The 57671-nt window shown below is 45.4% G+C and carries 49 protein-coding genes (1 of these 49 running past the window's edge); 30 read left to right on the forward strand and 19 right to left on the reverse strand.

Features of this window, described 5'->3' with window-relative positions; translation table 11 throughout:
• Nucleotides 1-374 precede the first annotated feature (374 nt).
• On the reverse strand, nt 375-1904 hold the full coding sequence (locus tag DSM107010_RS19665) for a site-2 protease family protein (protein ID WP_106169591.1): 1530 nt from the start codon (nt 1902-1904) through the stop codon (nt 375-377).
• A gap of 250 nt (nt 1905-2154) precedes the next feature.
• Here DSM107010_RS19665 and DSM107010_RS19670 point away from each other — a divergent pair, with 250 nt between their 5' ends.
• Together DSM107010_RS19670 and DSM107010_RS19675 are read left to right on the forward strand one after the other, a co-directional pair.
• Nucleotides 2155-3237: a HindVP family restriction endonuclease gene (locus tag DSM107010_RS19670; RefSeq protein ID WP_106169592.1), complete on the forward strand. Its 1083-nt coding sequence runs from the start codon at nt 2155-2157 to the stop codon at nt 3235-3237.
• 29 nt (nt 3238-3266) lie between these two features.
• Nucleotides 3267-4259, forward strand: coding sequence for a DNA cytosine methyltransferase (locus tag DSM107010_RS19675; RefSeq protein WP_106169593.1), 993 nt, complete (start codon nt 3267-3269; stop codon nt 4257-4259).
• Between the two features lie 2 nt (nt 4260-4261).
• Here DSM107010_RS19675 and murQ read toward each other — a convergent pair whose 3' ends face one another.
• The 3 genes from murQ to DSM107010_RS19690 are packed head-to-tail and all read right to left on the reverse strand — an operon-like array spanning nt 4262 to nt 5747.
• The gene (gene murQ / locus DSM107010_RS19680) at nt 4262-5164 is read right to left on the reverse strand and encodes an N-acetylmuramic acid 6-phosphate etherase (protein WP_127023681.1); all 903 of its coding nucleotides are present in this window, start codon (nt 5162-5164) and stop codon (nt 4262-4264) included.
• A gap of 52 nt (nt 5165-5216) precedes the next feature.
• Entirely contained in the window at nt 5217-5339 is a 123-nt protein-coding gene (locus tag DSM107010_RS42315) for a hypothetical protein (protein ID WP_277871332.1), read from the reverse strand.
• Nucleotides 5340-5348: 9 nt separating this feature from the next.
• Nucleotides 5349-5747, reverse strand: coding sequence for a DUF3110 domain-containing protein (locus DSM107010_RS19690; protein ID WP_181246498.1), 399 nt, complete (start codon nt 5745-5747; stop codon nt 5349-5351).
• Nucleotides 5748-6161: 414 nt separating this feature from the next.
• Between DSM107010_RS19690 and DSM107010_RS19700 the strand changes: the two genes are divergently transcribed.
• The gene (locus tag DSM107010_RS19700; protein WP_127023685.1) at nt 6162-11420 is read left to right on the forward strand and encodes a translocation/assembly module TamB domain-containing protein; all 5259 of its coding nucleotides are present in this window, start codon (nt 6162-6164) and stop codon (nt 11418-11420) included.
• Nucleotides 11421-12031: 611 nt separating this feature from the next.
• Here DSM107010_RS19700 and DSM107010_RS19710 read toward each other — a convergent pair.
• Complete coding sequence (locus DSM107010_RS19710; RefSeq protein ID WP_181246326.1) at nt 12032-13705, reverse strand: S8 family serine peptidase; 1674 nt, start codon at nt 13703-13705, stop codon at nt 12032-12034.
• Nucleotides 13706-13901: 196 nt separating this feature from the next.
• Between DSM107010_RS19710 and DSM107010_RS19715 the strand changes: the two genes are divergently transcribed.
• Both DSM107010_RS19715 and DSM107010_RS19720 read left to right on the forward strand, forming a co-directional pair.
• Nucleotides 13902-14285: a hypothetical protein gene (locus DSM107010_RS19715; RefSeq protein ID WP_015156018.1), complete on the forward strand. Its 384-nt coding sequence runs from the start codon at nt 13902-13904 to the stop codon at nt 14283-14285.
• Between the two features lie 54 nt (nt 14286-14339).
• Complete coding sequence (locus tag DSM107010_RS19720; RefSeq protein ID WP_015156017.1) at nt 14340-14804, forward strand: MgtC/SapB family protein; 465 nt, start codon at nt 14340-14342, stop codon at nt 14802-14804.
• Between the two features lie 76 nt (nt 14805-14880).
• Here the strand turns inward: DSM107010_RS19720 and recF are convergent, their stop codons facing one another.
• From recF to DSM107010_RS19740, 3 genes are all read right to left on the reverse strand, one after another.
• Nucleotides 14881-15984 carry a DNA replication/repair protein RecF gene (gene recF, locus DSM107010_RS19725; protein ID WP_241994276.1) on the reverse strand — a complete coding sequence of 368 codons (1104 nt, stop codon included), beginning with the start codon at nt 15982-15984 and terminating at the stop codon, nt 14881-14883.
• Nucleotides 15985-16177: 193 nt separating this feature from the next.
• Nucleotides 16178-19018: a cation-translocating P-type ATPase gene (locus DSM107010_RS19735; RefSeq protein ID WP_106167001.1), complete on the reverse strand. Its 2841-nt coding sequence runs from the start codon at nt 19016-19018 to the stop codon at nt 16178-16180.
• 207 nt (nt 19019-19225) lie between these two features.
• The gene (locus DSM107010_RS19740; protein ID WP_015156014.1) at nt 19226-20425 is read right to left on the reverse strand and encodes an anion transporter; all 1200 of its coding nucleotides are present in this window, start codon (nt 20423-20425) and stop codon (nt 19226-19228) included.
• A gap of 229 nt (nt 20426-20654) precedes the next feature.
• Here DSM107010_RS19740 and DSM107010_RS19745 point away from each other — a divergent pair, with 229 nt between their 5' ends.
• Entirely contained in the window at nt 20655-21488 is an 834-nt protein-coding gene (locus DSM107010_RS19745; protein WP_106167000.1) for an SIMPL domain-containing protein, read from the forward strand.
• Between the two features lie 78 nt (nt 21489-21566).
• On the opposite strand, the gene DSM107010_RS19750 is transcribed toward DSM107010_RS19745, so the two are convergent.
• Nucleotides 21567-21935, reverse strand: coding sequence for a single-stranded DNA-binding protein (locus tag DSM107010_RS19750; protein WP_015156012.1), 369 nt, complete (start codon nt 21933-21935; stop codon nt 21567-21569).
• A gap of 740 nt (nt 21936-22675) precedes the next feature.
• Between DSM107010_RS19750 and DSM107010_RS19755 the strand changes: the two genes are divergently transcribed.
• The 3 genes from DSM107010_RS19755 (at nt 22676) to mreD (ending at nt 25393) form a co-directional block, all read left to right on the forward strand.
• Nucleotides 22676-23689: a rod shape-determining protein gene (locus tag DSM107010_RS19755; RefSeq protein ID WP_041462553.1), complete on the forward strand. Its 1014-nt coding sequence runs from the start codon at nt 22676-22678 to the stop codon at nt 23687-23689.
• Between the two features lie 210 nt (nt 23690-23899).
• Entirely contained in the window at nt 23900-24649 is a 750-nt protein-coding gene (gene mreC / locus DSM107010_RS19760) for a rod shape-determining protein MreC (RefSeq protein WP_106166999.1), read from the forward strand.
• Nucleotides 24650-24799: 150 nt separating this feature from the next.
• Complete coding sequence (gene mreD, locus DSM107010_RS19765) at nt 24800-25393, forward strand: rod shape-determining protein MreD (RefSeq protein WP_015156009.1); 594 nt, start codon at nt 24800-24802, stop codon at nt 25391-25393.
• A gap of 53 nt (nt 25394-25446) precedes the next feature.
• Here mreD and hisC read toward each other — a convergent pair whose 3' ends face one another.
• On the reverse strand, nt 25447-26493 hold the full coding sequence (gene hisC / locus DSM107010_RS19770; RefSeq protein WP_106166998.1) for a histidinol-phosphate transaminase: 1047 nt from the start codon (nt 26491-26493) through the stop codon (nt 25447-25449).
• Nucleotides 26494-26714: 221 nt separating this feature from the next.
• Between hisC and ribD the strand changes: the two genes are divergently transcribed.
• The 10 genes from ribD to DSM107010_RS19820 all read left to right on the forward strand — a co-directional run bounded on the left by ribD (nt 26715) and on the right by DSM107010_RS19820 (nt 36212).
• Nucleotides 26715-27884 (forward strand): bifunctional diaminohydroxyphosphoribosylaminopyrimidine deaminase/5-amino-6-(5-phosphoribosylamino)uracil reductase RibD, encoded by a 1170-nt coding sequence (gene ribD, locus DSM107010_RS19775; RefSeq protein WP_015156007.1) that lies wholly within the window; start codon nt 26715-26717, stop codon nt 27882-27884.
• Between the two features lie 92 nt (nt 27885-27976).
• Nucleotides 27977-28996 carry an ABC transporter ATP-binding protein gene (locus tag DSM107010_RS19780; RefSeq protein ID WP_127023688.1) on the forward strand — a complete coding sequence of 340 codons (1020 nt, stop codon included), beginning with the start codon at nt 27977-27979 and terminating at the stop codon, nt 28994-28996.
• 6 nt (nt 28997-29002) lie between these two features.
• A complete protein-coding gene (locus DSM107010_RS19785) occupies nt 29003-29821 on the forward strand; it encodes an ABC transporter permease (RefSeq protein WP_127023691.1) in 819 nt (272 codons plus the stop codon).
• An 87-nt stretch (nt 29822-29908) separates the two neighbouring features.
• Complete coding sequence (locus DSM107010_RS19790) at nt 29909-30346, forward strand: ankyrin repeat domain-containing protein (protein WP_106170239.1); 438 nt, start codon at nt 29909-29911, stop codon at nt 30344-30346.
• A 30-nt stretch (nt 30347-30376) separates the two neighbouring features.
• Complete coding sequence (locus tag DSM107010_RS19795) at nt 30377-30568, forward strand: type II toxin-antitoxin system HicB family antitoxin (protein ID WP_015156003.1); 192 nt, start codon at nt 30377-30379, stop codon at nt 30566-30568.
• A gap of 160 nt (nt 30569-30728) precedes the next feature.
• Nucleotides 30729-32285 carry a GldG family protein gene (locus DSM107010_RS19800; protein ID WP_015156002.1) on the forward strand — a complete coding sequence of 519 codons (1557 nt, stop codon included), beginning with the start codon at nt 30729-30731 and terminating at the stop codon, nt 32283-32285.
• Nucleotides 32286-32331: 46 nt separating this feature from the next.
• Entirely contained in the window at nt 32332-32946 is a 615-nt protein-coding gene (locus DSM107010_RS19805; protein WP_106170241.1) for a DUF4340 domain-containing protein, read from the forward strand.
• A gap of 305 nt (nt 32947-33251) precedes the next feature.
• Entirely contained in the window at nt 33252-33536 is a 285-nt protein-coding gene (locus DSM107010_RS19810) for an HU family DNA-binding protein (RefSeq protein WP_015156000.1), read from the forward strand.
• Between the two features lie 31 nt (nt 33537-33567).
• Entirely contained in the window at nt 33568-34713 is a 1146-nt protein-coding gene (cobD, locus tag DSM107010_RS19815) for a threonine-phosphate decarboxylase CobD (RefSeq protein ID WP_127023694.1), read from the forward strand.
• Nucleotides 34695-36212, forward strand: coding sequence for a dihydrolipoyl dehydrogenase family protein (locus tag DSM107010_RS19820; protein ID WP_106170204.1), 1518 nt, complete (start codon nt 34695-34697; stop codon nt 36210-36212). The genes cobD and DSM107010_RS19820 overlap by 19 nt, the downstream gene beginning before the upstream one ends.
• A 108-nt stretch (nt 36213-36320) precedes the next feature.
• Here the strand turns inward: DSM107010_RS19820 and DSM107010_RS19825 are convergent, their stop codons facing one another.
• From DSM107010_RS19825 to DSM107010_RS19835, 3 genes are all read right to left on the reverse strand, one after another.
• Nucleotides 36321-36941, reverse strand: a complete 621-nt coding sequence (locus tag DSM107010_RS19825) for a cytochrome c oxidase subunit 3 (RefSeq protein ID WP_015155997.1) — start codon at nt 36939-36941, stop codon at nt 36321-36323.
• Between the two features lie 26 nt (nt 36942-36967).
• Complete coding sequence (gene ctaD, locus DSM107010_RS19830; RefSeq protein ID WP_015155996.1) at nt 36968-38713, reverse strand: cytochrome c oxidase subunit I; 1746 nt, start codon at nt 38711-38713, stop codon at nt 36968-36970.
• Nucleotides 38714-38863: 150 nt separating this feature from the next.
• Nucleotides 38864-39949, reverse strand: coding sequence for a cytochrome c oxidase subunit II (locus DSM107010_RS19835; protein WP_106168045.1), 1086 nt, complete (start codon nt 39947-39949; stop codon nt 38864-38866).
• Between the two features lie 561 nt (nt 39950-40510).
• On the opposite strand from DSM107010_RS19835, the gene DSM107010_RS19840 reads away from it, so the two are divergent.
• The 5 genes from DSM107010_RS19840 (at nt 40511) to DSM107010_RS19860 (ending at nt 45264) form a co-directional block, all read left to right on the forward strand.
• Nucleotides 40511-41461 carry a COX15/CtaA family protein gene (locus tag DSM107010_RS19840; protein ID WP_015155994.1) on the forward strand — a complete coding sequence of 317 codons (951 nt, stop codon included), beginning with the start codon at nt 40511-40513 and terminating at the stop codon, nt 41459-41461.
• Nucleotides 41462-41708: 247 nt separating this feature from the next.
• Nucleotides 41709-42683, forward strand: a complete 975-nt coding sequence (locus DSM107010_RS19845) for a heme o synthase (protein WP_127023712.1) — start codon at nt 41709-41711, stop codon at nt 42681-42683.
• 125 nt (nt 42684-42808) lie between these two features.
• Nucleotides 42809-43828 (forward strand): ABC transporter ATP-binding protein, encoded by a 1020-nt coding sequence (locus DSM107010_RS19850; protein WP_106168044.1) that lies wholly within the window; start codon nt 42809-42811, stop codon nt 43826-43828.
• A gap of 118 nt (nt 43829-43946) precedes the next feature.
• Nucleotides 43947-44843, forward strand: a complete 897-nt coding sequence (locus DSM107010_RS19855; protein ID WP_106168043.1) for an ABC transporter permease — start codon at nt 43947-43949, stop codon at nt 44841-44843.
• A gap of 46 nt (nt 44844-44889) precedes the next feature.
• Nucleotides 44890-45264, forward strand: coding sequence for a hypothetical protein (locus tag DSM107010_RS19860; protein ID WP_015155990.1), 375 nt, complete (start codon nt 44890-44892; stop codon nt 45262-45264).
• Between the two features lie 36 nt (nt 45265-45300).
• Here the strand turns inward: DSM107010_RS19860 and DSM107010_RS19865 are convergent, their stop codons facing one another.
• The gene (locus tag DSM107010_RS19865; RefSeq protein ID WP_015155989.1) at nt 45301-45738 is read right to left on the reverse strand and encodes a peroxiredoxin; all 438 of its coding nucleotides are present in this window, start codon (nt 45736-45738) and stop codon (nt 45301-45303) included.
• A 664-nt stretch (nt 45739-46402) separates the two neighbouring features.
• On the opposite strand from DSM107010_RS19865, the gene DSM107010_RS19870 reads away from it, so the two are divergent.
• Together DSM107010_RS19870 and DSM107010_RS19875 are read left to right on the forward strand one after the other, a co-directional pair.
• Nucleotides 46403-47641 carry a glycosyltransferase gene (locus DSM107010_RS19870; protein ID WP_106168042.1) on the forward strand — a complete coding sequence of 413 codons (1239 nt, stop codon included), beginning with the start codon at nt 46403-46405 and terminating at the stop codon, nt 47639-47641.
• Between the two features lie 35 nt (nt 47642-47676).
• The gene (locus tag DSM107010_RS19875; RefSeq protein ID WP_199755639.1) at nt 47677-48750 is read left to right on the forward strand and encodes a glycosyltransferase family 2 protein; all 1074 of its coding nucleotides are present in this window, start codon (nt 47677-47679) and stop codon (nt 48748-48750) included.
• Between the two features lie 21 nt (nt 48751-48771).
• Here DSM107010_RS19875 and DSM107010_RS19880 read toward each other — a convergent pair whose 3' ends face one another.
• On the reverse strand, nt 48772-50337 hold the full coding sequence (locus DSM107010_RS19880) for a TM0106 family RecB-like putative nuclease (RefSeq protein ID WP_409197279.1): 1566 nt from the start codon (nt 50335-50337) through the stop codon (nt 48772-48774).
• Nucleotides 50338-50650: 313 nt separating this feature from the next.
• On the opposite strand from DSM107010_RS19880, the gene DSM107010_RS19885 reads away from it, so the two are divergent.
• Nucleotides 50651-51718, forward strand: a complete 1068-nt coding sequence (locus DSM107010_RS19885; protein WP_127023697.1) for a SpoIID/LytB domain-containing protein — start codon at nt 50651-50653, stop codon at nt 51716-51718.
• A 99-nt stretch (nt 51719-51817) separates the two neighbouring features.
• Here the strand turns inward: DSM107010_RS19885 and DSM107010_RS19890 are convergent, their stop codons facing one another.
• From DSM107010_RS19890 to DSM107010_RS19905, 4 genes are all read right to left on the reverse strand, one after another.
• Nucleotides 51818-52120: a DUF1816 domain-containing protein gene (locus DSM107010_RS19890; protein ID WP_015155984.1), complete on the reverse strand. Its 303-nt coding sequence runs from the start codon at nt 52118-52120 to the stop codon at nt 51818-51820.
• A 91-nt stretch (nt 52121-52211) separates the two neighbouring features.
• The gene (gene rlmB / locus DSM107010_RS19895; RefSeq protein ID WP_127023700.1) at nt 52212-53246 is read right to left on the reverse strand and encodes a 23S rRNA (guanosine(2251)-2'-O)-methyltransferase RlmB; all 1035 of its coding nucleotides are present in this window, start codon (nt 53244-53246) and stop codon (nt 52212-52214) included.
• 24 nt (nt 53247-53270) lie between these two features.
• Complete coding sequence (locus DSM107010_RS19900; RefSeq protein ID WP_015155982.1) at nt 53271-53780, reverse strand: Mini-ribonuclease 3; 510 nt, start codon at nt 53778-53780, stop codon at nt 53271-53273.
• Nucleotides 53781-54059: 279 nt separating this feature from the next.
• Nucleotides 54060-54428 carry an STAS domain-containing protein gene (locus DSM107010_RS19905; protein WP_041462552.1) on the reverse strand — a complete coding sequence of 123 codons (369 nt, stop codon included), beginning with the start codon at nt 54426-54428 and terminating at the stop codon, nt 54060-54062.
• A 416-nt stretch (nt 54429-54844) separates the two neighbouring features.
• On the opposite strand from DSM107010_RS19905, the gene DSM107010_RS19910 reads away from it, so the two are divergent.
• The 3 genes from DSM107010_RS19910 to DSM107010_RS19920 all read left to right on the forward strand — a co-directional run.
• Nucleotides 54845-56749 (forward strand): GTPase family protein, encoded by a 1905-nt coding sequence (locus DSM107010_RS19910; protein ID WP_127023703.1) that lies wholly within the window; start codon nt 54845-54847, stop codon nt 56747-56749.
• A gap of 141 nt (nt 56750-56890) precedes the next feature.
• Nucleotides 56891-57160, forward strand: coding sequence for a YciI family protein (locus DSM107010_RS19915; RefSeq protein WP_015155978.1), 270 nt, complete (start codon nt 56891-56893; stop codon nt 57158-57160).
• A gap of 70 nt (nt 57161-57230) precedes the next feature.
• A protein-coding gene (locus DSM107010_RS19920; RefSeq protein WP_181245482.1) for a DUF1499 domain-containing protein crosses the window boundary here: on the forward strand, nt 57231-57671 show its 5' portion. The gene runs 93 nt beyond the window's last position; the window shows 441 of its 534 coding nt (coding positions 1-441); its start codon is at nt 57231-57233; its stop codon lies beyond the right edge, outside the window.

Raw genomic sequence — 57671 nt, forward strand, 5'->3', positions numbered from 1 at the left:
GTATGCCTTCATTTTTATCTGGGCAGAATACACAACATTACTATTAATCGTACCTCAGTAGACTAGGAATTGCTCTATCTGCTATTAATAACTTTATAAAAGCAAGATTAGATATATAAAAAATTTAAAAAGTATGATGTGGAAAGTGTGAAGCCAAGTTTTTAGTTCGTCCAAATTTTGAGGGTATTGGTAATATATAGTGAAATGAAATTGCGTGTATGAAACTGGTAGGGGCGCACAGCTGTGCGCCCCTGCAAATTATGTATTTCATGCGATTTGAAAACGGTTATGAAATCCCCCTAAATCCCCCTTCAAAAGGAGGACTTGAAGATCCCCCTAAATCCCCCTTCAAAAGGGGGACTTTGAGAATTCTTTTAACCACCGATTCCTAAGCGTCCTGCTAATGCGGGTGTGAGGGGTAGGAGGGTAGCTATCATCAAAAACAGTGCTAATAAACCTAAAGCTGCTCTAGCATCATTCGGTTCTGTTAACTCGTTCAGGCTAGGGCGTTCTAAATCTCGTTGCAAGAAAAGGATAACAACTGCCCAGTATAAAGCTAACGGATTAGCTAAAGATGCGATCGCCAAAACGATTACTGTGGCAAAAGTCGTGCGTCCGGCGGTTTTACGCCCGTAAATTGCTTGTACGACTCGCCCACCATCTAACTGTCCGGCTGGCATCAGATTCAGCGCTGTAATTACCAAACCTAACCAGCCAATTATTGTCAACGGGTGAACGTCTACCAAAGCTTGGTTGACGGCAGAACCCAAAACGACTTTAGATAAAGCTCCGACTAAAATTGAGCCTTGAAAAAATTGCGACGGTACTTGATACATACTGCCAGGATGCGAGAGGATTAGACCCGCAAACAGCATCAGTAAGGAAACAACACCCCCAGCCACGGGACCAGCAATAGCAATATCAAATAAGGCTGTGCGGTTGGGTAGTAGCGATTCAATCCGCGTAATTGCTCCAAATGCTCCAATTTGCAGCGTTGGCAGGAAGAAGGGAGGACTGAGGCGAACTTGGTAGCGCTGGGCTAACACCCGATGTCCGATTTCGTGGGCGGCTAAAACAGCTAGAATTCCCAATGCAATTGGTAAAGCTTCGGGGAAACGACCTGGAATTGTAAAGAAGTCGAATCCTTGCAGAATACCAGCAGTTTCTAAACTTGTGGCAATGGTAGCAAGAAACAGGACTAGCGCGAAAATTTTTTGTCCTACGGTTGAGGGGCGGGGGTCGTTGCGGCTAGGAAGGACGATGACGACTGGTCTACCATCGACATTTTCCACTAAAAATAAGCGATAACGGGGTTTCTCTGGAGCTGCTTCGCTCGCTCCCATGCGTTCTTGTAAAGTGGTATTGAGGCGATTGTAAACTGCTTCTGGTTCTCCGCGTAGGTTGCCTTTGAAAATTACGCCATCTTGATAGGGGATTGACTCTGTAGCAAAAAACGTGTCGATGCCAAAAATACCGCGAATCGCGGTCAGGTCTTCATCTGGGATGGGCATTACCTCCGGCTTGTTCAGTATTTCTACTGCCTTGACCGAACTATCATCTGCTGCATTTGGTTCTGGGGTTGTCGAGTTACCTGCCAGCTTTTCTGTAGCTTTGGCGCGGAGAATGGCATCTTGTCCAGCGGCGCGGAGGCGATTGCCGAGAAAGACATATATAGCTGTCGAAGCGACGATTAACAGCAACACTCCCGCCAAATTGAGATAAATTCCGGTGGCGAATAAGCCAAAGAATAGCAGCCAGGGAGAAATCAGCACTACTGACTGTAACCAGGCGAGGATACCGAGTTTGCCAAATTTCCTCGCCCTGATAAAGCCCCAACCCAAGATACCGAGTGCAACCAAGACAACGGTAAGGATGATGGGGGTTTCTGATGCCGTAGTAAACATTGTGAATTGCGATCGCAGCTAGGGAGCATAAGTCTACTGTAGCGGAGTGCGTCACCCTTGGAAAATGAGGGAGTCGGTAGGAGCGCACAGAGAAAGCGCCCGTACTAGAGTCGGGAGTTAGGAGTGGGTAGAATACTATAACTGAGATCAAAAAGGAATAGGTTTTGGTATTCACCAGCTCAATATTTGCTAAAAATACTAAAATAAACTTCAGAATCTTTCAATTTTGTGTTAACTAACAGCTGGTTTTATGACAAATCGAATTATTCAACCAAGGCTATTTGGCTTGGCTCGTTCTAATCGAGATTTCTCATTAAGAGATAGTTGGGGCAAAAATCAGTTTAATAATTCTTTTCCGGCAGCTCTTGCCTGTTATATGTACTCTCAGGAACTCAAACCAGTATACCTTACTCTCGATTCACAGCTAAAAGTTAAACATGGAAAAATAGATGTTACAAGTATTTTTGGAATAGAGCCGCTATCTCCTAATTTATTTTTTGCTTTTGAAAGTGACTATGTGCCTTATAGAAAAACTGTTATAGGAACATTACCAAGAGTAGATTTAGTTACTCTTGAATCTCAGGGCGACTCTTGCCTAAAAGCTATAGAAATCAAACTAACAGCTTTACCAGATAACTCAACTTATCGGCTTCCAGATAATCAATATGGTTGTGAAATTGTGACAAGACCGGACACAATTGTCTATTTGGCATTGAGTATTATTGAGAAATATCAATTATCTCAACAGGCGATATTAAACGTACTACATCCGATTTGTTCTCAAATTAGTGACTGGTCGAGTATCAGTTCTGTTTTGCCGCTAGTTGTCGATCTAGTTCATGGGTTAGACTGCTTATTAGTTAGTAATATAGATTTACAACAGCCGTTAGTTATTCAGCCAGTTTGGAAAACTATTGGGAAAACATCAAAACTTTACGAGAATTGCTTAGATATCTTTGTTTGGAGTAATTTTGCTTTTACAAGACTATTTTTTGATGTCACCAAAAACTTTATTAAGTCTAGAACTGAAACTATACAACGTCCAATGCGCTCGGTCATTTGGCTAGCAAAGATGCTATATGAATTTGCTCAAAGTGGAAAAATAAATCATAAGTTTATCATTGATAACTTGTCGTATAATACTAAAAATGATAAAGCATTTGCTTTGAGTGGCTCTAATACGCACCGATATATGACCTGTCCAGAGTTGACTACACCTAGAATCACAAAAGCAGAAATAAAAAATATAATTTTAGGAGGAGGGCAGGATTTTTTAAGCCCTGAAAGGAGATTTGATGCTGTAATTTTAAGCAATCCAGAAATTTTTAATTAAATAAAATATTTAATACGTGTAGAAAAAGAATGAATCGTTATAGCCAGATTAAATTACAGTATCCTAAATGGCGAAGTCTAGATTTATTTGCTGGTTGTGGTGGCTTATCTCTAGGATTTCAAAATGTAGGTTTTCAAATAGTGGCATCTTTTGATAACTGGGAACCAGCACTCAAAGTTTATAAAAATAATTTTCAACACCAAATTTATAATCTCGATCTGCAAAACTTAGACCTTAATACCGATTTTTTAATGCAGTTTGAGCCAGATATTATTCTTGGTGGTCCTCCATGTCAAGACTTTTCTAGTGCAGGAAAGCGAGATGAAGATTTAGGTAGAGGCAATCTGACAGTTGTTTTTGCTGAGACGATCGCACAGCTTAGACCTCAATGGTTTGTGATGGAAAATGTGGATAGATTAGTAAAGAGTTATAAGTATAAAGCAGCTAGGGAAATTTTTAAAACGGCAGGATACGGACTTAATGAAGTAGTATTAGATGCTAGCTTGTGTGGCGTACCCCAAAAACGTAAGAGATTTTTTTGTATAGGAGAACTTGGAGGAACTGATCGAATTCTCATTCCTTATTTTCAGGCAAACTTATCACAACAACCAATGACGTTGAGGGATTATTTAGGAGATAGTCTAGGAATTGAGTATTACTATCGGCATCCAAGAAGTTATAAAAGAAGGGCAATTTTTAGTATTGACGAACCAAGTCCGACAATAAGAGGCGTAAACAGACCAATTCCCAAAACTTACAAACTACACCCTGGCGATGCTGCACCAATTTCATCTCATATTAGACCTTTGACCACAATTGAGAGAAGCTACATTCAGACGTTTCCGCCAACTTTTGTATTTCAGGGAGCAAAAACCGACCTAGAACAAATGATTGGCAATGCTGTACCAGTTAAACTAGCGGAGTATGTTGCTCGATGTATAGCTCAATATCTAACAGATCGAGCGAGTGCGATCGCAGAAGAATCAAAATCTCAGGTTGTCCAGCTATCCTTACTGCATTAAAACTACCCCTTACAACTCGCAACCGCAGCCCTCAGATTACCCTTGTGTTCTACCAACAACCGATCGCCTTCTTCCCTCCCTAATCCAGTCCAATGCATTAATAAAGCTAATTTTACCGATTTACCACTGCGATCGAGTAATGTTTCAGCTGCATCGGCTTCTAAATCGGTGAGGTCGCGTAAAATGCGTAAAGCGCGATCGCGTAACTTATTATTTGTCACGGCAACATCTACCATGCGATTGCCGTAAACTTTGCCCAACTGCACCATCGTCCCCGTAGAAATAATATTTAATGCCAATTTGGTAGCAGTTCCGGCTTTGAGTCGCGTCGAACCTGCTAAAATCTCTGCTCCTACCAATAGGCGAATATCCACATCCACATCAATTTGGACTTGCTCTTGGGGTACGCAGGCAATAAAAATGGTTGTAGCTCCTCTAGCTCTGGCTGCTTGTAAAGCACCCTGGACGTAAGGCGTGGTTCCTCCCGCTGTAATACCGATAACGACATCTAACTGAGTAATTTTATGTTGGGCGATCGCGCCTGCGCCATCCTCCGCCCGATCCTCCAAATCTTCCGAACTGCGAATTAAAGCCGCCGCACCCCCAGCAATAATCCCCTGTACCATTTCTGGCGGCGTGCAAAACGTCGGCGGACACTCAGAAGCGTCTAATACCCCCAAACGTCCACTCGTTCCCGCCCCAATATAAAACAGCCGTCCCCCGTGATGCAACGATTTTGCGGTCAGGGCGATCGCCTCAGCTAATTCTTGCTTTGCCTCTGCCACCGCCGCTACTGCTTTCGCATCCTCGCAGTTAAATAACTCTACCAACTCCAAACAACTTAGTCGGTCTAAGTTTTGACTGTTAGGATTCACCTGTTCTGTTAGTAGATGACCGCGATCCATAATTGGTAATTGGTAATTGGTAATTGGTCATCGGTCATCGATCGTTAAATTATCAAATTTCTCTCCCTTGTCTCCCCCCTCTCCCTTGTCTCCCCCCTCTCCCTTGTCTCCCTTGTCTCCCCCCTCTCCCTTGTCTCCCTTGTCTCCCTTGTCTCCCTTGTCTCTCTTGTCCCATTTCCACCTTTCACAATAAGCCTTCCAACCGCCGCTTAATGCTATCCAATTCAGTATCGGATATATCTGAGTCAGACTTTTCTTCGACTAAGGGTTTATCTTCATCATCTAGTTGCCAGTCGGTTTGCTCTATATTGATTTCTGGTGGAAGTGCAAGCGCACCTTCTGGAACAACTTCCCAGTCATAGCCAGCACTGTCGCAAAAATCCTTGATTTCCTCTATATCCATCGCTTCCACCGTTGGAGCGGGAAAATCTTGTGCTTCTAGCATTAAGGCAAAACGTGCTGCATCATCTTCTGATTCAAACATCAATACCTTATTGCGATCGCCTGTTTGAATAGTATGAATGCCCTCATTTTCCGTGCGGGCATTAAACAGTAACACAAATACACGCATGGGTGCAATCATAACTCTCTCCGTTCCAATTTACCTTCAGTCATCCCTTTGTTTCTTGTTAACCATAATCTTAATCAGTTATCAGTTGTCGGTGAAGAAGGGGTGTAGGGTGTGGGAAATTGGTAGTTGGTCATTGGTCATTGGTCATTGGTTGTTGGTTGTTTGTTGTCGCTCCTCTGCTCCCCTGCTCCTCTGCTCCCTCAGCTCTCTTCTCCCTGCTCCCGACTCCCTCTTATATACCTTTGTGCAGACGCAGTTTTTTTGATGAACGGATAACATCTTTGGTTATTTTGTGCAAATAGATGTTAACAATCCCGTAACGATAATTTCACATTTAAATTCTTGAATTATCCTTAAAGTTGGCGCTGCTCCCAGGTGTGGGTTTTTGCCACTAGCTCCAGCCGTCCAGATCAGCCGTGAGGGGTTATGTCTAATTTCACTGAGCCGGAAACTGAAGATTCTCAACAGTCTCCTCGACCCAACCGTCTCAAGAATATCTTATTTAGTCGGACTACTGTTGCTATTGGCGTACCAATATTGGTGGGGGTAGCAGCGGGTGCGTGGTGGATAAATCGATTCATTTACGAACAGCTATCGCCACTTGTCGAAAAAAATCTTTCCCAAACCCTGAAACGACCGATTAAAGTCGGGCGCGTCGAACGGTTTGGTTTGACGGGGTTACGCTTGGGTGCTACTTCTGTTCCGGCTACTGCTACCGACCCGGATACGGCATCGATTGAAGCGGTGGAGGTAAGCTACAACCCCTTATCAGTGCTTTTGACTCGCACTTTACCCTTAGATGTCACGCTTGTTAACCCAAAAGCTTACGTGCAGCAAGATACCCAAGGGCGCTGGGTCAATACTGATATTGCTACGGGTGGTGAGGCGGGAGGTCCAATTCAAATTGCCCTCAATCGGCTTGGCTGGCGGAATGCTCAAGCAATTTTAGTGTCTAACGTTCAACAACTAACTCGTTCTACGCCACGTAACACTGTCACCTTAAATCAAGTTAACGGAGAAGCAACTTTTCGCGAAAACTATAATCTGATTAATTTCAATTTAGCTGGGAAACCGCAGACAGGAGGAGAGCTAAAGCTTGATGGAGATTTTCGCGCCGAGTCGGGACGAGCTAGTATCAATATTAATACGCAAGAATTTCTAGCTTCCGATCTAACGCGGCTGATTGAATTGCCGTTAGTTATTCAAGGTGGTCGAGTCAACAGCGATTTTAAAGCCGAACTCACTCCTGTAAAACTGTTGGGTTTATATGGTACTGCCGACCTAAACAAGGTTACAGCTCAAGTTAATCAACTACCGCAAGCCTTTAATAATTCTCAGGGAAGGTTGCAGTTTAAGGGAACGGAAATTTACCTAGATAACGTTGCTAGTAGCTATGGCAAAATTCCAGCTGTAGCTAAGGGTTCTCTTGATATAGAAAAAGGTTTTAATCTCTCGGCTTACGTCGATGCTGTCAGCGCCGCCGCCGCAATTTCTAGTTTAAATCTACAAGTACCCGTACCCGTTGATGGTGTTTTTCGATCGCAAGTCAAACTGACAGGACCCGTAGAAGCGGCTGTTTTGACCGGAGATGTGGTAAACATCAAACCAGTCCGGTTAGATCGGTTGAATATCAGTCGGGTAAGTACGAACTTTACCCTTGATACGGCAGCAGGAACGTTAAATTTTCCCAATATATCAGCTACACCCGCTGCTGGAGGTAAGGTAACGGGTGGCGGAACGCTGAAATTAGCCCTGAAACCAGAACAGACAGCAGGTTTAGATTTTAAATTTATTGCTAATAATATTCCAGGGGATGCGATCGCCAAAGCCTACGGCGTAACTAACCAAGCTGCGAAAGTGGGAATTGTCACCGCCCAAGCCCAAGTTACAGGTACGCCAGATAAACCCCGTACAGTTGTTAATTGGCAAGCACCCCAAGCAACATATCCAGGTAAAGGACAGCTCGTAATTTACAACGCCAACAACCTCTTCCTACGCGATACAATTTTCCGCGTGGCTGGAGGTGATGTTTCAGCGGCTGGGGAGTTGGTCAACCAACGTTGGAAAGCAGCAATTAAAGCCACTGGGGTGAGATTGGGACAGTTAACCCAAGTCCCGCCCAGCTTGCAAAACCCGGTAAATGGTACGTTTACTCTAGCTGGTACGCTCGACCCAGCTAAACCGCAACAACTCACTGCTACAGGTGCGGGTCAATTAACGGGGATTGGTGGGGGTACGATTAACGTCCCTAGTATCCAAGTAGCCGCCGGACGCTGGCAAACTCAACTGCAAGCAACTGACTTACAATTGCAACGTCTCGCCCCCGTACCGCCTCAGTATGCGGGAAGTCTGAACGGAAGGCTAAATCTATCGGGGAGTACCACTGCTTTTACTCCAGAAACTTTACGGGGTAGCGGTACGGGGAGGTTAAATGTTGCCGGAGGTACGATTAATGCTAGGGATATTCAACTCAATAACGGTCGCTGGCAAGTAGCAGTTAATACGAATGGAATCCAGCTCAATCGATTTAATCCACAATTACGAGGTTTACTGACAGGAGATGCCAACTTAGCCGGAACTATCAGCGAATTCAGTCCGGCAGGAATTACAGCAGCGGGACAAGTCCGCTTGTCGGAGGAGTTAATCGGACAACCCCTAACTGCTTCCTTAAATTGGAATGGCAACACTTTAAATATTCCCCAACTCACCTCTAGAAATATTCAAGCGAACGGCAGAGTTAGTGTTGACCCGCAAAATGTTGCCTCGATAACGGGGTTAAATTTTAACGTCAAAGTGCGAGACTACGATCTCAAAAACGCTCCCGTACAGTTGCCACCTAATAGTAGCGTGGCGGGTAGAGTCAGTTTTGTTGGACAGGTTACGGGCAATTTACCAGTACCGAATGTTGTAGGTAACGTGCGGCTGCAAAACTTTGCCGTCAACAACGTAGCTTTCGACCCGCTATTAGCGGGAGATTTGCGGCTGCAACCGGGCAGGGGATTAAATTTAGATTTAGTTGGGAATCAAAACGATCGCGTTGCTGTCAATCTCAAACCCGACTATCGCCCCAATAATTTTACGGTGAGATTGGATGAGGCGATCGCCACTGGGAGAAGTCAAGGCGAGAATTTATTGGTCAATGTCGAAAACTTTCCGTTACGGGTGCTGAATCTGTCTGCACCAGCTAACCCCTACCTCACGGGTCCAGTCAGCGGCATTTTATCAGCCGATTTGACGGTAAATCCCGACCGTCTAGCCGCCCAAGGAGATGTAGCTGTAGCACAACCTGGTATAGGTAGATTGCAGGGCGATCGCTTAGCGGCACAATTTCGGTACGGGAACGGTGGCGGGACGCTGACTAATGGTGAATTTGTCAAAGGTTCAAGCCGGTATGCATTAACAGGTAGCTTCAGTCAAACTCCTAAAGGTCCTCAATTTCAAGCTAAAGCCAATATCGCCCAAGGCAACATTCAAGATATCCTCAGCGCCCTGCAAATTTATGACTTTGAAGACCTGCAACGCGGTTTTCAGCCTCCTGATTATGCTACAGCAAAAGATTTAGGAATTTTACAAGTCGGCGCACCAAATAGATCGCTATTAACTCAATTACGTCGTTATTCGGAAGTTTTAGTTTTACTGCAACAGCAGCGCCAGCAACGTCAAGATGCTTTTCCAGTCCCAGCTTTAGCCGAACTTCAGGGGACTTTTGGCGGCGAAGTTACTGCTAGTGGTTCTCCCCAACAGGGCATTGCTGCTGATTTCAATTTGCGAGGGGATAAGTGGCAGTGGGGTAAATATACTGCCGATCGCCTCGTTGCTGCTGGTAACTTTAATGAAGGAGTGCTAACCCTACTTCCCGTGCGGGTACGATTGGACGAAAACACCGCTGTAGCTTTGACTGGTCGTTTTAGCAGCGAACAGCAATCAGGTCAGTTACGAGTCAGGGGCTTTCCGTTAAGCCTACTCAATGATTTTGTCGAATTACCGATCGCCGTGACAGGTAATGTGGACGGTACGGCAACCATCGCTGGTAGTACCGAGAACCCCTTAGCAGTCGGAGAATTTCAACTCAGCGAAGGCACGATCAATCAAAACCCCGTAGAATCAGCTGCGGCTAGTTTCAGCTATGCTAATGCCCGTCTCGGTTTCGGTAGCAACATTCTGATTGCTGGACCCGACCCATTAATGGCGACTGGTAGTATTCCCTTACAATTACCTTTCGCTTCGGTTAAACCGGATAGCGACCAGATTCGGTTAGATGTCAATGTCCAAAATCAAGGACTAGCCTTACTCAATGTTTTAACCGACCAAGTAGCGTGGAAAGGCGGTGAAGGACAAGTTCAACTGCAAGTACGCGGTACTCTCAAGCAGCCAGAAGCGAAGGGAATTGCCCAAGTCAAAAATGCCACCATCACTGCTGCGGCTTTAACAGATCCATTAACAAATGTCAACGGTACGGTGCTATTTAACGAAGATCGCATTCTCGTCAAGGGAATTCAAGGCGATTTTTCCAGGGGTCAGATGGTTGCCCAAGGCGTAATTCCGATTTTTGAGAATCTAGCAGCAAATGACCCAGATGCCGCTAATCCCCTTACCGTTTCTTTAGATCGGCTGAGGTTGAATTTACCCAATTTATATCAAGGAGGCGTTGACGGTAAAGTCACTGTGACTGGCTCCACACTTAACCCCACAATCGGGGGTCAAGTTCTACTGGCGGACGGTCAGGTTTTTCTGCCAACTAGCAATGCCCCGGCTACGCCTGGGGCGCAAGGGGGACAAGGGGGACAAGGGGGACAAGGGGGAACAGCCCCGGCTCCAGCTGCTGAAGCACCTATAGAGTTGAACGATCTGCGGCTGACTTTAGGAAATAATGTGTCGGTAACGTTACCACCGATTCTTGACTTTCAAGCGGCTGGAACTTTAGTGGTAAACGGTATGCTGGGCGATTTGCGCCCTCAAGGAACTATCAATTTAGAACGTGGTAGCGTCAATTTATTTACGACTCAATTTGAGTTGGAGCGGGGCTACGAACAAAAAGCAACTTTTACACCAAAACAAGCTCTCGATCCAACCCTTGATGTGCGATTGATCGCATCAGTACCAGAAGTGACGCGATCGCAAGTCCCTTCTTCTGTTATCAGCAGCGAGATTTCTGACAACACCTTATCTACAGATATCGGTTCCGTAAATACCGTTCGCGTGCGGGCAGTAGCTAAAGGACCAGCTAGCCAATTATTTGAAAATTTGGAACTGACAAGTAGCCCTTCCCGCAGTCAATCAGAGATTATCGCTCTAATTGGTGGTGGTTTCGCGCAAACCTTGGCAGGACAGGGTGGTGGTGATACGGCGACGGGACTAGTTAATCTGGCAGGAACAGCTATATTAGGTAACTTTCAAAATACGTTTACCGACATTGGCAATGCCTTGGGTTTATCAGAGCTGCGCTTATTCCCCACTTCTATTTCTAATGAGGAGCGATCGCGCTCTTCTACTCTTGGTCTAGCGGCTGAGGCTGGCGTTGATATCACGCGCAATGCTTATGTCTCGGTTTTGACATTCTTAACTGCACAACAACCAGCTCAATTCGGTTTGAGCTATCGCTTGAACGACAACACCCGCGTCCGCGCCGCGACAGATTTTGCCGACGATACGCAAGCTGTGGTTGAGTATGAAGTGCAGTTTTAAATCCCATTGTCATAGTAAGGTTGGCATTGCCCACCCTACACTCAAATTTCACTAATATACTGGGGAGCAGGGAGCAGGGAGTAGGGAGCAAATGAAAAAGTTTTGGCTAATCTTGCTTGTAGACAATTGACTGGTTCTAATTTCTTCTCTTTTTGCTTGAATTACTATAAATCTTCTTTTATATTTCTATTCTGTTACAAAGAAGGTTATATTTTAAATATACAGGCAATAGCAACAAATAGATTAATAAAGTTAGCTTATCGCAGTGAAAAGAAACTCAAAAGTATCGATTCGATCTTTTGGGTTAAACATGCTGCAAACTAAAGAGATATCCAAGAAACGCATAGCGTTTAGTGGGAATTTTTAGGGAGGCAATTGCAGCTATGAATTTTATCGATTGTCTAGTTCTAACTTTTGCTAACATGGCTCTGTGTCTCAGCTTGCCTAAGCTACTGTCTTTGTTGACAGCTCCAAAGACTCGGAAACTCGAAAGTATTAAGCCAGCTTTAAGCGTACCAATAGTTGAGTCTGAAGCTCCTCGTCTTCTCCAAATAGAAAGTTAGAAAGTTGAGAAGTTTCACTTTTTTGACTTTTAACTTTTCACATTTGACTTACTGAGCGGGTACAGTCCACCAGGCGATCGCGTAAGGTTGAGAGGGTTGATTTACTTGTTGGCGAAATTGGACGCGAATTTTGTAACTGCCTGTAGTGGGAACTGGACAAAAAATATGCTCGATACTATCAACCTCGCTAGTTGAGGTACAAATATTACTAGCAGCAGCGTTGGAGTCTGCATTTAATAAGTAAAGGTCGAGATTATTTAAACCGCGATCGCGAAAATCTTCTCCAACATCAAAGCTGCCATTTTGATTTTTATCTCTCAATTCTACTAAGCGCTCCCACACCAAGGTAATTGCAACGTAACTACCTTGTTTTAAAGGTGCAGCTAGGACATAATCTTCAGCAGAGTTAGCTTTGAGTTGACGATAGTTCCACCCCATCGCTGGAACTGGTTGCCAAGATTGCCACTGACCTGCTTTAAACTGTTCGTAGGCACGAAAAGCATTCAATTGACCTGCACCGATTTCAGAATTTAAAGAAACTTTGGGTTGACGGTAAGCATCGGAATCTACCCAATTGCGATTTTGTTTGTCAATAATCGTCTTACTCATCCCTAATCGCAAGCCATCACCCGCATCTTGTACTTTATCAGCAGAGTTAAGCAACACCGCTTTCATTACCTGATGCCGACGAGCATCCAAACTCCAATTCCGTGTAGATCCCCCCAACCCCCCTTGGAAAGGGGGGCGAGAGGCGATCGTCTTGTCCCCCTTCTCAAGGGAGATTGGGGCGCTCGCCATCTTAATCTGTTTATCCCCATATTCCTGTAGCAGCGCCACTGTAGCTGTAACGTGAGGTGCGGCAAAACTCGTACCCGTAACCTCCTTGACCTTAGCATCGGGGTTAAGGGCATAAACCCTGTTGCCAGGAGCAACCAAACTAATCGACTGCCGCGTACCGAGATTCATTTCCCGTCCCCGCAACCTACCCTTCACGCCACCACCAGCGGCACTTAAATTAGTCACATCAACTTTGCGGAAAATTCCGTCTTGACGCGAGGAAAAAGCAATATTCATGCCGTTGTAATTATCGGTAGGGATGGGAATTCCGCCCTTCCCCTGATTTCCGGCAATAACATACAACACATCGTGGACGCGGCTAGACCAATCCAAACAGCGAGTTAGTAGAGAATTACCATCTAATCTCGCCTCCGGTCGCGGGTCGCGTTCCAAAGTTTCACCAAAACTAAAATTAATCGCCCGCACGTCACCGCTATTGCGGTTTGCTGTTGATTGTGCGGATAAACATTCTTCCGGCTGTCCGGCATACTTCACCGAACCTACCGCAGTCGAGTATAATCTAGCTCCTGGGGCGATCCCTGCCAGAGTTTTGCGATCGCTAATCATAATGCTGGCAACATTTTGGGCGTGGGGGTCGATATTCGTATTTGCCTTAGCCGCACCATTACGCAAAAACACGCCAGCTGGGGCGATCGCAGGTTGTTTGGAAACCGCCTTATCCAAGCCAAACTTTCCAGGTCGTCCAATTTCCACCTGACCGATCGCAATTTTCCGCCCAATTAAGTTGTAAGGTAATTCATGCAGCCGTTGGGCATCAATTCCCGCGACTCCGATAGACAGCGATTCCTGCGTCCACACCGGACGCGCCAACCCTACAGCCGCCAAACAAATGCCCCCTGTCACCCAGACCAGCTTTTTCACCAATTTCTCCTTCAATTAGGAAATGCAGCTTTACACTTTACTCTAAAACAAATGGGAGTCGAGAGTCGGGAGTCGGTACGGGCGCTTTCTCTGTGCGCCCGTACGGGAGTCGTTCGGCGCGGAAGTTGGAAGTATTTCACGCACCACGCATCACTCATTTAAACAAGCTACGATCGCATTAGTACTGGAGTCATAAATTATGTGGGGTAGTTTTCAAAACAGTCAGTTACGGATTGAAGTAGAGGCATCAGCAGCAGCAATCAAAGATAGTTTGTTGCGTCCCGAACAAATGCAAAAATGGCTATCGCCACAACGGTTAGCTTCAGGAATGCCAGAACAACTCCATCCAGGTCTGACTTTTACTAGTTGGATTGGACCTGTAGCGATCGAGCATCAAGTAGAAGTGGCAAAGCCAAATTGTCTGCGCCTGTTACTCCACGGGGGAATTGATGGATTTCACGAATGGTATTGGGGCGAAGGTTGGGTACAATCGCGCATCGAAGGCGTATCCTTACTTCCACTCAATTTGGCTCAAACGTTAGGCTTGCTGCGCTTGCGCCAATTTTTAACAGTTAATAGTTAACAGATCTATGTAGAGACGTTACATGTAACGTCTCTACACCGCAACAAAGAACGAATGACTAATATATCTTTTGCCCCTGACGATTGGTTAAGTATTTGCTTCAGGCTAGCTATGGCTTTGGTATTTGGGGCAATCCTCGGTGTAGAACGCCAGATCGGTCGCAAACCAGCGGGTTTACGCACGCATATGCTAGTCAGTCTGGGTTCGGCATTACTAATTATGCTTCCATTGCAAATCGTGGCGACAGCAGAGGAAGGACGTGATGCGATTAGTCGCGTCATTCAAGGGATTGCTGCGGGGGTAGGGTTTATTGGTGCTGGAGAAATTTTGCGCGAAACTCAATCACAATCTCGTATGGAGCGGGTACGGGGACTCACATCAGCGGCAGCAACTTGGGTTTCGGCTGGCTTGGGAATTGCTGCTGGTTGCGGCTTATGGCAAACGGGTTTAGTTAGTTCTGTGTTGGCTTTGATCGTTTTGACTGTATTTAAAAGACTGGAACAACCGAGAAAGGGGTAATTGGGAAGTCGGGAGTTAGTAAATTCTCCTCTGCTCCCCTGCTTCCTTGTCCCCTTCTGTCTCCTGTCTCCTGTCTTCACTGGTCACTGAATATTTGCCCTGCATTAACTGAGAGAATTTGCGATGCTTGGAGCCACTGGGAATCGAAGGCAGCTAAATGAGTTGTAGCAATCAACGTTTGAAAACGGTCTTGAATTGCCTCAAGAAGTTGATTTTGACGGTTGAGATCGAGTTCTGCTAAGACATCATCTAGTAATAATAGCGGTGGTTCTCCGACAACGGCTTCGATCAGTTTCAATTCTGCTAGCTTGAGGGCTAAAACTAAAGTGCGCTGTTGACCTTGGGAACCATATTGCTTAGCAGGAGTTTGATTAATTGTCAATTCAATTTCATCTCGGTGGGGACCGACTAAAGTTGTGTTTTGATGTTGTTCGGCGATCGCTCTTTGTTCTATCTTCTCTAAGAAAGCTTGCTGCACTCCTTCAGGATCGGTTGCGGTGAAGGGTACATTTGGGGCATACCGAATTTGCAAAACCTCAGCTCGATCGCTAATGCTAGCGTGCCACTCAGCAGCCAAAGGTGCTAAACGCTCGATCGCCCGCGCCCTTCTCCTCACTACCCGCGAACCAATAGTTACTAGTTGCGCATCCCAAGCCGCTAATTCTTCCTTCTCCTGTACGGGCATTGGAAACCCGCCCTTACTTTTCAAAAATGCATTTCTCTGCCGCAATATCTGATTGTATTGCTGTAAGATATGGGCGTATACGGGTTCTAACTGGATTAACAGGGTATCCACCCAGTGACGGCGCTGTTCTGGCGCACCCCGCACTAGTTCTAAATCTAAACTGGAAAATTCTACAGCGTTCAAGACACCTAAAAAATCCAGTTGGCGGCGCAATTGTTCGCTATTGAGAGCTACTGTCCGCCGCCCCTGACGGCGCAGAGTTACAGATAGATCGATGATGCCTGCTTGTCGTTCTAGCTTGGCGTGAATTTGTCCGAATGCCTCTCCATCCCTAACTAAATCGCGATCGCGTGCCAAACGGTGCGATCGCAATGTTGCCAGCAATTCCACTGCTTCTAATAAATTGGATTTACCCTGAGCGTTATTACCCACCAATATTGTTTTAGGAGCAACGAAATCAACTCGCTGCTCCTGATAATTCCGAAATTGCTTCAAGTGGAGGGTTTTGAGGAACATTTTGATTGGTAGTTGGTAGTTGGTAATTGGTAGTTGGTAGTTGGTAGTTGGTCATGCGTCATTTGTCATTTGTGGTAATTGATGGAATTGATGGTTAGTGGCGATCGGTTTTGACTTTTGACTTTTGACTTTTGACTTAACTCATTACCCATTACCTATTACCCATTACCTATTACCTATGCGCTTTCCGTCGCTGTTGCCAGTTAATAAACAACTTCTCTAGCTCGATCCAGACGAACATTAAACTGCTAAAGCCGAAGCAGATTAATAATTCTATCGGAGTTATGAAGTGAGTGCCAAAGAAAGCTCGTAAGGGTGGGACGTAAATGAGTAGCATTTGCAAGACTGTGGTTAACGCTACAGCTCCTAAAACGTATGGATTAGACAACGGATTCATTTGAATTGTCAGACGGGTGTTGGAGCGAATCGCCAAAGCATGACCCATCTGTGCTAGGCAGAGCGTGGTAAATACCATCGTTTTCCAGCGATCGCGACTTAGTTCGTTCGGAATGACATTCGCTTGCGTGTGGAAGTACGCCCACTCCATTAAAATAATTGACAAAATGGCAAAGATAATCCCAATCCGCACCATGTACCAACCCAAGCCCCGGGCAAAAATGCTTTCGCGGGGACTAAATGGCGGGCGTTTCATGACGTTGGGTTCTGCTGGTTCTACTGCCAAAGCTAACGCTGGTAGACCATCCGTTACCAGGTTCATCCAGAGAATTTGCAATGGTGACAGCGGTACGCCGCCAAGTCCAAGAATTGGAGCCGCAGCAATAGTTAACACTTCACCGATGTTACTACCGAGAATGTATTTAATAAAGCGGCGGATATTGGTATAAACAACCCTACCTTCTTCAGTGGCAGCGACGATCGTGGCGAAGTTGTCATCTAGCAAAACCATATCGCTAGCTTCCTTGCTCACGTCCGTACCAGTAATACCCATTGCAATTCCGATATCTGCTTGCTTTAAGGCGGGGGCATCGTTTACCCCGTCTCCCGTCATTGCCACAAATTTACCCTTGCGTTGCAAAGCCTGGACGATCCGAAGTTTGTGTTCGGGAGATACTCTAGCGTAGATACTCGTTTGGTCTACTTCCCGTTCTAAGTCAGCTTGACTCATCCGTTCTAATTCTTGCCCGGTTACAGCGCGATCGCCTGCTTGAGCAATGCCTAAATCGATTCCGATTGCCCTTGCTGTTAACTGGTGGTCGCCCGTGATCATGATCGGACGAATCCCAGCTTCGCGAGATCTGGCTACTGCATCCCTCACTTCCGGTCTGGGTGCATCAAGCATTCCTACTAATCCCAGCCAAACTAATTCTCGTTCTGAAGTCTCTTCCGATCCCTCTGGAGGCAGTTCTGACCAGGGTTTATAGGCAAAACCCAACACCCGCAACCCTTGACTTGCCATCTGGTTATTTTTTTCCAGAATTTGCTGCCGTTGAGCATCATTAATCGCCACAGCGCGATCGCCTGTATGAATGCGATCGCACCGTTCCAAAGTTAACTCTGGCGACCCTTTTGTAAACATTAAATAAGCCGAATTATGAGAGGCTAAAGACGAGAGAGCGTAATCTTGTACCTCCTGACTTCTACCTCCTGCCTCCTGCCTCGTTCTACAAATCACGCTCATTCGCTTGCGTTCGGAGGAGAAGGGAAATTCAGCAACACGGGGCAAGCGGCTCGACCACTGGTCTTTTTGAATTCCGGCTTTAGCTGCTAAAGTTACCAATGCCCCTTCGGTGGGATCGCCGACAATCTTCCATTGTCCTTGTTCCTCTTGCAAGAAAGAATCGTTACACAAGGCACAGGCAACTAGCAATGCTTGTAAATCTGAATCTCGGTCTGCGTCAATCGCTCGACCATCGCTCAAAAATTCTCCTTGGGGTGCATAACCTTCGCCAGTTACTCGCAGAGATTTTTGGTTTAACTCGACTGCCTGCACCACCATTTTGTTTTGCGTCAGCGTCCCTGTTTTATCAGAGCAAATTGTGGTAACGCTGCCTAAAGTCTCCACCGCAGGCAGTTTGCGGATCAAGGCATTGCGCTTCACCATCCGCTGCGTTCCTAGCGCTAGAGTCACGGTAATCACCGCTGGTAAGCCTTCTGGGACTACGGCAACTGCCATACTCAAAGATACTTGCAGCAGTTCTTCAAATGCATCCCAACCCAAGCGCAGCACGCCACCCACAACCACCAAGGCGACTAAAATCATCGCCCCTGCCACTAGGACGTTGCCCAACTGTGACATCCGTTGTTGTAGGGGAGTCGGCTCGCTTTCCACTCCTTGCAGCAGGGCAGCGATTTTACCAAGTTCCGTTTGCATTCCCGTGCCGGTGACAATAACCTTGGCACGTCCTTGAGTGACCTCCGTACCTTGATAGACTAAGTTAACGCGATCGCCCAAGCTTGTCTCTTCGGCTACTTGAATATCTGCCTGTTTTTCTACTGCATGAGATTCTCCCGTCAAAGCTGACTCGCGAATTTGCAGGTTTGATTCTTCAATAATCCTGCCATCGGCGGCGAGTTGGACTCCAGCTTCAATCAGCATGATGTCCCCTGGTACGAGTTCTTTTGCCGCAACTTCTGTGAGTTTGCCGTCGCGCATAACTCGGACTAAGGGAGCAGACAGTTTTTTCAGCGCTGCTAGAGCTTTTTCAGCACGGCTTTCTTGTACGTAGCCAAGAATACCGTTGAGAACGACGATTAAACTAATCGCGATCGCGTCTTTGGGAAAATCGTTATTGCGTATATCTAACACTGCCGATACAATTGCTACAGCAATTAGCATCAGCAACATAATATTTTTGAACTGATCGATCAGGATCGCTAGCGGACTGCGACCTCCTGACTCTTGCAATTCGTTGGCTCCATACTCCTCTAAGCGTTGCTTGACTTGAGACGAGCTTAAACCCGCTTCTGCATTGCTCTCTAAGACTTGTATAGTTTTATCAACTTCTAAGGCGTGCCAAACGTGGGATGGGTTAGGATGAGGGGTTGCAGACATGGATAGTTTGCTAAGAAATGCTTGCTGAATTAAATCATAAATTAAGCACTATATTTAGGCTATCTGTTCTAAGGAATGGTGGGAAGCAAGGGAAGAAGTTGTAATTCACACCTCATAGCAATTCTCGATTGTGTGGATGACATTTGTAGGGGCGCTTTCTCTGTGCGCCCCTACAAGACGTGTATTGCATCTAATTGAAAACCGCCATCATTGCTGTAGCCAAATATAGGCAATTCCTAAAGTGACTAGACTCAAAGGCAAGCCAAAGCGCAAATGTTCCCAAAAACTGAGACGATAACCTTGTTTTGCCGCAGCTTCAGCCACAATCATATTTGCTACCGAACCTAAAAGCGTCATATTTCCAGCTAAAGTTGAACCAGCTGCCAGTAACAACCACTCGCGATCGCTATTTTGAGGAATTAATGGTTGTAACAACAATACTGCTGGAACGTTGGATATTAAATTAGAAAGCACTACTGTTACGCTTAATAATCCGGCGTTGCTATCTGTTAATACTGTAAAACTTTGAAGAAACTTTAGATTTTTAACACCGTTTGTGAGTACAAACAAGCCAGAAAACATCAGCAATAAATCCCATTCTACTGCTGGTAGAATTTTCTGTGGCTTTAGCCTACGGGTAATTAAAAGCAATCCAGATGCTACCAACGCTGACTCTGCTAGCGGTGCGCCGAGTAGAAATGCTATTAACATCCCTCCAGTAATAATTAAACTTTTATACAGTACGGGTTTAAGAATACGTCTGCGTCTAATGTGGGGACGGTCGAGGATAGGTTTCAAAGAACGAATTTCGGGATACAAATACCACAGCCAGCCTAATTGTACGAGCAATCCCACTACAGCAACAGGAGCTAAAGCCTGAGTAAATTCTAAATAACTAATTTCTGAAAAAGAAGCAATTAAAATATTTTGAGGATTGCCATTTAAAGTAGCAACAGAACCAATATCTGTTGCCCCTGCTAATGCTAAAAGATAGGGAATTGGGTTTAATTCTAAAACTAGCGCTAGAGCGAGTGTTAAAGGCGTAAAAATTAGCGCGATCGTATCGTTGAGAAATAAGGCAGATAAAAAACCACTGACAAATGTTAAAGCAGTTAGTAATCCAAAAGGACTGCGAGTGTAACGTAATAAAATATTTAAAGCTAGTTGAAAAAAACCGGCGCTGGTAAGGTAAGCATTGACAATCATAATACTAAGGAGAAAAACGATCGTTCCAGCGTCGATCGCCTCCCAAGCTTCTTTGAGACTAAAACTACCAAAACCAACTAGACAAGCCGCCCCCACAAAAGCGATCGTCGCGCGATTCATCCGCAAACCGGGGAAGTAGCCTAGCCCCAAACCTAAATAAGTTAACCCAAGGATGATGTATTGGAAAAGGTCATTTGTCATTCGTCATTTGTGAGTGTTTAATCATAACTCCTATCTCCTCAGTTTTGACCATTCGCTTTGCTCAAGGACAAGCTTTTAACTTTTAACTTTTGACTTTTGACTTTAAATTAGCTTAGTTACTAAAACTGTAACCATTCACAACTTATCCTCATTCAATGCCAGATTAGGAACGTATTTTCATCCAGTTTGTCTAAGAAAGTACGGTATTTGTGTGAGGTAAATCAGTTCAATGCAACACTTCTCAATACATCAAAAAAAATTTGCTTCCAAGCGCAAACCAGTTGAATTCTCGCTTAGCGGCTTAGCGACTTTGCGCGATCGCAATCTCAAGTCTCAAATCCAAAACAGTATTACAGTTACGGCGATCGCATTGAGTTTGTCAACTCTCAGTTATATTTATCCCGTATGGGCGCAACCAGCTCCAGATAAAATGGATCGAACTTATAAAACTCTGACTGTCACGGGTAGAGGGGTAGAATCTATCCCTACTACGCTAGCTCAGGTACGTTTGGGAGTAGAAGTACAAGGCAAAACAGCCCAGCAAGTACAGCAAGAAGCAGCGCGGCGATCGTCAGCAGTTGTAGACTTATTGAAATCGCGTAACGTAGAAAAACTAGAAACTACAGGAATTTACTTAAATCCTCTTTATAACTACGCCAATAACGAGCAACGGCTTACGGGTTATTCTGCCACAAATACAGTAAGTTTCCGCGTCCCAACCTCACAAGCTGGTAATATCATTGATGCTGCCGTCAAAACTGGAGCAACTCGGATCGAAGGGGTGAGTTTTATTGCTACAGATGAGGCGATCGCCAAAGCGAGACAACAAGCCCTGCAAGCAGCGACAAAAGATGCTCAGCAGCAGGCAAGTGCTGTTTTGAGCAGCCTCAATTTCAGCCAAAAGGAAATTGTCAGTATTCAAATCAACAGCGCTAACCCGCCACAGCCTCCCATGCCTTTAATGGCGCGAGAAGCAGCTTTTGCCGATAAAGCCGCTACGACTCCTGTAATCGGTGGAGAACAGCAAATAGAGGCTTCTGTAACGCTGCAAATTGGTTATTGATAGACCTAAATCATTTAGGGACGCACAGATGAATCTAGGGGCGCACAGCCGTGCGCCCCTACACATATGCAAATTTGGTTAAAAATTGTCATCGCTACTGTAACCGCTATAGCCGCCACCTTCGTTATCGCGTTTAGATCCTAAAAGATCCATTTTGTCCACAAGAATGATTGGTGTTGAACGCGGTGTACCCGTATTGCGATCGTCCCAGGTGTCGAACTTTAAGGAACCCTTGATTCCAATTAGACTTCCCTTACGAACGTAATCTTTGGCTGTTTGCGCTGTTTTACCCCAAATTTCTAGCGTGAACCAGTCTGGTTCCTCGCTATTTTTGGTTGGTCTCCTTACAGCTAGCGTCATGCGGCACTTGACGCTACCAGACTCAAAATACTTAATATCAGGGTCGCCACCAACACGACCGACGAGAGTAACAACGTTAAGACTCATATCACTCAAATTTAGTACAATTGTACTTAATTTACTATAACCACAATCGTAGCTTATTCCGTACCTATACTGGCAAGATCTCAGTTGTCAGTTATCAGTGGCTGGTGGTTAGTGACTAGAGATAAAAAGCTGATTTTACTAATTACCATCCAATTATCAATTACTCATTACTAATTTATGAAGATTTTATAAATTGGCGCGTTAGGTATTTACTTCTTGTCAACGATCTCCTTTTTTCTTCACAATTCGATTAAGTGTTAATACTTATTCATCAAGAGATCGCCCGAGTTTCAATAATTGGAAATTGGCTTTTCGGTAACTGATATAGCAGTTCTAAATGATTTGTAAAGCGAGCTTCTAGCCTGCCGAAGGCTAGAAGCCTGCTCCACGTTCATGAATCAAATATGATTGCTACAACTGACAACTGTGAAATTACTTAAAGTAAGCAAAAAATGGCTTAAATTTGTATAAAGATTCAGTGAAATTACTCTTGGGAATTTAGTTGGACAAGCGTTAACTTTTCTTAACTGAAGGGGTGTTTTTGTCAGCCAGTCTAAGAATTGCAACTAAGCCTGACCGAGAATTAGTTGGCTCGACTAAACTCGAATTAGAGGGATAAAAAAATTCCGATCTAGTTACTAATACTCTACTGATGTGTAAAAACTATATCTTGCTTTTACGGGGGAGTGAGAAGCGTGGGTATGTTTGGTCTGTTTAACCGTTTGTCGTTGTCTAGAGATATGGGTATCGATCTCGGTACTGCAAATACCTTGATTTATGTCTCTGGAAAAGGAATTGTACTGCAAGAACCTTCGGCGATCGCACTAGATTTAAGCGATAAATCGTCGATTGCTGTGGGAGAAGAAGCCAGAAAAATGCTTGGTAGAACGCCTACTAAGCCCGTCAACATCTCGGTAATTCGTCCGCTACGTGATGGAGTTATTGCTGACTTCGATGCTGCTGAAATGATGCTGAAGCATTTCATGCAAAAAGTTCATGAAGGCAGGGTTGTCTCTCCCCGTGTCGTGATTGGTATTCCCAGTGGAGTTACGGGGGTAGAACGCAGAGCATTAATGGATGCAGCATCTCAAGCAGGCGCAAGAGAAGTTTATTTGATTGACGAACCACTAGCAGCCGCGATCGGCGCGGGTCTGCCTGTTGCCGAACCCATCGGTAGCATGATCGTAGATGTTGGGGGTGGAACAACCGAAATCGCCGTTCTCAGCCTTTACGGTACGGTACTGAGCGAATCGGTACGAATTGCAGGAGATGAGCTGAATGAAGCCATCATGCAGTACATGCGAAAAATTTACAACTTAGTCATCGGCGAACGCACGGCGGAAGAAATTAAGCTGCGGATTGGCTCTGCCTATCCCTCCCGCGATGACGAAGATAATATGATGGAAGTTAGAGGGTTGCATCTGCTTTCTGGTTTGCCGCGTAGCGTCACGATCAAAGAACCAGAGATTCGCGAAAGTATGTCAGAACCGCTGTCTGTGATTGTGGAAGCACTCAAGCGGACGCTGGAACGGACACCACCAGAACTTGCAGCCGACATTGTAGATCGAGGTATTATGCTTGCGGGTGGAGGCGCGAAGTTGAAAGGACTAGATACACTAATTAGTCATGAAACTGGAATTGTCACCCACGTTGCAGCCGAGCCAATGCACTGTGTCGTCTTAGGAACGGGATTGGCACTAGAAAAATTTAAGCAAATGGAGCGAGTCTTTAGCGATCGCTCTCGGCGTGGATAAAAATGGCATTTGGTAATGGATAATTCAAAAGTCAAAAGTTAAAAGTCAAAAATAGGAGTTAGAAGTTGTAAGTCGTAAGTAAAAAGTTACTAACTACTCACAAATGACCAATGACTAATGACCAATTACCAATTTGCATATCTCTCTGTTATCTAAACCTAAAAGCCTATTAAGTCAACCCATCGAGTTGACTGCTAACTACTAAAACCTATGTATATCGAACGTCGTCAGTGGTGGGAGAAACGCGCCCTACCGATTTTACTATGCATTGTTGCTCTTGGTACTGCTTGGACTATCAGGCAGACCCAAGCAGCACTAATTTTTGAAATTTATCAACTCATCACTCTCCCATTTCATCGCTCGGTTTCCGTGCAAGCAGAGCGCCTGAGTGATGCTCAAAATCAAGAGCTTCAAGCTCAGTTAGCAGAACTCAAAAGCCAAAACCAACAGTTGAAAAAACTACTTAGTTATGAGTCTGCTAATAATTTAGAACGAGCTATTGTCGCTCCAGTCATCGGACGTAGTGCCGATCAATGGTGGCAGCAAATAACTCTGGGACGCGGTACGAGTACGGGAATTAAAGTCGGAGATATCGTCACTGCTCCTGGGGGGTTAGTGGGTAAGATTAGTAGCGTCACTCCCAATACCAGCCGCGTACTGCTAATTAGCGATCGCACCAGTCAGCTAGGGGTTACAGTCAGTCGCAGCCGTCATACAGGATTTTTACGCGGCTTATCAGAAAGTCAAGCCGTGATGCAGTTTTTTGATAAAGTGCCTGACGTGAAACGCGGCGATGCGATCGTCACTTCTACTTACAGCCAAATTTATCCTGCCGGATTACCTGTAGGTAAGATTGAATCCATCGACTTGAATAAAAGCCCTGCTCCCGAAGCTATTGTCTCCTTTTCCGCTCCCATTCCCCATCTAGAGTGGGCAGTTGTCTACGCTAAGAGCAAGTGAGTTAGGAGTCGGTGTAGAGACGTTGCACGCAACGTCTCTACACCGACTCCCCACTTAATTACGATTTACAAAGTCTGAATTACGATTTTCGTTTGCTGCTTTAAGATCGAGGCTCTGAAAATTGAAATTTTAAAAAATCTCCTCTTTTTTATGCAGGGACTTAAATCTTTGCGCCACCTGTGGCAGAAGTCTCCTGGTTGGCGACAGTTTGTTAATGGGGTAGCGATTGTTGGCTCGGCGAGTTTGTGTCTGCTCTTACTACCGATGCGCTTGCCAGGAACAGTTTTACTTGGTATTGCTCCTAACTGGCTGCTGATCTGGGTAGTCACTTGGAGTATTAAACGCTCGGTTTTACAAGGAGCGATCGCAGGTATTACTTTGGGACTCATTCAAGATGGCATGACTGCCCATAATCCCACTCATGTTTTCGGTTTAATGATGGTGGGAATTTTGACGGCACGGTTGCAAAAGCAGCGCTATCTTCAGGAAGATTTTATTTCTGTGGCTCTGATTGTCTTTGCCATGACGATTATGGTAGAAACGATCGCCACTCTACAATTTGGTTTCCTGGGTGAGGCAACAACATATACATTTGGTTTGCCATTAGGCAAATTAGCTGAGGTATGGCAACATCATCAACAAATTGCGCTGATCTCAGCCGTAATTAGTAGCCTTTGGGCTCCAGTGATTTACTATCCCTTAAATCACTGGTGGACGACAACGAGATTTTTAGGCACGCGATGATGATTTGAGAACAGCTTTAACCGAAAATTTTTGGTCAAAACCTGCCCTTACATTCATCCCATAATCTCAGCCAGAGCCTTGACAAGTTGGGCGTTTTGTTCGTCTGTACCAACAGTAATGCGAAGTTTGTCTTCTAGGCGCGGCTGGGGAAAATATCGGACTAATATACCTCTTGTTTTCAAACTGTGGTAAAGATATTCGGCATTACCATGAGGCGATCGCGCTAGAAGAAAGTTGGCTTGTGATGGACAAACATCAAAGTTGAGTTTTTGCAATTCACTAGCTAACGTTGCCCGCGACGTTTTAATTTTCTCGGCATTAGCATTTTTGTGTGCTTGGTCTTGAAGTGCAGCTACTCCTACAATACAGGCGATCGCATCAACGTTGTAGCTATCTTTCACCTTCATTAATCCGGCAATTAAAGCAGGATTAGCTACAGCAAAGCCCAGTCTGATCCCTGCTAAAGAGTAGCCCTTGGAAAGCGTTCTTAAAATGATGACATTATTGTGTTTTTTAGCTAATTCCAAAGCATCTTCTGCGGCAAAGTCAACATAAGCCTCGTCAATGACTAAAATACTCTGTAATTGCGCCGCTAACTTGTCGAGTAAATCTAGTGGCACGACTGTACCAGATGGACTGTGAGGTGAAGCAATAAATGTCACAGCTCCATTTGCCGCGATGATTTCTTCTAACGGCAGATTGTAATTGTCGTCATAGGGAATTTCGACAAATTCAGCATCCTGAATCTGTGCCAAGGTACGGTATAAAACATAGGTTGGCATGGGACAAACAATCTGCCGCTGCGGTGAGGTACAAGCGCGGGTAATAACACCAAGCAGTTCGTCACTACCGTTACCGACAATAATCCAATCTGAAGGGAGATCTAAAGCAGCACTAACAGCAGTGCGAAAACGTCCAGCCATCGGTTCTGGATAGCGCCGTAATAATTCTCCATCTAAGTTACGTAGCGCTGCCAATACCAACGGTGAGGGTGGATAAGGATTCTCATTCGAGTTAATTTTGATAATATTCGTACCAATGAGCTGTTCTCCAGGTACGTAGCCTGACATTTGCTCGATATTGTGGCGAAAATATGTCATAGCAAAGTCAAAAGTCAAAAGTTAAAAGTCAAAATTGGTTGAAGGAGTCCGTAGATTTGGCTTTTTCCTTGTAACTCTAAAGGCACGGGATTTCAGTTTTTGTTTAGTCATTCTGACTCCTGGCTCCTGACTCCTGACTTCTTGCTTGGTCAAAAGTCTCACCGAGCCTATAATATAGCGCAGAATCTCAGCTAATCTTTGGAGTACAAGCGGCATTGGCAATGGATTCCAAAATAGAGCCAAGGGTAGGTACTGCTTTCGACCGAGAAATGATGCAAAGGTGTCTTACCCTTGCCCGTCGTGCTTTGGGACGCACTGCCCCCAATCCTCTAGTTGGGGCTGTTGTGGTGCAAGATGGAAAAATCGTCGGCGAAGGCTTTCATCCTGGGGCGGGGCAGCCTCATGCAGAAGTTTTTGCCCTGAAAGCAGCAGGCGATCGCGCCCAAGGAGCTACCGTTTACGTCAGCCTCGAACCCTGCAACCACTACGGACGTACTCCCCCTTGTACGGAAGCTTTAATCGCGGCTGGGGTAGCAAAAGTCGTGGTAGGAATGGTCGATCCGAACCCCCTAGTTGCAGGTGGGGGAGTTGCGCGGCTACGCAGTGCGGGAATTGAAGTTGTCGTTGGAGTGGAAGAAGCTGACTGTCGGCAACTCAATGAAGGGTTTATTCATCGCATGGTCTATCAGCGACCCTTCGGCATCTTCAAATATGCTATGACCCTCGATGGTAAAATTGCTACGACTAGCGGTCATAGTGCTTGGATCACTAATCCAGCAGCGCGAGAGGAAGTGCAGCAGCTAAGAATTGCGTGCGATGCCATCATTGTTGGCGGAAACACCGTGAGAATTGACAATCCCCGCTTGACAATCCGCCAAATAGATGCGCCTAATCCTTTGCGTGTGGTCATGAGCCGGACGTTAGATTTACCAACTACAGCTCATTTGTGGCAAACCGAAACAGTATCGACATTAGTGATGACGCAAGCAGGAGCAAACCCTGACATGCAGATGTTACTACGCGATCGCGGTGTAGAAATTTTAGAACTCGATTCCCTCACCCCCACCGCAGCAATGGCTCATCTCTACCAGCGCGGCTGTCTTTCCGTCCTGTGGGAATGCGGCGGAACTTTAGCAGCAGAAGCGATCGCCCAAGGTACAGTTCAGAAAATTTTCGCCTTTATTGCCCCCAAAATCATCGGCGGAAGCACAGCTCCCACCCCAGTAGGCGACTTAGGCTTCACCCAAATGACACAAGCCATAACTCTCGAACGAGTCCAGTGGCGTACCGTAGGTTCTGATTGTTTGATGGAAGGGTATTTACCAAGTCGGGAGTCGGGAGTCGGGAGTCGGGAGTCGGGGGATAAGGGGGACAAGGGAGAAGAGAGCTGAGGGAGCTGAGGGAGCTGAGGGAGCTGAGGGAGCTGAGGGGCAGAGGAGCAATTACCAATTACCCATTACCCATTACCAATTACCACCAACTGATGATTGAAGTCGAACATTTGAGTAAAACTTACGGTTCTACGTCTGGGATTCAGGACGTGACTTTCAGCGTGGAAGCGGGAGAAATTTTGGGTTTCCTTGGACCCAATGGCGCTGGAAAGACGACAACTATGCGGATCTTAGCGGGCTATCTACCTGCGAGTAGCGGTACGGCACGCATTGCAGGTTATGATGTCCACGAACAGTCCTTAGCCGTGCGTCAGCGGATTGGTTATTTACCAGAAACACCACCTCTATATCTCGATATGACGGTGGAAGGGTTTCTGTATTTTGTAGCAAGACTGAAGGGAGTAGCCGCAGGCGATCGCCATCGGCGGGTCAAAGCAGCGATAGAACGGTGTAACCTACAAGAAAAACGGCGCGTTTTGATTCGCAAGCTTTCCAAGGGTTTCCGTCAACGGGTGGGGATCGCTCAGGCGATCGTTCACGATCCTCCAGTGATTATTCTCGACGAACCTACGGTAGGACTCGATCCCCGTCAAATTATTGATGTCCGTAATTTAATTAAAAGTCTTGCTGACAGCCATACAATCGTGCTTTCTACCCACATTTTGCCGGAAGTTAGTATGACCTGTAACCGCGTTGCTATTATCAATCGCGGACAAATCATTGCTACCGGAACTCCCGACAGTTTAGAGGCAAACCTGGCTGGTGGTGCAGGCTATGAAATCGAGACTGAAGGTGATAGTGCGGCGGCGCAACAATTAATAAAAATGCTGCCCAGCGTGCGATCGGTAGAATCAATATCTACCACAGAAGCCAATCGCTACGTGCTGCGAGTCGTTTCCCAACCAACTACGGAGCCAGGACCAGATATTGTTGCCGTTTTGGTCGGAATGGGCTTGAAAATTTACGAAATGCGAAGAACGCGAGCATCTTTGGAGGATGTGTTCTTAGAACTGACTATGGAAGAAAAGCCGTTAGAAAGTGAGTCGGGAGTCGGTAGGGGCGGGTTTCTAAACCCGCCCGTACAGGAGTCGGGAGTTGGGAGTGGTGAGTAAATTATTATGCGTTTAATCTTTGGTAACATCATCGCGATTTATAGAAGGGAGTTACAAAGTTATTTTGTCTCGCCTTTGGCTTATGCGATCGCGGGTATATTTTGGTTATTATCTGGGTTTTTCTTTGCCTTGATTCTGTTAGGTCCACAAGGAATTATTCAGCAAGTTGCTCAAAGAGACTTACTGCAAGGGCAGCAACCTGGAGTTCCCGCTTCACCGATTGATGTGGCTTACGAGTTTCAACAGGCTTTCTTGGGAATTATGGGTTCTTTGGCTTTATTTATCTTGCCTATATTGTCAATGGGTTTATATGCAGAAGAACGCAAGCGCGGGACTTTAGAATTACTTGCTACTTCTCCCGTGACAAACTGGGCGGTTGCTGTAGGAAAATTGTTGGGAGTCGTTACATTTTTCATAACATTAATATTACCAATCTTTGCCTACGAAGCATTTGCATTGAGTACTGCCAACCCTGCCGTATTTCCAGTCGTTCCCTTGATGGGACATTTGGGACTCATTTTATTAGCAGCAGGAATCTTATCTCTAGGAATGTTTATTTCTTCTCTCACCGATAGCACGATTCTGGCAGCGATTATTACGTTCGCTTTAATTTTGTTTCTTTGGGTTATCGATGCGATCGCCCAAAATCTCAGCGGTACGCCAATAGGTGCAATCTTGAGTCATTTTTCTTTACTCAAACATTACACTAACTGGATTCAAGGAATTTTTGATTCTAGTAGTTTAGTTGTTTTTCTCAGCTACATTCTGTTAGGAATTTTTCTCACCGCACAGGCGATCGACGCTTTACGATTTCAGCGATCGTAGTTGCGCGATTAACTTCTCATCAATTTGTTAATTTACAGAGTTCAAGATGTAATATTGACAGCTATCCGATCAAACGTATCTAAGTTTATGGAAGATGTAGACTCCTGTACTAATTACTGTCGCCTGCATTTTGCAGCAAAAGATGGAGACGAAAACTTAGTAAAACAGCAAATTGAAGAGGGATGTCCAGTTAACGATTTTGATGAATTGAGGAAGACTCCGTTACACCATGCCTCGCAAAAAGGACATATTGCAGTTATAAAGTTGTTGCTCGAAGCAGGTGCAGATGTAAATGCCCATGATGAGAGCAAAATAGGTGATACTCCTCTTGGCGAAGTTGCAGGAAACTGTGATTTTGAAGTTGCCAAGCTACTGATTGATGCAGGTGCTAATCCAACTATTCCTGGCTGGATGCAACTTACAGCCCTCCATCGAGCAAAGACGAGAAAGAAACCGGAGGGAAAAGCAGTTTATCAGTTATTACTTGATGTAGCCAGGAAAAAGTTTAACTATCGAGAGCGATGAATTTTAGTTCATAGTAGAGGAAAGATTTAAATGCAAAATATCAAGCTTATTGTAGAAAAGCATTCCGATGGTTACGTCGCTTATCCAATCGGAATTGAAGGAGTTGTAATTGGTGAAGGTAACAGTTACGAAGAAGCTATGTCAGATCTAGAATCAGCTATTCGTTTCCATATTGAAACTTTTGGTATAGAGGTCTTGAAATCAGAATTTCCAATTTTATAGCAATCTTAAACTACTTACAAACAACAGATGCTTGCTACTCAGGTGGGCAATGCCCACCCTACAGATGAGTTTTACTACGATCTCACCCGCTCGCCTATAGCCCCCCTTTTTAAGGGGGGTTGGGGGGATCTCTTCTGCCGTAGTCACACAAAAAATTATTATGAAAACTGCCACTAAAACGAAAAAAAACTACTGGCAATATCTATTTTTGCTCGGTCCCTTTCTAATACTCATGGGCTTAACAGCGGGGACTGTTGCAGGTAGCTGGGGAATTGTCCCTTTGGGATTAATTGCTGCTGGCGCTGTTTTAAGCGTGTTGGGTCTAGTTTGGCAAGCTTATAAAACTAAGTGGTGGAAGCGACGTTCAACTCAGGCGGGAACAAATGCGATCGCCGCAACTTTAGCAGTTTTGGTCATTCTCGGACTCATTAATTTCTTAGCCACTCGCTATCAAACGCGGATCGATTTCACCGAAACGGGACTATATACGCTAGCCCCTCAGTCGCGGGAAATTGTCCAAAATTTGTCTCAACCTGTCAAAGTATGGGTGTTCGATCGCAACCAAAACCCTCAAGATCGAGCATTATTAGAAAATTATCGCCGTCAAGGGTCGCAATTTAGTTTTGAGTATGTCGATCCGCAAACACGACCAGGGATAGCTCAAAAGTTTGGCGTGAGATCGTTTGGTGATGTTTATGTAGAAGCAGGCAATCGGCGACAGTTCGTACAATCGGTCGGACAAGGGCGATTGTCAGAAGTGCAACTGACAACTAAAATTCAGCAAGTGACAAGCGATCGCGCTGGAAAAGTCTATTTCCTTCAAGGTCACGGCGAAGTTGGGATCGGGGAACAGAGTAAGCTATCCTCAGCCCTGAATACACTTAAAGATAGAAACTTTGCTGCCGAACCGCTGAATTTAGTCCAGCAAGCGAAGATCCCTCAAGATGCGACTGTAGTGATCGTTGCTAGTCCCAAACGAGGATTATTTCCGCAAGAAGTCAAAGCCTTAAGCGCGTATTTAGAGAGGGGTGGAAGTTTGATGCTACTCCTCGACCCAAATACAAACCCCAATTTAGATAGTCTGCTGCAAAATTGGGGGCTTACCCTAGATAACCGAGTGATTATCGATCCCGCAGGACAAGCAATCGGTTTTGGACCTGCTTTTGCTGTGGTTGATAACTACGGACAACATCCAATTACACAAGATTTTGGGAACAATCTATCGATTTTCGGTGGCGCGAGAGCAATTGACAGCAAACCAGTCACAGGGGTGGAAGCAACGCCAATTCTACAAACGAGTGCTGAAAGTTGGGCGGAAAGCAACATACAAAGCCAACCATTGCAATTTAATCCTCAAAGCGATCGCAAAGGTCCTTTAACTATAGGTTACGCCCTCAATCGCATCGTCTCAGCCGAGCCAGTAGCTAATTCTGCTCCCAAGACAACTCAAGCCAGGATGGTAGTCATTGGTAACGCTCAATTTGCGATCGATGGATTATTTGAGCAGCAATTGAATGGAGACGTATTCTTAAATTCCATTAGCTGGTTGAGCAGTCAAGATAACAAACAAACCCTATCCGTGCGTCCTAAAGAACAAAAACAGCGTCGTCTGAATCTTACGCCCCTACAAATTAACCTTCTAGGTTGGATCTCTCTAGTCATTTTGCCAGTCATTGGTTTTGCCTGCGCTGTCTTATTGTGGTGGCTGCGGAGATAAATCAGTTGTCAGTTACCAACTACCCATTACCCATTACCCACTTCTGATGAAACTCCAACGCACGACCTTAATTTTGCTCCTCCTTGCACTGGGAATGGGGGGATTTGTGTACTTTTATGAAATTCAAGGCACGCCTCAACGCCAGGAAGCACGAGAAAAGCAGCAACAAATATTTACGTTTAAAGAAAACCAAATTCAGTCTCTAAATGTTAAGACTCGCAACCAAACTTTACAGTTCGAGCGCGCTAAGGATAGTAAGACAGGGTGGCAAATGCAGGTTCCCGATCGAGCTCCTGCCAGCGAAGGGGCGATCGCCTATTTGTTAGATTTGTTGGTCAGTAGTAAGAGCGATCGCGTTTTGACCGTACCCGCCGCACAGCTCTCTGACTATGGCTTGCAGCAACCTCAAGCGACGGTAGAAGTTAAGTTACAGGATGGGAAAACTCATCGATTGGTCTTGGGTCAGCCAGATTTTAACCGTAGTTTTTTGTACGCTCAAGCCGATCCACCGACTCCACAACCCGCTCAAATTAGCGTACTATTGGTCTCTACTAATTTTGAAAATGCTGTCAACCGACCCCTTGCAGAGTGGAAACAGGCTTCAGCACCGCCAAAAAAATCACCAGAGCCGCAAACTAATTCTCAAAACAATCAAAAATAGCCTGGATATTATATCGGATAAAATTTTTTTGTCTGCGTTAAAAAATCAATTGGCGGAATTTCGTCAAAAATTGTGCAGAAAAAATCGAGCAATTGTCTAAAAAATCCTGAAATCCATATAACTTAAAGGTTTTAACGATCTATATTTGGCAAGCAGACCTTAGAATAGGTCAATGAAATATCCAACCAATGAGAGTTTCAGCGATTTTAGTGGGCAAACTAGCCACAGCCGAAAGTTGAAGCTCAGGTTGCGAGAGTTCAGAATCACTTGTTTTGAGGTAGTTTGTTAACTCACAGGAGAATGAAATGAACAAGGGTGAATTAGTCGATTCAATTGCTGAAAAGGCAAGCGTGACGAAAAAGCAAGCAGATGCCGTGCTGACTGCTGCTTTGGAAACCATTATCGATGCAGTCTCCACAGGAGATAAAGTGACACTAGTAGGCTTTGGCTCTTTTGAGTCGCGGGAGCGCAAAGCTCGCGAAGGTCGCAACCCGAAAACTGGCGATAAAATGGAAATTCCGGCAACTAAGGTTCCGGCTTTCTCAGCAGGGAAGCTATTTAAAGAAAAAGTCGCTCCTCCCGAAGACTGAGAATAAAGTTCTTGCAGGAAACCCGAACTGGATGCAACCTGTACATGGAGGAAATTTAGCTTGGGCAGCAGCGATCGCGGGTTGTGACTCCGAAGCGATTCTCGATTTTTCGGCTAGTATCAACCCTTTGGGACCACCCCAAAGCGCGATCGCGGCGATTCAATCTGCCATAAGCCAACTCAGTTCCTATCCCGATCCCAACTACAGCGAACTGAGAACAGCTCTAGCGCAGGTGCATCAGTTATCACCAGAATGGATTCTGCCGGGGAATGGCTCGGCAGATTTACTTACGTGGGCGGGTTGGGATTTATCTGAATTAGCTGCAACTTACCTCGTGACTCCAGCTTTTGGCGACTACTGGCGGGCACTGAAAGCTTTTGGTGCAAAGGTGGTTGAGTGTCCGTTAAGAGCGGGAGTCGGGAGTCGGGAGTTGGGAGCAGGGGACAAGGGGGACAAGGGGGACAAGGGGGACAAGGGGGACATGGAAGCAGGGGAACAATTCACAATTCCCCTCACTCCTCACTCCTCGCTCCTCGCCCCTCCAAATTCTGGTTTGCTGCTCAACAATCCGCACAATCCTACGGGGTGGTTGTGGCGTAGAGAAGAAATTCTGCCCTATTTAGAACAATTTGCTTTGGTAGTGGTGGATGAAGCTTTTATGGATTTTCTACCACCAGCAGCGGAACAAAGTCTGATCCCATTGGTGCAGAAATATCCTAATTTAGTCATTTTGCGATCGCTGACTAAATTTTACAGCTTGCCAGGGCTGCGATTGGGATACGCGATCGCCCATCCCGAACGTCTTAATTGTTGGCTGGCTCGACGCGATCCTTGGGCAGTCAATACTCTTGCCGTTGCTGCGGTGATCGCGGTACTTCAAGATAGCCAGTTTCAGCAGCAAACTTGGGCATGGCTACCACCTACGCGATCGCGATTAGAGCAGGAGTTATCTCAGATTCCAGGATTGCAACCTCTGCCTGGTGCTGCTAACTTTTTATTGGTAGAGTCTGAGCGACCGAGTTCAAAACTCCAACAGCAGCTATTAAAACACGAGCGAATTTTAATCCGAGATTGTCTTAGTTTTCCCGAACTGGGCGATCGCTATTTTCGGGTTGCCGTGCGCTCTACAACTGAAAACGAGCGCCTCATCAAAGCACTATGGCAGATTACGACATAGTTATTATTGGCGGTAGCCCAGCCGGACGCTACGCCGCCGCGATCGCCGCAAAACAGAATGCTACTGTAGCTTTAGTAGAAAGAGAGCAGGGAGCAATTCAAAATTCAAAATTCAAAATTCAAAATTCAAAATTTTCTGACTCCCGTACGGGCGGGTTTCTAAACCCGCCCCTACCGACTCCCGACTCCCTTTCATACATAGGGCAATTAGCTCGACAATGGGAAAAGATGGGAAATTTTGGCTTGCGTTCGACTCATGAAAAGGCGATCGATGACTGTCAAGTTTCCATTCAGTGGGAACGGGTAATGCAGTGGGCGCAAAACGTCCAGTCAAATTTAGCAGAGGAGAATTCACCTACTGTTTTAGCTGCTTTAGGAGTTGATTTTATTCTAGGGCAGGGTAAGTTTGTCGCTCAGCCAAATCTGAGCTTTGTAGTGAATAATCGTGGCTTGGCAGCGCGGAAATATCTGATTGCCACTAACCCACGTCCGATAGTTCCCGATATTGAAGGGCTAGCGGTTACAGGATACTTAACCGCTACCGAAGTTTTATCCTCATTGACTTCTCCGAACCCACCCAAACGTTGGGCAATCCTCGGTGGCGATCCAAATGGGTGTCAGTTGGCACAAGCATTAGCACGATTGGGTTTAGATGTCACTTTAATTGTCCAGCGTCCTCACATCTTACCCAGAGAAGATCTAGAAATTGCTCAGCTATTGCAAGCTATTCTCGAAGCTGAGGGGGTGCGCGTTCTCACCAATACTACCGTGACTCAAGTTAAGGGAATTGAGGGCAAAAAATGGGTTCAAGCCGATCGCGAAGCTATGGAATTTGATGAAATTGTACTTTGTGCCGGACAACAGCCAGAACTCGAACAGCTCAATCTAGCAGCAGTGGGAGTGAAAACGCAACGCGATCGCCTGCGTTTGAATCAAAAATTGCAAACGACAAATTCACGCATTTATGCTTGTGGGGATGCGATCGGCGGTTATCAATTCGCTCATATTGCCAATTATGAAGCTAAAATTGCCCTGCAAAATGCTTTACAAAATACTTTATTTTCTGCGCAGTTTCAAGTTGATTATCGCAATATTCCTTGGTTAGTCTGTACCGATCCACCCTTAGCACGAGTGGGTTTTACAGTAGCTCAAGCCAGACGGAAATATGACAATGATGTCTTGGTATTACAGCATTATTTTAAGACTTTAGCAATAGCCCAAATTCAGGATGAAATGACGGGGATTTGTCAATTAGTCGTGCGGCGTAATGGCACAATTTTAGGTGGGGCAATTATTGGCTCTCAAGCAGGGGAGTTAATTAATGTTATTGCTTTAGCGATCGCCCAAAAACTAAAAATTGACTCAATTGCCGATCTCGTTTCCGTCTATCCCAGTTGGGGAGAAATTTTAGCCCAAACTGCCAGCGAGTATCTTTCTACTCCACTAGGTCAAAAAAATTGGTTGCAAAATCTGCTTGCCAAGATAGGGTGCAGGGTGTAGCAATAAGAAAAAACCCCTATGTAGGGGCTAATTTCAACCAAGTGCAAAATGTAAGATATCTTCAGTTTAGATCGGTTAACAGCAGACGACACTAATAACTGTTAACTATTAAAGCAAATACAACAAACCAAACAGAACAATCCAAACAACATCGACAAAGTGCCAATAAAGTTCGGCGGCTTCTACACCAAAGTGATGCTCTTGACTGTAGTGGTTGGCGCGACGCGATCGCCACAAAACCGCTAAGATTGCCAATACGCCAACAGTCACGTGAAGTCCGTGGAAACCAGTCAGAACATAAAATGCACTGGCAAATAAGTTCGTTTTCAAACCAAACTCTAGATGGCTGTATTCGTAGATCTGTCCTGATAGGAAAATAATCCCCATCGCTGCTGTAATTGCCATCCAGGTACGCATACCCGTGACATCATTCTTCTTAATTGCGGTATCGGCATTATGCATCACGAAACTACTAGAAATCAGGATAATCGTGTTGACTCCTGGTAGTAGAAGTTCTAATTCTGGCGTTCCTTCGGGAGGCCAACTGGGTAAAGTGGAGCGATAAGCCAAATACGCGCCAAACATGCCAAGAAAAATCATGCCCTCTGCGATTAAGAACATGACTAAGCCAAACATCCGAAAATCAGGATGTTCTTCATGATGAGCGGCTTCTGCTTTGTGGTGGTAATTAAGTTCCGTTTTTGCTGGGTCTATGGTTGGACTTTGCATAATTTAGGGAGTAGGGAGTGGGAGTTCTACTTACGATCTTCAGGATTGGCAGCTACATTTGGGTCGGGATCGGCACGTAAAGCCGATTTGGGTCCAGCAGCTAAAGCCGGTTCTCTTTCATCAGCCAAGGGAACATCGACCTCAGATTTAGGTCTGTCCATACCGTAATCGTAAGGACCAGTTGCTAGTACGGGAAATCCATGAAAATTTTCGATCGCCGGTGGCGAGCTTGTCATCCATTCTAAGGTTAGTGCTTCCCAAGGATTGTTACCAGCTTTGGGACCGTACATCCAACTCCAAATCGCATTAATGATGAACGGTACGGTGGAGATAGCTAGTAAGTAAGCCCCCATCGTACAGACAAAGTTCAGCGTAGCGAACTTGGCATCATACTCGGCAATCCGGCGGTTCATACCCATCAGTCCGAGTTTGTGCATCGGTAAGAAACACAAGTTCATCCCAACATACATCAAAGCGAAATGAACCTTACCCCAGAATTCATTCATCATCCGTCCCGTCATTTTGGGATACCAGTGATAAATTCCAGCATAGATCCCGAAGACCGAGCCACCAAATAGAACGTAGTGCAGGTGAGCGACGACAAAATAGGTATCGTGAACGTGGATGTCAAACGGTACGGCAGCCAGCATGACACCACTGATCCCGCCGATGACGAACAGGCTGACAAAGCCGATCGCAAACAGCATCGCACTGTTGAGGCGAATTTTACCACCCCACATCGTCCCCAACCAACTAAAAACTTTGATCCCCGTAGGTACAGCAATGATCATCGTCGTGATCATGAAGAACATCCGCAACCAACCAGGAATACCGCTGGTAAACATGTGGTGTGCCCAGACGATCAATCCCAAAAAGCTAATTGCCAAACTCGAATAGGCGATCGCTTTATAACCGAAAATTGGCTTGCGGGAGTGAACGGGGATCACCTCGGAAATGATCCCGAAAAAGGGCAGAATCATGATGTACACCGCAGGGTGCGAGTAGAACCAAAACATATGTTGGTAAACTACCGGATCGCCACCACCTGTGGGATTAAAAAATGCCGTGCCAGCAAATAAGTCGAAAGATAGCAGAATCAAAGCACCTGCTAACACTGGTGTAGAAACGAGCGTCAAGGCAGAAGTCGCCAGCATTGCCCAACAGAATAGGGGCATTTGCGTCGTACTCATACCTGGTGTCCGCATCTTCAACAAGGTGACGAGGAAATTAATTGCCCCCAAAATTGAAGAAGTTCCCAACAGCAAAACGCTGATAATCCAAATTCCCTCGCCTAATTGTCCCGTGACTAAACTAAGGGGAGGATAAGAAGTCCAGCCAGCGTCAGCGGCGTCGCCCAGGATCAAACTGCTGATGAGTAAGATCCCTCCAGGCGGGATCATCCAAAATGCGACAGCGTTCAAGCGCGGAAATGCCATATCCTTTGCCCCAATCATCAAGGGAATCAGGAAGTTAGCAAAACCCGCCCCTGCTGGCACGATCCACAGAAAAATCATGATCGTGGCATGGAGTGTAAACAAGCTGTTATACACTTCGCGGCTGACAAAATCGACTTCGGGCGTTTTCAGTTCCGTCCGCACCATGTCAGCCATTACGCCGCCGATACAGTAGAAAACAAACGTTGTCACCAGGTATTGAATGGCGATTACCTTATGGTCGGTATTAAAAGTAAAGTAATCGCGCCACTTTCTTTCTCCTGGTTCTGCTTCCAAGATAGATAAGTTAGCCGATCGTTGGATTTGTGCTTGAGTCATAGCAAAAAAAGGGAGTAGGGAGTAGGGAGTAGGGAGTAGGGGAATACAACAGAGAGAAGGAAAAGGAGATGATTTGGCTGTTGCTTCATCGTCCTTGTCTCCGTTGTCCTCCTTGTCCCCCTTGTCCCCCTTGTCCTTAAAATCTCAACACTAGTGATGGTGAAGTTGATGAAGGGTTTCGGGCTGAATTCCCATTTGCGCGGTGTAGGGGGAGAGAAATTCAGCGGGGGAACGATCTGCGGCATTTAGGGCGATCGCCTGTTCTAGATTGCCCTTAGTTGCGACTTGTTGTTCCTGCATCCACTTGTCAAAGTTTTCTGGTGTTTCCACAATAAACTTGGTATTCATCGCCCCGTGATAAGGACCGCAAAGTTCAGCACAGATCACTTTATATTCCCCTACAATTTTTGGGGTGAAGCGAATTTCACTTTGTCTACCAGGAATCACATCTTGTTTTAAACGCAACTCTGGAACCCAAAAAGCGTGAATGACATCGTTTGCTGTCATGTCTAGTTTCACTTCTTTACCCGCAGGAACGTGCAATTCACTAGCCACCACGCCCGTATCTGGATAGGTGAAAATCCAAGCATATTGCAAGCCAGTGACGTTGACTGCTAGCCCTGGGACTTTTCCTTCGTTATCTGGGCTGGCACCGATGCCAGGAGAGACTATACCCATACCAGGAGCATCGCGCTTTTGAGGAATTTGGTCGGAGTTGCGGACGGAGGCTGTGGCTGGATTTGACATTGCCTCATCCGACTTGATTTGATTCGCGTTGGGTTCGGTGCTAGGCGGCGTATCGTTCAATGTTGCCGCAATCGCTGCCCCTGGCATTTTCATTGCTTGCCCAGCAATAGGGGCTTCGTGAGCGCTGTGGGGATCGAAACCACCAATTTCGTTGTAGACATCAAAGCTGTAGATCGATAAGCCGATGACAATAATTGCCGGGATCGCCGTCCACAGAATTTCTAGAGGAATATTACCGAACACGGGAGGCGCGTCAGTGTTATCGCCCTGGCGACGGCGAAACTTAAAGGCAGCATAGATCAATATGCCTTGTACCAGCACAAACAGACCCGTGCCAATCGTCATCATTGTGTCGAACAGCCCATCAACCAAGGTGGCTTCATCTGAGGCTGCCGTGGGTAGTAACCCGTGATTCTGACCGTACCACAGACTTGTCAGAGTCAAGACGATGCCAATTAATAGCGTCCAAATAGAACTAGGAATGTTCACGGTTAAGGATTTGATAATTTTTAGCTTCTTAACAATTAGCCACACTCACTTACCAAGGTAGTGCAGCCAGCCCAAAACCTGCCGATCCTCAAGTTAATTTTTTCTGATTTTTTTGGAACTTTTCTGTGGGTAGAGCAGGGAGATGAGGGGCTAGGGGAGGGGACAAGTCATAAGTCACAAGTCACAAGTCACAAGTCAAAATTAATTGGTCTCTGATAACTTAACTTCGTAGAGACGTTACATGTAGCGTCTCTACTGGTCACTGATAACTGATAACTGACAACTGATTCCCGTCTCAATCGAATCGACTACCTAAGCGAATCTAGCTCAAGTTTGAGTTGGTTATCTATCAACCATGAACAAATGTAACGGAGTAGAACAATTTAAAAATCTCTAAAGCTTAGGGGCTAAGCTACGGCAATCCGGCACATTAGGTATATGGCTAACCAAATCACCTCGCGACGATGCGCTAGGGTGGAAGGTGAGCTAGCACTTACATATTTGTAAATACTTGGTTAGATACTGGCAACTCTTTGAAGACAGGCAATTAAGGTACAGTCCATGACTGAGTTCGTCCTGCAAAGACAAAACACAGACACAATCGAGCAGTCCCAGCCACGGGAAAGAATTCGGCGATTGGTGTGGAAATTATGCGTAGCAACTTTGATTTTGATGGCGATTGGTAGTGCTACGCGGGTAATGAATGCTGGGTTAGCTTGCCCAGACTGGCCCCTGTGTTACGGTACGCTCGTACCGACTCAACAGATGAATTTTCAAGTATTTTTAGAGTGGTTTCATCGCCTAGATGCAGCTTTAATCGGGCTAGGGGCGATCGCGCTAACAGTCGTGAGTTGGTGGAACCGTAACTTTCTCCCCCGCTGGCTACCTTGGGCGGCGATCTTTGCCCTTAGCCTGATTGTCTTTCAAGGGGTCTTGGGCGGACTGACAGTTACGGAATTACTGCGATTCGATATTGTCACCGCGCACTTGGGAACGGCGCTCTTATTCTTTAGTGCATTACTGGTTATTGGCACGGCACTCACGCCTTATCAAGGAACTGGTAACGCAGGTAAATTGGCTTGGTTGGGATTGGCTGCTGCTGTGTTAGTCTACGTGCAAAGTTTGCTTGGCGCATTAGTAGGTTCGCGCTGGGCGCTACACCAATGCTTAACCGGACAGCAATTGTGTAGCGTCATGTACAGTCACATCGGGGGTGTGGTTCCCCCAACGCTAGCCACCTTGGTTTTAGTGTTACTATCTTGGCGAACTCCGGCTTTGCATCCCGCGTTGCGCCGACTGGCAAACATGGCTGGCGGACTGATCCTACTGCAAATTCTTTTAGGACTTGCCACCTTCCGCTTGCATCTACAAGTAGAACCACTGACCGTATCGCACCAGTTTGTTGGCGCAGCCTTACTAGGTGTTTTGGTTGGCTACACCGTACTGGCAATTCGCGATGTTTACGGCGGTTCGCGCAGCGATCGTGCTGGGCTAAATCGCCCCGCTGCGTAAACGCAAAGGTGCAGCGACCATCACGGTCACAACGACCAGTTATCAGGGACCAGTAGAGACGTTACATGTAACGTCTGTACATAGTTATCAGTGCCTAGTGAATTTTGACTCGTGACTGGTGAGTGGTGATTAGCAATCGGTAAAAAGTGGTGCGTGGTGGGCGAAAGCACTTATAGCTTTTGCTTCTACCCTCCTGCCTTCTGATAATGTGTTGGTTTCAAAATAAACGGAATTTGGTGTGAATTTTATGATCGGGGCAGATGTCTCTAGACACCATCAAAACTTTCTTCAAGTCGTTCATAGCTACTATCAGCTAACTAAACCGAGGATTATACCTCTACTTCTGATTACAACTGCTGGCAGTATGTGGATTGCAGCCGAAGGACGAGTCGATCCAAAATTGCTCGTTGTCACCCTAGTTGGGGGAACTTTTGCTGCTGCTGCTGCCCAAACCGTCAACTGTATTTACGATCGCGATATCGATTATGCGATGGAACGAACCCGCCACCGTCCAATTCCTTCAGGACGAGTACAGTCGCACCACGCCCTAATTTTTGCGATCGCCCTAGCAGCAATTTCTTTCTCTCTCTTAGCAGTCTTTGCCAACTTGCTAGCTGCTCTGTTAGCAATGTCTGGCATTGTCTTCTACGTTGCCATATATACCCATTTTCTCAAACGTCATACCCCTCAAAATATCGTCATTGGTGGTGCAGCAGGGGCAATTCCCGCTTTAGTTGGTTGGGCAGCGGTGACGGGAAGTTTAAGCTGGACGGCTTGGACGATCTTCGCCATTGTCTTTCTGTGGACACCACCTCATTTCTGGGCGCTAGCATTGATGATCCGCGAAGACTACGCCAAAGTAGGCGTACCGATGTTACCTGTCGTAGCGGGCGACGAGACTACGGCGCAGCAGATTTGGTTCTACACCCTAATTCTGATCCCCGCCACGTTTTTACTGATTTATCCCCTACAATCGTGCGGTCTTCTCTACGGCGCGATCGCCTTGATTCTTGGTAGCATCTTCGTGCGTAAAGCTTGGCTGTTATGGCAAAATCCCACCTGTAAAATCCAAGCGCGATCGCTATTCCTCTACTCCATCCTTTACATGATGCTATTGTGTGCGGGCATGGTGGTCGATAGCCTACCCTTCACCCACCAGGTTGCAAACGCTTTAGCTTCCAGCTTAAACACCATCATCAGCACGATTCTCATTTTTAGATAGTGGTGCTTTGACTAGTGGCTAGTCAATCTATTTTCTTGCCACTAGTCACTACTCACTACTCACTCTTCTATGATGAAGACAGGAAGTATTTAGATTTGTATCGCTGCTAGCGAGAAAAAGCTCCTATGGCTCCTGCTGTTTTCATCCAAAATTTGCAAAAGCGCTATGGCAGTGTTGAGGCTGTCAAAGATATCTCCTTTGCGATCGAAGCTGGGGAGATTTTTGGTCTACTCGGTCCCAACGGTGCGGGTAAAACTACAACCTTGCGCATCTTGTGTACCCTTTCTACACCAGATGCAGGAGTAGTAGAAGTTTCTGGAATTTCGGTATTAGATAACCCTAGAGCCGCTAGACGGAGATTGGGATATGTCGCGCAGGAAGTCGCTCCCGATAAAGTGCTGACGGGACGAGAGTTGTTGCAACTACAAGCAGCTCTCTATCACTTACCCAATGCCGTAGTCAAACAGCGGATCGATACGGTATTAAATTTACTGGGCTTGCAGGAGTATGCAGACAAAAAGACAGGTACGTACTCCGGCGGTTTACGCAAGCGTCTAGACTTGGCAGCAGGCTTGCTACACGCTCCCGATGTTTTGGTATTGGACGAACCCACCGTTGGACTCGACATCGAAAGCCGTTTTGTCGTGTGGGATTTTTTACGTCAATTGCGCGAATTGGGAACTACCGTCTTAATCACCAGCCACTACCTAGAAGAAATCGACGCATTGGCTGACAGGGTAGCAATTATCGATCGCGGTTTAGTTATTGCTTCCGGTACGCCTTCTCAATTAAAAGATAAAGTAGGCGGCGATCGCATTACCCTCCGCATCCGCGAGTTTTCACCCCCAGAAGAAGCAGAAAAAGCTAAACAAATGCTGACAGCGCTGCCCTTCGTCCAAGAAGCGATCGTCAATAGCGCTCAAGGTAACTCGCTCAATCTCGTTGTCACACCCCAAGCAGAAGCTTTAACTCAAATTGAGGCAACGATGAAATCTGCTGGTTTGCCCATTTTTGGCATTTCCCAATCTCGCCCTAGTTTAGACGACGTTTACCTCGCCGCCACAGGTCGCACTCTGATGGATGCCGAACTCGCCGCCGCCGGAAGCCGCGATCCCAAAGCAGAAAGAAAGCAAAATATGAGATAGGTAATGGGTAACGGGTAGTAATGGTTAATAGTTATTGGTCATTTGCAACTCATTATTAACACCTACCAATTACCAACTACCAATTACCAACTACCAACTACCAAAAACACAAAATAATATGAGCAGCACTTTTATACCTCCAAAATCTGATGCTAATTGGCAACAACTGGCATCGACGGCAGTTCAAAAAGAAGATACTTCTAACTGGCTAGGAGAACTCGTCCAAGAAACTTTGGCATTGACTCGCCGCCTTTTCATTCAGTTACAGCGCCGTCCTTCAACTTTAATTGCTGGAATTATTCAACCCGTCATGTGGTTGATTCTATTTGGTGCTTTGTTTCAAAATGCCCCCAAAGGAATGTTTGGCGATAGCACCAATTACGGTCAATTTTTAAGTGCTGGCGTGATCGTTTTTACTGCTTTTGGGGGGGCGCTAAATGCAGGATTACCAGTGATGTTCGATCGCGAATTCGGCTTTTTAAACCGCTTGTTAGTCGCTCCTCTGGCTTCGCGCTTCTCGATTGTTTTAGCTTCAACTATTTTTATTGTCAGTCAGAGTTTGTTGCAAGCAGCAGTTATTGTGGCGGCGGCTGCCTTTTTGGGGGCTGGTTTACCCAATCTAGCTGGTTTGGGGGCGATCGCTTTAATTATTTTACTGCTAGCTTTGGGCGTAACAGCTGTAAGTCTCGGTTTAGCCTTCGCTTTACCCGGACATATAGAACTGATTGCCGTCATTTTCGTGACTCAACTTCCCTTGCTATTTGCTAGCACGGCTCTCGCGCCTTTGTCTTTTATGCCTAAGTGGTTGCAAATTGTCGCAACAATTAACCCATTAAGCTATGCGATCGAACCGATCCGCTATCTCTATCTACACAATAGCTGGAACTTAGGTAATGTAGTCATGCAAGCGCCTTGGGGTGCAGTGACATTTGGCGGAGCTATACTGATGTTGGTCGGTTTTAGCTTCGTAGCTGTGCTGAGCATTCAACCCTTACTGCGGCGGACTCTAGCATAAGTACAAAGCCTATCTTCCTATTTTTATTTATGCGAGCTATCACTCCATGAAAATCTCAGCTTCATCTCTGACAAAAATCTTTTTCGGTGCAGTAGTAGGAATGAGCTTAGCTACCTTATTACTACCACAACCCACTTGGGCGCAAGCAACCTCAGATGCCGAACCTCTGCGGGATCTGAATCAGGAACAAAATCGCGATCCCTTTTCCCGTGGTGATACTGGCGACGCTATGAGCGGTTTAATGGATATTATGCACCGCGCTCAAATGGGTAATATTCGCTCCGCGGGAGATTTTGCAACCGAGCAAAATCAATCTTTGGACGATGCCGCTGCTAAGTTTCGCCAGCAGCAGCTACAAAGGATGCAACAAAATCCATCGCAACCTAATAACAATCCTGCTAATCCACCTCAACCAAAATAAGTAAGTAAAGGGATGGCAATGCCATCCTTTTACTTTTTATAATCCTAATGCTGCTAGCACGTCACTAGCATGGGTTGTGGTATTAACGCTGCTATCGACGTGGACGATTTTACCGCTCCCATCAATTACGTAAGTTACGCGCTTAGCATAGCCGCCACCGTCAACGTCATAGGCTTTAACTAGAGTCTGCTGAGTGTCAGCTAAAAGTGGAAAATTCAGCCCGTATTTCTCAGTGAATTGTTGATGAGACTGCTCGTCATCAACGCTTACACCTAAGATTACAACGTCTTTGTCATTGTAAGTTTGCTTGGCATCTCGGAAACTACAAGCTTGTTTCGTACAGCCCGGTGTATCGTCTTTGGGATAGAAGTACAAAACTACAGTTTTACCAGCAAAATCAGATAAGGAGACTGTATTACCATTAGTATCTTTGACTGTAAATGTAGGTGCTTGCGTACCAACTGCTAAAGCCATAAGTTTCAGTATCTCCCTAAAATTTGATTGAATCTACTAACAGTAAACATATCTTATCTATCACTATTATTGTGGCGATCGAATAAGAGTTGACTGTATTTCCTGTCTCGATTATTTTATCAATAATTGTTATCTTTTTTAACTCTATTTTTAAACATAATTTCTTAACACTCAGCGATCGCGAGAGATCCGTTCAGTGGCAGCTAGCTCCAAGGGAGGCTTTGTCAAGCATCCTAGTATACATAATTATGAATTTTTAACTATAACTTTTTACGTCTAAATTATCTAAGAGTTTTCTCACATTAATTTCATAGAAAACTCATTAACATCTTATTCAATATCTTATTTAAAACTATCAACTTGCTTTACTTTGTCTTTAAAACAGAAAAAAAGATAAAATTTGTAGCAAGCCTTACCGATTCTCAAGGGTAGAAATAAACCGATCGAGGTTTGCCAAATTCAACTAGCATTGAACTCGGTTTGATTTTTTCCTCTAGGAATTTTAGGTAACTTGTGAGATTATACAATTGCTCCTGCAATTTGGTAAAAAATATAAGAAATCCGTTTATTCTCCCCCTAACTCGTAGTTCCCGATTGCTTCATTAGCATCAGTCTTCTATAGACAGAACCAAAAATTTTATCTTAAAATACCCGCTCGACCTCTATGCTAAAAGTAGCATTTATTGTCAATCACTTTCCGTTACTTTCAGAAACCTTTATTCTTAACCAAATTACCGGACTCCTAGAACGCGGACATCAAGTAGACATATATACTTGCACTCCAGGTGATTTGAATAAAGTACATCCCGATGTCGAAAAATATTGTTTATTGGAACGCACTTATTATCTACCAGAGATTCCCCAAAACTTTCTGAAGCGATCGCTCAAAGCAATTGGTTTACTGAGTATAAATTTTACGAAAGCACCTAGAAAATTACTGCGATCGCTTAATGGTTTCAAGTATGGCAAATCGGCAACTTCTTTACGATTATTTTATGCCGCGATCGCTGGTGCAGATAAAGGAGCATATGATATCGTTCACTGTCAGTTTGGAACTTTAAGTTTTTGGGGTATGCTATTTCGGACAATTAATGCTCCTCAAGCCAAATTAGTCGTATCGTTTCGCGGTTACGATATCAGCCAATTCATTCAAGAACATGGCGATCGCATTTACGATCGTACCTTTGTAGAAGCCGATCTCTTTCTGCCAAATTGCGACTTTTTTAAACGTCGTCTCCTCAAACTCGGTTGTAACGAAAAAAAAATCTGCGTTCACTACTCAGGAATTGATTGCGATCGTTTCCAATATACACCCCGCTATCGTCATTCTCATCAGAAAATATGTATTGCTACCATTGGGCGTTTAGTAGAAAAGAAAGGAATTGAATACAGCATTCGCGCAGTAGCGAAAATAGTAAAATCTTGTCCTAATCTAGAGTATAAAATCGTTGGTTGCGGTTCTTTACAAACAGAACTAGAACAACTAATCCAAGAACTAGAGTTAAATAATATCGTACATCTATTAGGTAAAAAAAATCGACAGGAAATTATTGAAGTTTTGCAAGCATCTCACATATTTATTGCTCCCAGTATTACAGCACGCGATGGCAATCAAGATGCCCCTGTTAATGTCTTAAAAGAAGCAATGGCGATCGGCTTACCGGTCATTAGCACCTATCACGGAGGAATTCCAGAGCTTGTAGAAGATTGTGTTTCTGGGTTTCTAGTTCCAGAAAGAGATGCAGAGGCGATCGCATCAAAGTTACAATATTTAATCGCACATCCAGAGATATGGAATATTATAGGTGCAGCTGGTCGCGAACGAGTAGAAAAATATTTTAATATGCAAAACCTTAACGACGAACTCGTCGATATTTATCAGAAAGTGAGTAGTGAAGAGTAACTAGTGACTAGTGGCTAGCGACTAGCTATTCACAAATGACAAACGACAAACAACAAATGGCAAATATGAATTTACTCAAAGTTACCATTGTAGTAACTCCTCGCGAACGTTTTAGTTATACTAAAGAGTCTTTAGAAAGTATCTACGAACATACGCAAATTCCTTTTAAATTAGTTTACATTGATGGCAACTCTCCTATAAAAGTACGTCAATATTTAGAGGAACAAGCGCGAGTTAGAAACTTTCAAATTATCAGAACAGATTACTATCTTTCTCCCAATCAAGCTAGAAATATAGGCTTGCGTCAAGTGGATACTCCATATGTTGTATTCGCTGACAATGATGTGGTTGTTTCCCCTGGTTGGCTAGAAAATTTAGTGCGGTGTGCTGAAGAAACACAAGCTACAGTCGTTGGACCATTGATGTGTCAGGATTTACCAATACATGAAATCGTCCACTTTGCAGGTGGCGAATCTCATATTTGGGTTGACAAAAATAAAGCAACTCCCAGACGCAGGTTGCGAGAAAAGATGTACAAGCAGGGAAAACGAGTCGTAGAAGTCCGCGATCGCCTACACCGTAACGAAACTGAATTAGCAGAATTTCACTGCGTTCTCGTGCGTACAGAGATCTTTTCCCGCATTGGTTTGTTAGATGAAGCCATGCTGAACACGAAAGAACATTTAGACTTTTGCATGAGTGTCAGGGAGGCGGGAGGTAAAGTCTATTTTGAACCCAGCAGCCTTGTCACTTACGTACCAGGACCACCCTTAGAATGGACGGACTTACACTTTTATATGCTGCGTTGGAGTGATGCATGGACATTAGCGAGTTTGCATCGCTTGCGTGACAAGTGGAATTTAGCTGAAGATGCTTACTTTCTCCAAAAATACAAACAATTAGGTTGGCGGCGGCGATGGACAATCGTTCATCCCCTCAGCCACCGCCTCACCTTTGGGATCAAAAGCCACTGGCTAGAAAAAATTCTCGTTCCTCTCGATCGCATCTTAAATCGTTACTTGACATCAAGCCACGCTCGACAACAGCAAAAATTTCAACTGCAACCGCAACAAACTAACGACGTACAGGACAATGGTTTTGCAGCTTGAAATCAGGAATAGAAACGCCAGCTAAGATACTAAAGAAACTCGATCTAAATCCGTTTCTAATTCCCGCTTGATGAAAGTTTCTAACCAATCTTTTACCAGACGAGTCGCGCGACAATCATCTTCGTTATAACGTTCAATTGCTTCGAGAAAAGAGCGATCGCCTGTTGCTAACCAGCGATCGTACCAATAAATACACTGCGAACCGTGCGCTTGAGGATCGCGCCATTCAAACCCAATCCAACGGGCGATCGCTTTAAGAGCATAACTTTCAATTGGTAGCACCACAGTTTGGGCGATCTGCTCGTAAATATCAACACAGCGATCGACGATCGATCTAACTTGTTCTGCTGGTGTCCGATAAAGTTGAGCCAAGCGTCTAATTGTCTCGACTTCATACGAGAAAAAATGAAAAATGGGCGCTTGTGGATAGCGCCCAACGATGTCTAAAAATTGTTGCCAAATCGTGCTTTCATCTGACTGTGTTTCTGCTAGTAAAGAATGAAAAGTTTCCGTTTGCTTCAGGCGATCGACCACCAACACTCCTAACATGTAATCAAGATTTAGATCTGGCTGTGCCTCAATATCAAAGTAGATTTCAATGGGATTTGGTAATGGGTAATTGGTAATGGGTAATTGGTATTTGACAGTTAACGATTGTTGATTGAAAACTGCTCCCTCAGCTCCCTCAGCTTCCTCAGCTCCCTCAGCTCTCTTCCTCCCCTGCTCCCTTAAAAGCGAAATCGGGCGATTTTCCAAGACTGACTGCGCCTGCAATACTAAATGATGAGCTATTTTTTTGTCAAAACCTCGTAAGCTTGCTAAGTCAGATGAGTTAGCCTTAGCTAAAGATTCTAGCGTGACAAGATCGATCGCCTGTAACTCTTTATAACGATTGGGTGTCACCCCAGGCAGTAAAGACAAATGTTGTTGAGATCTAGCAACGCCAGAGCAATAACTATACCAACGGCATAAGCTGCATCGCTGGCGAGAAATAAAGACTTCTGGTGCTTGAGGTGCTGCTAATGTTTGGACGCACTCGGCAAAAATCTGCTGCATCTGCGGCAGTACTCTGGCTAAACTTACCTCATACATCTCTTTCCGGCGCAAGAGCAACCAGGCTCGATCTGGTGTATTCTCCTGCACCATGCCCAACGCCTGTCCGTGAAAAGCAGCTACAACTTGGTATTCTAGTTTGGGGCGCTTACCTAATTCAATTTGGGCTGGAATATACATCCAATTTCCAAAAATCGATTGCCCTGGTTGTTTAATTAACAAATCGGGACGGCTGAGCAGCGTTACATCTTCTGAAGTGCGGGCGATTATCACTCCTCGATAAATCTGCTCTACACCTTGTTGCATTAACTGCCAAGTTGCTGTTGCTCCTGCTTGCCAATCCTCTTTAGAATACTGAGGTTGCTGATAAATCCGTTCTGCCATCATGCTTTGTCTATGCTCGAACTTGTCCTGTTGTAACTTCAGCAACAGTTCGCTAGGAGCATCTTTAAGTGCCAAATCTCCGTGGCGATCGAGAAATGGGCGACGATTACAACGTTGGTATTGTAGCAGCAGCTCAGCAGTCATTAGCATAGCTCTAGCGTAACAGGAAAACCATGAGTGATGTGTAGTGCGCTGAGGAATAGGGTGTGGGGGAGCCAGTGCGGTCTTGGGGGTGGCGCTATCGCGGACTTCGTCGCCCCCCATGAGCAACTGGCGTTGTGGGGTGTTGGTAGTTGGTAGTTGACGGTTGTTGCACCTAAAGCTCCCCTGCTCGATCGCTCCCTGAAAACTGGTCACCGATCGCTGATTCGGCTAAAATGACTTAGTTCTGCTGTGCTACCGTCAGATGGTTCGGCGGGTTGACAATCGCGACTGATGAACGTAAAGCTAAACGCAAAGCTATATGAGTAGATTCGACCGACAAAATAGAGGATTCAAAGTTATTGGAAATTTAGGGATGTTGCTGATCCCGATCGCGTCTGTACCTCTGCTTTTACCTTTATTCAGTCAATCTTTCTCTCCGACTTCTACTACGGCAACAGATCCATCTCCTGAGACTCCATCTGACAATAATGTTGCGAATAACGTTTCTAGTGTCGCTCAATGGGAGGCAGAAGCTAGGCGGGAGGAGCAAAGCAAGCTACCAAAAGCTCAGCCACCAACGCTCAATAAAACGAACAAACAGCAACCTCAAAAAATTAAACGAAAACGGCAGCCTGTAGCCAAAAAAACACAATATGCTGCGCCAAGCTTAGAAATTCGCGTGGCGATCGCTCAAGATGCAGATTCTCTAATTGTTGGCTCCTCAACTCCCGCCCAAGTTGTAGAAACAAACGGCAAAGTCTTACGGCAACTGCCCAACGGACAGGCTTTTACAGTACAGCCTAGCGACTCAGATCGGATTACAATTGGCAATGCCCAATTACCCAATGCGGTCTGGATTTACCCCCAAAAAGGAGGTGTGGTATACGTAGGCGATCGCTGGTATAGAGGCAAACTCCTGCTCGTTGCTCGACAACAGAAGCTACTCGCGGTTAACTATGTCGATTTAGAGCATTATCTTGCCAGCGTTGTCGGTAGCGAAATGCACGCTTCCGCCCCTACTGAAGCTCTTAAAGCTCAAGCCGTCGCCGCTCGCTCCTATGCTTTGGTTCACATGGTACGTCCGGCAAATTCCTGGTTTAATCTCGGGAATACCCAGCGCTGGCAAGTTTACAAAGGGATGAACAGCGAGTACAACACTACACAAAAAGCTGTCAAAGATACTGCTGGGCAGATTATTAGCTATCAAGGCGGCGTAGTCGAATCGCTTTACGCTGCGACAGATGAGATCGTTCAAAAAGCTCATGGTGGCAAAGGTATGAGCCAAACAGGAGCCTATCGACTGGCAGCACAAGGCTACAACTACCTGCAAATTCTGGCGCACTATTACCCCAAAACCGCCACAGCAAGGCTGGAAATCAAGCCTTGAAGCAGGAGAGGAGCAGAGGAGCAGGGGAGACTAAACAACTCCTGATTCCTGACTTTTGACTTTTGCCTTTTGAATTTTACCTTTTGCCTTTTCTCAGAATTACACTTGACTGCTGAGAATTGGCTTGATTTGCGGTTCCGATCTTTCTCCTATATCATCGGCGATCGTTAACCGAGAGGGTTTACAGCGTTTGATCTCGACTGCAATCCCTTGCGCTCCTTCATGCTCCAAATCCTCTATGTAACCACGCTGGGCAGCTGCCGCTTCTTTGGCGCTGAGAAAAGGACCGAAGTAGTAAGTACAACGGGGGTTTTGGGTATCAATTTCTACCCACCATGCCCAACCGAAGTTATGGAAGAAGCTAATCAGATTTTCTTTAGTGTGATTCCAAATTGGGTTCATGTCTTTTTTTTCTATCAGCTTGTGGTAAAGGATTCGGGCTAACAAAACAAATCGTAAACTATTGTCACATTTCGTAAAAAAGATTTCATCGCTAGTTTTCTAATTTATCTTTTTTTGTACCCATGTTGACATAATTTACATTTTGCCAGCGTTGGCGAAAAATTTCGTAAAGTGCCATACCAGTTGCGACAGAAGCGTTCAAACTCGGTGTATTGCCTGACAAGGGAATCGATACCAACAGATCGCAGCAGCGCTGAGCGCTCAAACTCAATCCTTCCCCTTCCGAGCCAACTACTAGCACAATAGGACCACTAAATTTAACTGTCTGTATCGATTGTTCCGCTTCTAATGCCGTACCGTAAACCCAGAAACCAGCTGCTTTTAATTCTTCTAAAGCGCGGCTAAAGTTAATGACTCTGGCGACAGAGAATGTTTCTAAAGCACCCGCTGCGACTTTCATCACCGTAGACGTGATCCCAGCAGCTCTGCGTTGAGGGATGACTAAGCCTTGCGCTCCGATTGCCTCAGCGGTACGGATAATTGCTCCTAAGTTGTGAGGATCGGTAATACCATCGGCAGCAACAATTACGGGTTGCTGAGAAGTCGATTTCGCTTTGTCAATTAGCCCTCCTAATTCCAAATAATCGTAGGGAGCTACTTGAGCGGCGATCCCTTGATGATTGGCGTGATGGGTAATTTGGTCTAGGCGTTTGGGTTCAACCTCATCAATGACCGTACCATTCTCCTTTGCCTGTTGGAGCAGAGAATGAAAGCGATGATCGTAACGCAGACGAGCAGTAACCCAAAGCCGATTGAGCTGTCGTTGGGTTTCCAAAGCTGTCAGCACGGGATGGCGACCGTAAATCAGATCGCTCTCTTCTTCTGATGTGGAAGCTGGAATTTGGGACGAGAAACGATCTGTCTTGTCGCGTTCTGTATTGTAGGTAGGACTAGCTAAGACTGGTCGAGAGAAATCTTTCTTTCCTGCCACATGACGTTTTTCCCCATCTTGTTTAGTGGCATTATGTTTGAGATCGGCACGCTTGCCTGTATAACGCTCTGGTTTGCCACGTTGCGGTTTTCCAGAAGGGTTAGATTTGGCTTTTAATTTGGGTGGTTCTGCCATAAATTTTTCTTATTGTTAATAGCCTTAGTATTCATTTTTATTTACACTAGGGGAGTTTAATGTTTCTGTAGGAGCTAATGGTAGCTGCTCCAAGAGTTGATACAAGCGCTGGCGATCGCTTAAATAAAGATAGCCTACGAGAGCTTCTAAACTCGTTGCTTGTTGATAAACTTCTGGTGCGGCGCGACGCGGTCGTCCTACAGTAGCATTGCGTCCCCGACGCACGATTTCTAATTCAGCTTGATTGAGATATGGAGTGAGATATCGTAAGTGCGAAGCCTGTGCCTCGGCTCTAACCTGAGCAACGACAAGGTTGTGGTAAGCCTGCGATCGCTTGTGGGGTAGTAAAAAGTGGCTCCTCACATACAGCTCGTAAACCGCATCGCCCAAATATGCTAAAGCCATAGGTGAGAGTTGTTGTAGCTGCCCAGGAGCGATCGCCAACCAACTGGGTAGCAACTCCAACTGAGTGACTACATCTGTCTGAGCTTCCCGAGCTGAGCCGTCGAATAAATTGTCCTCCTTCGGTTCCACTCCGTTTGGATTCTCCCCTCAACAGTCAGTTATCAGTTGTCAGTTATCAGTGACCGGTGGCTGGTAGCTAGACCGAAACAAGAATCTACTCAATACACAAGCTACTCTCCAACTACCAACTACCAATTACCAATTTCAGCCATCAGCGATCGGTGACTACATTATTATGATCGATCCCCAATTTCAGGGGGTTGAACCTATGATAAGTTTTTTATATCAAAAAATTAAGCTATCCAGATTGCAAAACCGGATAGCTAAAGTTAGAGTGCCTGCGATCGCTCAAGATGCTTGAATATTTTCTAAAGCTGCTTCAACAGTCGGTCGTAAACCTAAATATTGCTCTAGGTTAACTGTCTTGACTGTTTGAGTTACGCGGGCATTGGTGACAATTTGTGAAGTCCCACCGTTAGTTTCAGTCTGCTTCTTCAAATGCACCAAAGCGCCAATTCCAGAACTATCGACAAAATCAATTTGGGACAAATCCAATATGATGTGCTTTGGTCCCTCTTCAACATACTTGCCGAGTACCTTGCGAAAGGTTGGTTCTGAAAAGGCATCAAGCAAACCCGTCAACCGGAATAACTGATAATTACTCCGAACCTCACGAGTTCCTCTCAGGCTAACAGTTAGATTTAGTGTCTCAGCGATAGTTCCCTCCTCGCCACTTCTTGTTTCAAATCGAGGCTAAAGTATAAATGCTTGGTTGAGATGTTGTCTACACTCACGTGGTAGAAGTTAGAAGCTTGAGGCTAAGAGCTTGGTAGTAAAAAGAACATTGTCTATTTCTGTTTGCTTCAGATCTTGCCTTTGCACTCCTAGTTTTTAAATTTTAACTCCTCATGTCTCTGTGGGTATAAAATACTATGAATTTATTGCAGGTAATGGGTAATGGGTAATGGGTGGTTGCTGGTTGTTGCACCTGAAGCCCACCTGCACACAAAGCTCACCTGCTCCCCTGCTTCCTTGTCCCCCTTGTCCCCTTGTCCTCCTTGTCCTCCTTGTCCCCCTTGTCTCCTAAACTAAAACGATAGACTTTGTACAGAAGTTTCATCTAGGCAGGGGCAATGGTGCGATTAAAGCTGTGGCAGTGGATTGTCTTAGCAACTCCGATCGCGTCTATCGTTGGTTTCTTCCTGGTAGCAGCAGGTTTGCAGATCCATGAATGGCGCATCAATTGGATCTGGGGTGTGTTTATTCTAATATTTGTCGGCTGGCGGTGGTTGCTAGTCCGGTGGACACGTCCTGTTGTCGTGGAGATGGAGGCTGTAGCCGCAGAAGTTAGCAAAGAAATAGAATCGTTTTCCGCTGATGCACCACTCTCAACGCCAGACAGCAGCAAGAAAGCAGAAGCCACGCTACAAGAAATTCTCGTTGTAGCACAAAGCGATCGCCCTTTGTGGGAGGACTGGCAAACTTTTTGGCAGCGCTGTCAAGATTTAGTTGTCGCGATCGCCCAGATTTATCACCCAGAAGTCAAGTATCCGCTTTTAAATATCTATATTCCCCAAGCTTACGGACTGATCCGAGGGACGGTAGACGATTTAGATCGGTGGATGCAAAAATTATCGCCTGCTTTGAATCAAGTTACTGTCGGGCAAGCATATGAGGCATATGAAGTTTACCGCAAGCTAGAGCCATCGGCGCGCAAATTCTGGCGGGCATGGAACTTAGCACAGTGGCTTTTGAACCCAGCCGCCGCCGTAGCGAAAAAAGCTAGCCAGCGTTACACAAACCAGGCAGATCGACAACTTTTGGTCAATTTGAGTCAATTGTTACGGGAAGCAGCGTTAAGAAATCTGTGTCGGCAAGCGATCGCCCTCTACAGTGGCGATACCTTACCTGGTTTAGAATCATCCAAGACTCAAACTTTACCCCAGGCAAAGACTCAAACTCTGCGAGAAATTTTGTCGCAAGCCGAGCCTGTGGAAATTGTAGAGCAAAAACCTGTCAGCATTCTCTTAGTAGGACGCACTGGAGCCGGAAAAAGCAGCTTAATTAATACCTTGTTTAGGGCAGAACTCGCCGCCGTTGATGTTTTACCCAGCACCGATCGCTTGCAAAATTATCGCTGGCAAACTGATACGGGAGAAACTCTGACACTGTGGGATACGCCGGGATACGAACAGGTTAATCGCGCTGAATTACGAGAACAAGTTCTCGAATATGCCAGCAACTCAGATTTGTTGCTACTTGTCAATCCTGCCCTCGATCCAGCTTTACAAATGGATGTAGACTTTCTCAAAGATATTCAGGCAGAAGTAACGGACTTGCCCGTAATTACAGCTGTCACCCAAGTCGATCGGTTGCGTCCGATTCGCGAGTGGCAACCGTCTTATAATTGGGAACTGGGCGACCGCCCCAAAGAAATTTCCATCCGAGAGGCGATTCAGTATCGCGCCCAACTGCTAGCGAATTATTGCGATGTGGTGCTACCAATTGTTACGGCAGATCCGCAAGTCGGTCGAATTGCTTGGGGAATCGACGCGCTATCCTTAGCCTTAGTTCAGGCGATCGCCCCTGCCAAACAACTGCGGCTAGCACGCTTCATGCGCGATTTAGACACTCGTACCACCACCGCCGCCAAAATCATCGATCGCTACACCTTCCAAATGGCAACGACTCAAGGACTCACGGCTTTACTCAAAAGCCCTGTCCTCCAGTTTATTTCCACCTTCTCAACCGGATCGCCTACCTTAGCTAATCTCCTAGCAGCGCAGATTCCAGTGGAACAATTGCCTGTTGTCATTGGTAAATTACAAATGGCATACGAACTATTTTCACTGCTCAACCCAGATAAAAATCCGCATAACTTCGACTTACTCGCCCTGTGGTCGTTGTTATTGGAAAACTCAGCATCTCCAGAAAATAATGCTTGGGCATTCGGTCATGCTTTGGTAGAGTATTGGACGCAGAGTTTAACTGTCGAACAATTAAGACAGCGGTATGAAGGTTATCTCAAGCAAGTTTGAATTCATGACTGATGGCATGAAAATGGTAAATTTGAGTTTGGTTTAATTTTTTACCCTAAACTTTGAAATAGCCTATCTTGACAAAGAGAGTAAGAGAAATCACAATATCGAGCGACAAAAACGTAAAGAGCGAAAAAGATTATGCCTAAATATATCGTGTGGGGAAGTTACTGCGAGGACGTGTTGGAAAAGCGCGTACCTTATCGACAAGCACATTTAGATGGACTGGCAAAACAGAAAGAAGCTGGGGTTTTAATTACAATTGGTCCGACTAAAGATGTGACCAAAGTATTTGGGATTTATGAAGCAGAAGATGAGGCGACAGTACGGAATTTAATTGAGTCCGATCCGTATTGGGTTAATGGAATTTGGACGGAGTATGAAGTTAAAGAGTGGATACAGGCTTTTTGATTTTTAAGAATGTTACTTGAAAAGTATACCTTGGCGTTTATCCATGTAAAAACATTTTAGAGGTGAAACAATGTCAGCGATCGCCACTCAATCAAATTCAGTAATCAAGCGAGTACTTTTCACCTGCATATCTTTACTATTAGTTTTTGCTTGTTTACTAGGAACGAAAATATCTTTAACAGGAGAACCGCAGTTACTTGCTGGAACTCGCCCCGACAATTTAGGCGTTCGTGCGGGTGAACTTGCACCTTGTCCCAACACTCCTAATTGTGTTAGCAGTCAGAGTCAAGATCCCGCACATAAAATCGAGCCTTTTATTTATAATTCCTCTGCTCAAGCGGCTATGACTGACTTAAAAACTGTGCTTCAGTCATTTAGAAGAACAAAACCGATCGCTCAGTCAGAAAATTACCTCTATACGGAATTTACCATTCCTGTTGTTGGGTTTGTAGATGATGTAGAATTTTCTTTGGATGAGAACGCTAGAGTCATCCACGTGCGTTCGGCTTCT

The sequence above is a fragment of the Chroococcidiopsis cubana SAG 39.79 genome (genome assembly GCF_003991895.1).
In the GTDB taxonomy this organism is placed as follows: domain Bacteria; phylum Cyanobacteriota; class Cyanobacteriia; order Cyanobacteriales; family Chroococcidiopsidaceae; genus Chroococcidiopsis; species Chroococcidiopsis thermalis.

Coding starts and splice junctions, on each gene's coding strand:
- DSM107010_RS19790 (WP_106170239.1), top strand. CDS start 29,909: ATGGAAGATGTAGACTCCTGTACTAATTACTGTCGCCTGCATTTTGCA.
- DSM107010_RS19670 (WP_106169592.1), top strand. CDS start 2,155: ATGACAAATCGAATTATTCAACCAAGGCTATTTGGCTTGGCTCGTTCT.
- DSM107010_RS19860 (WP_015155990.1), top strand. CDS start 44,890: ATGAAAATCTCAGCTTCATCTCTGACAAAAATCTTTTTCGGTGCAGTA.
- DSM107010_RS19855 (WP_106168043.1), top strand. CDS start 43,947: ATGAGCAGCACTTTTATACCTCCAAAATCTGATGCTAATTGGCAACAA.
- DSM107010_RS19715 (WP_015156018.1), top strand. CDS start 13,902: ATGTGGGGTAGTTTTCAAAACAGTCAGTTACGGATTGAAGTAGAGGCA.
- DSM107010_RS19740 (WP_015156014.1), bottom strand. CDS start 20,425: ATGACAAATGACCTTTTCCAATACATCATCCTTGGGTTAACTTATTTA.
- DSM107010_RS19735 (WP_106167001.1), bottom strand. CDS start 19,018: ATGTCTGCAACCCCTCATCCTAACCCATCCCACGTTTGGCACGCCTTA.
- DSM107010_RS19805 (WP_106170241.1), top strand. CDS start 32,332: ATGAAACTCCAACGCACGACCTTAATTTTGCTCCTCCTTGCACTGGGA.
- DSM107010_RS19885 (WP_127023697.1), top strand. CDS start 50,651: ATGAGTAGATTCGACCGACAAAATAGAGGATTCAAAGTTATTGGAAAT.
- DSM107010_RS19880 (WP_409197279.1), bottom strand. CDS start 50,337: ATGCTAATGACTGCTGAGCTGCTGCTACAATACCAACGTTGTAATCGT.
- DSM107010_RS19915 (WP_015155978.1), top strand. CDS start 56,891: ATGCCTAAATATATCGTGTGGGGAAGTTACTGCGAGGACGTGTTGGAA.
- DSM107010_RS19820 (WP_106170204.1), top strand. CDS start 34,695: ATGGCAGATTACGACATAGTTATTATTGGCGGTAGCCCAGCCGGACGC.
- DSM107010_RS19785 (WP_127023691.1), top strand. CDS start 29,003: ATGCGTTTAATCTTTGGTAACATCATCGCGATTTATAGAAGGGAGTTA.
- DSM107010_RS19840 (WP_015155994.1), top strand. CDS start 40,511: ATGACTGAGTTCGTCCTGCAAAGACAAAACACAGACACAATCGAGCAG.
- DSM107010_RS19690 (WP_181246498.1), bottom strand. CDS start 5,747: ATGATTGCACCCATGCGTGTATTTGTGTTACTGTTTAATGCCCGCACG.
- ctaD (WP_015155996.1), bottom strand. CDS start 38,713: ATGACTCAAGCACAAATCCAACGATCGGCTAACTTATCTATCTTGGAA.
- DSM107010_RS19850 (WP_106168044.1), top strand. CDS start 42,809: ATGGCTCCTGCTGTTTTCATCCAAAATTTGCAAAAGCGCTATGGCAGT.
- DSM107010_RS19665 (WP_106169591.1), bottom strand. CDS start 1,904: ATGTTTACTACGGCATCAGAAACCCCCATCATCCTTACCGTTGTCTTG.
- mreD (WP_015156009.1), top strand. CDS start 24,800: ATGCAGGGACTTAAATCTTTGCGCCACCTGTGGCAGAAGTCTCCTGGT.
- DSM107010_RS19875 (WP_199755639.1), top strand. CDS start 47,677: ATGACAAACGACAAACAACAAATGGCAAATATGAATTTACTCAAAGTT.
- DSM107010_RS19745 (WP_106167000.1), top strand. CDS start 20,655: ATGCAACACTTCTCAATACATCAAAAAAAATTTGCTTCCAAGCGCAAA.
- DSM107010_RS19750 (WP_015156012.1), bottom strand. CDS start 21,935: ATGAGTCTTAACGTTGTTACTCTCGTCGGTCGTGTTGGTGGCGACCCT.
- DSM107010_RS19910 (WP_127023703.1), top strand. CDS start 54,845: ATGGTGCGATTAAAGCTGTGGCAGTGGATTGTCTTAGCAACTCCGATC.
- DSM107010_RS19720 (WP_015156017.1), top strand. CDS start 14,340: ATGACTAATATATCTTTTGCCCCTGACGATTGGTTAAGTATTTGCTTC.
- rlmB (WP_127023700.1), bottom strand. CDS start 53,246: ATGGCAGAACCACCCAAATTAAAAGCCAAATCTAACCCTTCTGGAAAA.
- DSM107010_RS19675 (WP_106169593.1), top strand. CDS start 3,267: ATGAATCGTTATAGCCAGATTAAATTACAGTATCCTAAATGGCGAAGT.
- DSM107010_RS19870 (WP_106168042.1), top strand. CDS start 46,403: ATGCTAAAAGTAGCATTTATTGTCAATCACTTTCCGTTACTTTCAGAA.
- mreC (WP_106166999.1), top strand. CDS start 23,900: ATGTATATCGAACGTCGTCAGTGGTGGGAGAAACGCGCCCTACCGATT.
- DSM107010_RS19825 (WP_015155997.1), bottom strand. CDS start 36,941: ATGCAAAGTCCAACCATAGACCCAGCAAAAACGGAACTTAATTACCAC.
- DSM107010_RS19795 (WP_015156003.1), top strand. CDS start 30,377: ATGCAAAATATCAAGCTTATTGTAGAAAAGCATTCCGATGGTTACGTC.
- DSM107010_RS19700 (WP_127023685.1), top strand. CDS start 6,162: ATGTCTAATTTCACTGAGCCGGAAACTGAAGATTCTCAACAGTCTCCT.
- cobD (WP_127023694.1), top strand. CDS start 33,568: ATGCAACCTGTACATGGAGGAAATTTAGCTTGGGCAGCAGCGATCGCG.
- DSM107010_RS19780 (WP_127023688.1), top strand. CDS start 27,977: ATGATTGAAGTCGAACATTTGAGTAAAACTTACGGTTCTACGTCTGGG.
- DSM107010_RS19755 (WP_041462553.1), top strand. CDS start 22,676: ATGGGTATCGATCTCGGTACTGCAAATACCTTGATTTATGTCTCTGGA.
- DSM107010_RS19845 (WP_127023712.1), top strand. CDS start 41,709: ATGATCGGGGCAGATGTCTCTAGACACCATCAAAACTTTCTTCAAGTC.
- DSM107010_RS19890 (WP_015155984.1), bottom strand. CDS start 52,120: ATGAACCCAATTTGGAATCACACTAAAGAAAATCTGATTAGCTTCTTC.
- ribD (WP_015156007.1), top strand. CDS start 26,715: ATGGATTCCAAAATAGAGCCAAGGGTAGGTACTGCTTTCGACCGAGAA.
- DSM107010_RS19800 (WP_015156002.1), top strand. CDS start 30,729: ATGAAAACTGCCACTAAAACGAAAAAAAACTACTGGCAATATCTATTT.
- DSM107010_RS19865 (WP_015155989.1), bottom strand. CDS start 45,738: ATGGCTTTAGCAGTTGGTACGCAAGCACCTACATTTACAGTCAAAGAT.
- murQ (WP_127023681.1), bottom strand. CDS start 5,164: ATGGATCGCGGTCATCTACTAACAGAACAGGTGAATCCTAACAGTCAA.
- hisC (WP_106166998.1), bottom strand. CDS start 26,493: ATGACATATTTTCGCCACAATATCGAGCAAATGTCAGGCTACGTACCT.
- DSM107010_RS42315 (WP_277871332.1), bottom strand. CDS start 5,339: ATGGGACAAGAGAGACAAGGGAGACAAGGGAGACAAGGGAGACAAGGG.
- DSM107010_RS19810 (WP_015156000.1), top strand. CDS start 33,252: ATGAACAAGGGTGAATTAGTCGATTCAATTGCTGAAAAGGCAAGCGTG.